Below are 57,671 nucleotides of genomic sequence, written 5' to 3' on the forward strand. Positions count from 1 at the left end.
GGTTGGCGTGGTTTAGCAGGTGGCATTATTGAAAATACAGTTACGGCTATGCAAAATCCTCCAACTTGGGCATGGTTAGGGGCTGCAATTAGTCAACCTTGTTTTGAAATTGGGGCTGAAGTAAAAGCTGCCTTTTGTGATAAATATCCAGAGTTGGAAACAGCTTTTGTTGAAGGCGTGGCTCCAAATAAATTTCATGCAGACTTATATGCTATTGCACGCTTTATTTTGCAAAGTCTAGGTGTGCAACAAGTCTTGGGCGGAGATCAATGCTCTTATCAACAGGATGAAGAGTATTTTTCTTATCGTCGTGATGCGAAGACAGGGCGTATGGCTACGTTTGTTTTTATGTAAGTTTTGATCACCGCCTTAAATGACTCTCTTATTTTATATTCATTAAAAAATAAGAGAGTTTTTTATTTAACTCGAAAATATTTCTATAGTATGCGGTAGTGAAAGCCTTATATTTCATATTTATAGATGAAGGTTTAGCAAGCGTTAATAAAATGATAAAATAGAAAAAATCGCTCAAAATTTTAAACTTATGTCTTTGCCTGAAAAACATCTCTCTATTGTCTACCACAGTCCATATGGTCATACCGCGAAGGTAGCTTCCGCTATTGCTGCTGGGGCAGAGGTGATGGGTGTAAAAGTACATTTAATGAATATTGAACATATTGATTGGGATGCACTTGATGCATCGCATGGTATTATTTTTGGTTCACCTACCTATATGGGAAGTATGACGGCCGACTTTAAAAAGTTTATGGACAGTACTTCTAAACGTTGGAAAAATCGTTTATGGCAAGGCAAGCTTGCAGCTGGCTTTGCAAATTCAGGTGGATTGAGTGGCGATAAACTAGCGGTTTTACAACAATTAAATATTTTTGCGATGCAACATGGCATGCTTTGGTCCGGGTTACCTTTGATGACTACAGGTCATAGTGAAAAAGATTTAAATCGATTATCGAGTTGTTTGGGTTTAATGACGCAGTCAGATAATGCACCTGTTGAAATTACTCCTCCACAAGGCGATTTAGATACGGCTAAATGGTTTGGTGAATATATTGCTGGATTGCTTTACAGAATAAGTTAAATTAAGTTTTTGATTAAAAATAAATAAATTTAATTCTTTATTTTACTTACAAAAAAGTTGTATTTTTTTTGTTCTTTTTTGATTATTTTTTACCAAATGGTTTATTTGGACAATGATGTCTAAATCCTAATAAATAAAAAAACGGAATAATCATGAAAAACTTTTTAACAGCTCTTTGTATAACTTGGAGTACTTTGAGCTATGCTAATTTAGAATCAGCGAATCTTGTTCCACTCAGTGACACAGAACTCTCAAAAGTCGAAGCGCAGGCTTTATTTTCATTTACCTATACCGACCCAAAACAAGCCGATGCTTCAATGAGTCAGCAAAATATTGGTTTTTATAAATTAGGCTTGGAAGCAAATCTTGAATTAAATGCCAACGTTAAGAAGTTGCAATTAGGATGTGGAGGGGTAAACGGTTTAGGTGGCTGTGATATTGACATTGATAACTTAAGTTTAAGTGGCTTAAATGATACCAGCGATGGGCGAGCCTCTTCTTCTGCTGTTTTTAGTAATCCTTTTATTGAATTTGCAATTAAAAATCCAGACAGTGCAGCCTTGAGAGAAATTAAAGGCTTTCGTTTGAGTGCTGAAAAGGTGATGGGACTCCTGACTATGGGGCTTGAAAATTCAGAAACGCCAAACGGAATTAATAGTTTAAGTGGTTACTTGAAAATTAAAGATACCACTGGATTAGCCTATACAGCCGCCCGTAATATGTCTTATCAAGATACAGGCAAGACCATTGATGGAACTGTTAATGCATGTATCGGACTTTGTATTCCTTTAGGATTTAACTCGTCTGATTATAATTTGCAATTACAACAGACCACGGCACCCATTGTAATTAATGGTCAAGTTATATCTGGTTCACGAATGAACAATGTCATGCTGAACGGGGTGGCAAATATTGATCAACTTAATTTCTCTGGAGATTTGAAGGCTTCTATTAATGCTGCACTAGGGTTACTAAATTTACAAAAGAATGTAACGGGTAGCATTACTGGATTAAGAGCGGCGCTCACGGTTGATCAAAACTTAGGATTTATTCATAAAATTGAACTAAACAATCCTTTCTCACTTTCCTTGCAAGGCCAGCAAATATTTTGGCCAGGCGCAGATGCTGCAGCAGAGCGAGGGTGGTGGATGGCTTTTGACGATGAAATTGATATTGGTAATGTGACGCCAAGTAAACAAATTGAGATCACTAATGATGTGTTAAAACAAGTGGTAGATCCAATTAGTGCTTATTTAACTGCAAACCCAGTGAGATGTAATCTATTAAATTGTTTGTTTGGCGAAGATTTAGCAGTTGGTGAGGTTAAATTACCGAATACGATTGTAAATTTCCCATTGAAGGATTTACAACTTAAAAATCAATCTTTTGCACCCAACTGTTATGGCAATTTAAAATTCTGCTAAATTCAAAATGACATAAAAAAACCTTTAAAGTTAACTTTAAAGGTTTTTTTATTACTTATGAAATATACGAGCTTTATCACGCTGCCAATCGCGATCTTTTTCGGTCGCACGTTTGTCGTGAAGCTGTTTACCCTTCACAAGTGCGATTTCAAGTTTAACCAAGTGACCTTTCCAGTAACATGCCAAAGGAACACATGAGTAACCTTTTTGGTTAACTGAACCTGTTAGCTTTTCTAGTTCTCGGCGTGATAATAATAATTTACGTGTACGTGTAGCTTCAGGTACTACATGAGTAGATGCTGAAAGGAGCGGTTGAATTTGTGCACCAAATAAAAACGCTTCACCATTCTTAAAAATGACATAACTTTCTGTCAAACTCATGCGACCAGCACGTAAAGACTTTACTTCCCAACCTAGTAAAGACATACCAGCTTCAAATTTTTCTTCGATAAAATAATCATGGCGGGCACGTTTGTTTTGTGCGATGGTTCCGCCATTATGTTTCTTTACTACTGTTGCTTTCGCCATAATTCAAACTTCCACAATTATGCCTATTGTGCCGTAAACTGATGCCAAGGTGAAGTTTTTTCCTACACGTCAATATTTCGCCTGATGTATAACTTTTGCTAAAATAGGTTCACAATACAATTAGAGTACTAGCGGATGTCTAAAACGCGTGTAATTTATCCTGGAACATTTGACCCCATCACGAATGGACACGTTGATTTAGTTACTAGAGCATCAAGAATGTTTGATGAGGTTGTAGTAGCAATTGCAATTGGACATCATAAAAACCCTTTGTTTAGTCTAGAAGAGAGAGTTGAACTGGCCCAAACTTCATTAAGCCATTTATCAAATGTTGAATTTGTCGGCTTTGATGGGCTGCTAGTTAATTTTTTCAAAGAGCAGAAGGCAACAGCAGTACTTCGTGGTTTAAGAGCAGTTTCTGATTTTGAATATGAATTTCAACTTGCCAATATGAACCGTCAACTTGACCCACATTTTGAAGCAGTATTTTTAACGCCATCTGAGCAGTATTCATTTATTTCTTCGACATTGATTCGGGAAATTGCTCGTTTAAAAGGGGATGTAACCAAGTTTGTTCCGCAAGCTGTGGTTGAGGCCTTTGAACGTAAACATCAACAAGGTTGGTAAAGTGTCGTTATATATCACCGATGAATGCATAAACTGTGATGTTTGTGAACCAGTTTGCCCAAATGAAGCTATTTTCATGGGTGAAGTGATTTACGAAATTCATCCAGATTTATGCACTGAATGCGTTGGTCATCATGACCAGCCGCAATGTCAGTTATTTTGTCCAGTAGACTGTATTCCTAAAGATCCGCAGCATGTGGAAACGGAAGAACAGCTATTAGACAAATATAAAAGATTAATTGCTCAAAAAAGCACAAGCAATTAGTAAATAAATTTGTTAATATGCGGCCCTGAGGTGAGCTGGATGGTCGCTGCTGTGGAGGTCTTCGTGACTGAAGCAGGGGAGGAAAGTCCGGGCTTCATAGGGCAGGGTGCCAGGTAACGCCTGGGCGGTGAAAGCCGACGGAAAGTGCAGCAGAGAGTAGACCGCCTCATTCGTGAGGTAAGGGTGAAAGGGTGCGGTAAGAGCGCACCGCGTGTCTGGTAACAGTTCACGGCATGGTAAACCCCACCAGAAGCAAGACCAAATAGGAATCCTGAGGTACGGCCCGTACTGGATTCGGGTAGGTCGCTTGAGCGTATGAGTGATTGTACGCCTAGAGGAATGACCATCCTCGACAGAACCCGGCTTATAGGCTCACTTCACCTCATTTTATTTAAAATTTTTCTTGACGTGCGTTAAAGAAGTTAAGATAATGCGCGCACAGTTTTCGGCTATGTAGCTCAGTTGGTTAGAGCACCGCACTCATAATGCGGGGGTCACAAGTTCAAGTCTCGTCATAGCCACCATTTTATAGACCACGCTCCTGCGTGGTCTTTTTTTATGCTCATTTTTTGATTAAACACAGTTTGTGAAGACCGACTTTATAGTTGTGGCATTGTTTGTCTAGACCAATTTCTTCATGTTCTTATAACACTTAACAAGGATGTTGAAGACATGAAAAGGTCATTATTATTTTTAGGAATTTTAAGTTTAACTGCGGGAGTAGAGGCTTCTGCGGCTGATTTGAGTTGGGGAGATCCAACTTTAGATTCGGGTCAATTTAAGGTGTCTGGCGCAGTACGTTCTCGTTATTTGCATAAAGATTATGTGGTTGATGCAAATGAAGGGTCCCAAAATGATGATTGGCGGTTAACTGATATTAAATTAGTATTAGGTTATGAAAATCCAGATTGGATTGCAGGTGCGGATGCCCGTTGTTATCAATATGATCGCTTGTGTGATGCGATTTTTCTAAAAAAAGCTTGGGTAGGTTATAAATTATCTGATCAGCAGAGAATCACGGCAGGTTTGCAACCCGTTGATTTTGGCTTTGGTGAATTTTGGGGAAGTAGCTATTACGAAACGCTTTTAAATACCGTTGGTTTAGAAGATATCGATAATCTGGGGATTAAATATAAATTTGCAGATGATAAATATAATTTGACCTTAGGTTTCTATCCAGCTGATGGAGGAAATTATAAGGGAACTTCAAAGGACTCAAGCAGATACAGTGGTAACTTTGTGGAAGCTGATGATTTAACCACAGGTACTAATATCGAAGAAAAGAATATGTGGATTGCTCGAGGATCTAGAAAATTTGAACTTGATAAAGCTCAAAAATTTTCGACCGAGTTAGGTGGTTCAGTTTGGTACTCTGATTTAGAAAATAAAAGAACTGATGAAGACGGTCATCGCAAATCATGGAACATTTTTGCTCAAACGCAATATCAGGCATGGCAATGGATGTTTTTAGCTGGTAAGCAAGATGTGACGAATGGGGATGATTTATTGCCAAATAGCTCAACCATTGGAGCATTTGATTATCCATATCAAGTTGCCAATAAAGGTAAATATTTGGTTAATGAAATTAACTATACCTTTGCTAAGCCATTCCACAAACTTGAAAATATTAAGCCTTATATTTCTCATAGCCGCTTTTTCAAAGATGAGGATGGATATAAAGACTCTGAGCGTTTAATTGCAGGCGTTTATTTTAATTACAAAGCCATTGGTATTCAGGGTGAATATATTATGAGTAAAAACGATCCAATGGTTGGTGGTGGGGCTGATGGCCTTGCACAAGGTAGTAGTAATGATTGGGATAAATTATTTTATCTTTCAATTGGGTACTATTTTTAAAATTTAAAAGCAATTTATTGCCCTAAGTGAGCAGGCGTCACTTAGGGCTTTTTTTATAGGAAGACTTTTTCTGGCGGTGGTTCTCGTTTAACTGCCGGAGAAATGAGTTGTCCTCGGGCTAGGTTTTGAATGTGCTGTAAACGATTGAGCAATTCGTTTTGAATAAACAAAATACAGGTTTGTAATTTAGATGAGCTTTTAAGCCGTGATGGATAAACCGCCCATATATCTGCATCTTGCCAATATTCAGGCAAAATATGCTGGAGTTGACCTGTAATTAATTCATCTGCTACATCCCAAATTGAACGGAAAATAATGCCATGACCTTCTATAGCAAGCTGATGAATAATTTCGCCGTTGTTAGAAACAAAGCGTGGTTTGATATGTACTGCGACATCTTCAGAGGCATGCCTAAATTTCCATAAAACTGAAGATTGATCGCGTTCACTAATCGTTAAGCAATCATGTGACTGCAAGTCTTCAATACAGTCCGGTACTCCGTGTTTAAGTAAATAACTTGGCGCCGCACACAAAATTCTAAAATTAGACGCCAGCTTCTTCGCAATCATATTCGGTGCGATTTCATTACCAATTCTAATGTCCAAATCAATACTGTGTTGAATCAGGTCTTTGGTATTGTCGATGGTGTCAAAATGAATTTGAAGCTTTGGATAGAGCATCATTAATTTAGACAGAATCGGTGCGATATGTTTTCTGCCAAAACCAAAGCTACTAATAATATCCATACGACCCGTAGGTGTACTCAGCGGGTTATTCACCAGTTCACAGACTTCATCAAATTCTTCAAGAATATTTGAAACTCTCTCAAGGATGAGTTTGCCATCTTCTGTCAGACTAACGTGACGCGTACTGCGATGAAAAAGTTTGCAGCTCAACGTGTTTTCTAAAATATTAATTCGCTTGCTAATAAAAGCTGGCGAAGTCCCGAGTTCCTCAGCAGATTCGACAAAACTTTTTAGTTTGGCGACTGTGCAAAAAACCTTTAAATCCGATAGGTTAGGTAGATTATTCACGATCCGTGTCCATTGGAGTGATAGTTCTGTTGTTGATCATTTTTGCTTAAAACATCATGTTTAAGCCATACAAGGATATTAGTCGAAGGTGTGAAGGAAGCTTATGGCAAAAAGATATAAAGTTGCCACGATTGCAGGCGATGGCATTGGTTTAGAAGTTCTACCAGAAGGCATTAAGGTTGTAAAGGCAGCAGCAGAGAAGTACGGCATTGAGCTTCAGTTAGATGCATTTGAATGGGCAAGCTGCGATTACTACCTTGAGCACGGCAAAATGATGCCAGATGACTGGTTTGAAACTTTGCAGGGCTACGATGCAATTTATTTTGGCGCTGTAGGCTGGCCAGATAAAGTACCTGACCATATTTCACTATGGGGGTCGCTACTCCAGTTCCGTCGCGGTTTTGACCAATATGTGAATTTACGTCCAGTGCGCTTAATGCCAGGGGTGAAATGTCCATTAGTAGGTAAAAAACCGGGCGATATCGACTTTTACGTGGTCCGTGAAAACAGTGAAGGTGAATACTCAGCCATTGGTGGTAAGGCTTTTGAAGGAACAGATCGTGAGTTTGTTTTACAAGAAGCTGTATTTACACGTCATGGCGTAGATCGCATTTTGCGTTATGCATTTGAGTTTGCAAATCAGCGTGATGCGAAAAAAATTACCGCAGCGACCAAGTCTAATGGTATTGCGGTCAGCATGCCGTACTGGGATGAACGCGTTGACGCAATGGCAAAACAATATCCACAAATTCACGCTGATAAACAGCACGTTGATATTTTAGCAGCTCGTTTTGTTTTGCAACCTGAACGTTTTGATGTGGTTGTAGCATCGAATTTATTCGGCGACATTCTTTCCGATTTAGGACCTGCATGTACAGGAACTATAGGTTTAGCGGCTTCGGCAAATTTAAACCCAGAAAGAAAATTTCCATCACTGTTTGAACCTGTCCATGGTTCAGCACCAGATATTTACGGTAAACAAATTGCCAATCCAATCGCTGCGATTTGGTCGGGTGCCATGATGTTCGAGTTCTTTGGAGAAGAAGACGAGCGTTGCATCCAAGCAGGTCAGGACATTATGCAGGCGATTGAGCATGTATTAATTAATGGGCCAAAGACAGCCGATATCGGCGGTCAGGCAAAAACTTATGAGGTAGGAGATGCAATTGCATCGTGTGTAGCCCAAATTAAAATGGACGTGTTCGCTATGGAATAACGCGATCCAAAAATGGATGTATGGATATGGATAATCAAAACACAAAAATTTATACGGATAAAGTTCTTGCCGTAACCAGTTTACTGTTTGTATTTATTTCAGTTGCTGGTTTGGCGATTTATTCGCAAGAGTCGATCAAGATTGCTGCAACATGGATGCAGTGGACAACATCGGTATTTACAACTCCAGTATTACTGTTTGCTTTTTTAGCCATTATTTTTACTTTTGGTCTAGCTTTTAGTAAATACGGCAAAATCAAACTCGGTGAAGGAAAGCCTCAATACACCACGATGTCATGGATTTTTATGTTCATCTTGTCAGGTATTGGGTCTTCTACACTGTACTGGGGCTTTTTAGACTGGGCCTACTATTATCAAACTCCGGGTTTGAGCTTACCGCCTGAGTCGGCAGAAGCTTTGAAATATAGCGTGGCTTATTCGTTTTTTCATTCTGGCTTAAGTGCTTGGGCAATTTATGCTTTGGCATCAATTTCTTTATGCTACAGCTACCACGTAAGAAAAAACAAAGGTTTAAGTTTGGCTTCAGTGATTGAGGCTGTGACAGGCTTTAAATCAACCGGCGTGGTTGGGCGTTTAGTCGACCTAATGTTCTTGCTTTGTATGTTTGGCGCATTGACGATTTCATTGGTACTCACTGCCGTGACATTTACCAATATTTTGTCTCAGCTCACGGGTATTCCAAATACCTTTATGACCAAAGTCATCATTATTTTAGGTGTTTCGGTTCTGTTCGCACTCAGTTCGTATGTAGGTATGGACAAAGGGATGCAACGTTTAAGCCACATGGTGTGTTTGGGTGTAGTGTTATTTGCGATTTATGTACTTTGCTTTGGTCCAACTCAGTTCATTTTGAATAACTCATTGATGAGTTTTGGGTTAATGGCCACTAACTTTGTTGATATGAGCTTGTTTACCGACCCAATGGGTGATGGCAAGTTTACTCGTGAGTGGACTGTATTTTACTGGTTGTGGTGGATTTCATATGCACCGGGTGTGGCACTGTTCGTAACGCGTGTTTCTAAAGGTCGTACCATTAAAGAAGTGATCTTCGCCATGGTGATTGGCGGCAGTGTTGGTCTTTGGTTCATCTTTGGTGTGTTTGAAAACTACAGTGTTTATAGCTTTATTCATGGAGCTGTAAATGTGCCACAAATCTTAAGTCAACAAGGTGGTGAGGTTGCAATTGGTCAATTACTCAGCCTGTTACCTGCCGGAAAACTCATGATGTGGATTTTCCTAGGCATCATGGTGGTGTTCTTGGCAGCACATATGGATGCGGTCGGATATGCGGTTTCAGCAACATGTACACGAGGTTTAAGTGAAGGGCAAGATCCATCACCAAATGCCCGTTTGTTCTGGTGTGTCATGCTGACTTTGGTTCCAATTGCCATGATCTTTAGTAAAGCACCGTTAGACACCATGAAAACAGCAACCATTGTTACAGCTTTACCATTCATTGTGATTATTCTGATTCAAACCTATGGCTTAGTGAAATGGCTGATTCAGGATTATGCCAAAGTTCCATCGCATTTGATTGAACAACAAGGTTATGATGATGCGGAAATTGGTTTAAACCAGTCTCAAGATGAACATGCAAAACGGATGCAGCTTGAGCTTGCAAGCTCAATCAAACTGGACAGAAAAACCAGCTAGAGGGAACGGTAATGACTACATGTGAACAGCCCACTTATGCCTTAAGTGAAGAAATGCAAAGCCTAGTGTACTGGAGCAGCATTTATTCACCAGCAGATGCAGATATTGACTCAATTCGCGCAGCATATGACGCGATGTGCCGACACTACACTTTGCCTCGTGATGGCAAGATCGAAGTAGAAGATCGAGTTGTTGCAAATGCAGAGCATCTTGTACCTGTTCGCATCTATTCACCAAAAACTAATCAACCTGAAGCTGGTTGGCCATGTGTGTTGTATTTACATGGCGGTGGTTGGATGGTCGGTGGACTCGATTCACATGAGTTTATCACCAGTTATTTGTGTCAGGACTTAAATGCAGTTGTCATTGGTGTGGATTACCGCATGGCACCAGAGTATCGCTTTCCAGCAGCTTTTGAAGATTGTTTAGGAGTCTATCAATGGCTTAAACAGCATGGTTTTGATTGGCAAATAGATAGTGAAAATATCATTCTAGCAGGCGATAGCGCTGGGGGTAATTTAGCAGCAGCCCTTGCAGTGCATCTACAGCATAGTGGTTTGCAAGCTCAAGGTCTGGCTTTGGTTTATCCGTGTTTAACTACAGCGCTTGATACACCAGCCACACAAAAGCATGCACATGCGCCATTACTCACAACGGAAGATATGCATTTTTATTTAAAGGAATATGCACCGAATTCACGAGATTGGCAGGATGTTCGTCTAGCACCTTTATTGGCAACTGATTTTTCAGATATGCCTACAAGTTTTGTGGCAGTTGCAGAATATGACCCTTTAAGTGATGACGGATATCTATTTACCCAAAAATTGCAACAAGCAGGTATCCCGAGCGAGTTCCATTTAGGTAAAGGTTTATTACATGGCAGTTTACGTCTGATGCGTGACTGTCCGGAAGTTCAACATTTATATCAAAACATGCTAAGTGCAATAAGCCGCATGTTGAGTAGTGTCGAAAAGACATCAATTTAATATCGAGTCATTTGGACGAAAAGAATTTAATGGAGTAAAAACATGAGTGCAGTTGAAAAATTACCTGAAGATTTTTGCGCAAACCCAGATGTTGCATGGACTTTCCCTAAAGTTTTCTACACTTCATCTCAAGTTTATGAGCATGAAAAAGAATCAATCTTTGCTAAAAGCTGGATTTGTGTTGCACATGGCAGTGAGTTGGCTCAGCCAAATGACTATATTACCCGCAAAGTAATTGGTGAAAATATTGTCATTATTCGTGGCAAAGATAGTGTTTTACGTGCGTTTTATAATGTTTGTCCACATCGTGGTCATGAACTTTTAAGTGGCAGTGGTAAAGCAAAAAATGTAATTACGTGCCCATACCATGCGTGGACTTTTAAGCTAGACGGTAGCTTAGCTTTGGCACGGAACTGTGACCATGTCGAATCTTTTGACAAAGAAAATTCAAGTATGGTGCCTTTAAAAGTTGAGGAATATGCAGGATTTGTTTTCATTAATATGGATGAAAATGCGACTTGTGTAGAAGACCAACTTCCGGAATTTGCTGAACGTTTAAATCAAGCATGTAGTGTAATTAAAGATTTAAAACTGGCAGCACGTTTTGTGACAGAAACGCCAGCAAACTGGAAAGTGATTGTTGATAACTATCTAGAATGTTACCACTGTGGACCTGCACATCCTGGCTTTGCTGACTCAGTACAAGTCGACAAATATTGGCATACAACACATCAAAACTGGACATTACAGTACGGTTTTGCTCGCTCATCTGAGAAGTCATTTAAGCTTGATCCATCAGTAACTGATCCTGAGTTTCACGGTTTCTGGACTTGGCCTTGCACCATGTTCAACGTACCACCGGGTAGCAACTTTATGACTGTGATCTATGAGTTCCCAGTCGATGCAGAAACGACTTTGCAACATTACGATATTTACTTCACCAACGAAGAACTCACTCAAGATCAAAAAGATTTGATTGAGTGGTATCGCAATGTATTCCGTCCTGAAGATTTGAACTTGGTAGAAAGCGTACAACGTGGTTTGAAATCACGTGGTTATCGTGGTCAGGGTCGTATTATGACTGACAAACAACGCTCAGGAATTAGTGAGCATGGTATTGCTTACTTCCAACATCTTGTGGCGCAGCATCACAAATAAAACAAATGGATTTATTCAGGTGTAAAGATGACTTACACCTGATTCTTCAGTTAGGAAGATAATATGTCGAGTTTACAAAGCACAGAATTATTTCAGCAACAAGCCTATATTAACGGACAATGGCTAGCTGCACAGTCAAATGCATCGGTTCCAGTGACTAACCCAGCAACAGGCGAAGAAATTGGCACAATTCCAAATATGGGAGCGGCTGAGGCGACTCAAGCAGTTGAGGTTGCTTATACGGCTTTGCAAAGTTGGAAAGCTTTAACTGCCCAAAACCGTGCAGATATTTTATTGGCTTGGTACAAACTGGTTCTAGAACATACCGATGAACTTGCTTTAATTATGACCATTGAACAAGGCAAACCTTTGGCAGAAGCGAAAGGTGAGGTGCGTTATGCTGCGTCATTTATTCAATGGTTTGCTGAAGAAGGTAAGCGTATTTATGGTGATGTGATTCCAACCGTAAATAACCAGCAGCGTTTTATTATTAGTAAAGAACCTGTTGGTGTGGTGGCTGCAATTACGCCGTGGAATTTTCCAATTGCTATGATTACGCGTAAAGCAGCACCAGCTTTAGCAGCGGGTTGTACGATAGTGATTAAGCCAGCGAATGAAACGCCTTACTGTGCTTTAGCGATTGCGAAACTTGCCGAAAAAGCAGGTATTCCAGCTGGTGTGATTAATGTTGTTACTGGTAAATCTCAAGAAATTGGCTCGGTATTTACTTCACATGAAAAAGTGAAAAAGTTGACTTTCACTGGTTCAACACCAGTGGGCCGTTTATTGATGCAGCAGTGTTCAAGCACCATAAAAAAATTGGCGCTTGAGTTAGGCGGTAATGCTCCTCTGATTGTCTTTGATGACGCCGATTTAGATAAAGCTGTACAAGGTGCGATTTTTGCAAAGTTCCGTAATGCGGGCCAGACCTGTGTTTGTGCTAACCGTATTTATGTCCATGACAATATTTATCAAGCTTTTGCCGAGAAGTTTGTACAAGAAGTACAAAAGTTTAAAGTCGGAAATGGACTTGAAGATGGCGTGCAAATTGGCCCATTAATTAATGAAAAGGCTGTTTTGAAAGCACAGCAGTTGATTGATGATGCAGTTAGTAAAGGCGCTAAGGTCGCTTGTGGTGGCAAACAGCATGCTTTGGGACAAACCTTTTATGAACCATCTGTTTTAACTAACGTTGATCGTACGATGGAAATTGTCCAAGAGGAAATTTTTGGTCCAGTTGCGCCGCTCATTCGCTTTACTGATGAGGCTGATGTTGTTGCTCAAGCAAATGACACCATCTTTGGTTTGGCTGCTTATGTTTATAGTGAAAATATCTCACGTTTATGGCGAGTATCAGAACGGCTTGAATATGGAATGGTCGGTATGAATGCCACAGCAATTTCAAATGAAGTTGTACCATTTGGCGGTGTGAAACAATCAGGTGTTGGGCGTGAAGGCTCAAAGTATGGTCTTGAAGAATTCATGACCATTAAGTACATGTGTTTAGGGCTTTAAGGATAAGCCCTAACAACAAGAATATGCGGTAAAAGAAGGATTCTAATATGGCTAATCATTATGAAATGTTCCCAGCGGTTGTTACTCAAGTGGAACAGCTAACCCCTTTAATCAAACGGTTTACGTTCAAACGTCAAGATGGGCAGAACTTTCCTCGATTTAGTGGGGGAAGCCATATTATTGTCAAAATGAATGAACAACTTTCAAATGCGTATTCACTAATGAGCTGTACGCAAGATTTATCAACTTATCAAGTCTGTGTTCGTAAGGATGTAGAAGGTAAGGGCGGTTCAGTTTTTATGCATGATCAATGCAATGAAGGCTGTGAAATCCAGATTTCAGAACCCAAAAATTTATTTCCATTAGCTGAAACAGGGAATAAACATATTTTAATTGCAGGTGGAATTGGCATTACACCATTCTTACCTCAAATGGATGAGCTTGCAGTGCGTGGTGCTGAGTATGAACTACATTATGCTTATCGCTCACCTGAACATGCGGCCTTGTTAGATGAGTTAAAGCAGAAACATGCAGAACATGTGTTTAGTTATGTTGACTCAGAAGGTTGCTCATTAAATCTGGATGAACTGCTTTCATCACAACCTAAAGGCACACATGTCTATGTTTGTGGGCCGAAACCCATGATTGATGCTGTGATTGATTGTTGTAACAAGCATCGTTACCGCGATGAATATATTCACTGGGAACAATTTGCCTCAACAGTTCCTGAAGATGGTGAAGCATTTACGGTGGTACTTGCTAAATCTAGTCAGGAAATTGAAGTACAAAGTAACCAGACGATTTTACAAGCCATCGAAACATTAAATATTGATGTGGAATGTCTATGCCGAGAAGGAGTTTGTGGTACATGCGAAACCGCTATCTTAGAAGGTGAAGCAGAACACTTCGATCAATACTTAAGTGATGCCGAAAAGGCTTCACAAAAGAGCATGATGATTTGTGTATCAAGAGCCAAAGGTAAGAAACTGGTATTAGATCTTTAATATATTTCTGTGGACGATCAATTGCTTAAAGTATAAGTTTGCTAAAAAACGAACAAATAATGATGATCTGAATCTTATTTGTTCAATTGATGGACATTAAGGGTTTTTACCTATTGACCTGCTATATAGAACTATAGATAATGCGCACACAGTTTACGGCTATGTAGCTCAGTTGGTTAGAGCACCGCACTCATAATGCGGGGGTCACAAGTTCAAGTCTCGTCATAGCCACCATTTTAAAAACCACGCTCCTGCGTGGTTTCTTTTTATCTACTTCTTACTCATTGAAATGTTTTTCAATTATATCGAGTGTTTTTGAGCTTTGATAAAAAGGAGCTAGTAGTGCTTGAAGTAACGGTTCTAAAATACCGTGCTCATTGAAGGCATCCATAACCTTCGGATAAAAACGTAAAGCTTCTGTTTGTAAGTCGCTTTCGGTTAAACCAATTTCACTTAATACTTCAAATAAACTTTGGTCTTTATAAAAATCATAAAAAACTTCAACGCCATACAAAATAAGATCTTGCATAAATTCTGATTGACGTAATTCTTTCCAGTATTCGTAAATTAAAACAAAGAACTCTTCAACATCGAGAGGAGTGAGTTGTTTCATAAACTCATACATTTTTTTATGTCTGATATCTTCCCAAACATGACGCACTAGACTTTCTAAATCTTCACTCGATAAAAGACTTAATTCTGTAAGTTGCTCGTGAATAAAACTGGCAATCCAGGTTTCAAGTTTATGCTCAAGACGTTGCTGCTGCAAAAAGGAAAATTTTTTGAGTTTATGTTGCCATTCAAAATGATAGTCATCCACTCTAGAGGCAGTTAGAAGTTTTGGTAATTTTTGTTCTAGAGTCGAGGTTGCAATATATTGGCAAAGCTGTTGTACAGAAGGGCTAGTTCTTAAAAACTGGTTGAGATAATGAGGAATATGTTCCATTTCCAAAAATTTGGAGAGCCACATTTCAAATTGGTGGTCAGAGACCAAATCTTGTAACTGAATTGGCGATTTCATAGCAGATAAATAAATACGCTGCGCGATTTCCCCAATAAACTCAAGTAAACCAGCACCTAGCTGCATTTCAAAAGCATAGCGTTTCACAACGGCTTGTAGTTGCTCTAAATCAACAACTTCATGAAGCTTGATTTCGTCAGCATGTTGCATAAACAACTGAATGAATTGCTGGAAATAAATAGGTGAGTTTTCTATAGATAATTGTTTTTTGAAAAATTCCACTTGCTCAAGCAAAAGTGCTTGAGCAAGTGCTGTAGTTTTTGATGAGTTTTTCTGCTCAGTCATTCGCTGTCCAACCGTTGACAATCGGATAACGTCGTTCGCGACTAAATGCACGAGAGGTAATTCTCGGGCCAATCGCACCTTGACGACGTTTGTATTCATTACGATCAACTAAACGGATGACTTTTTCAACAACTTCTTTATCAAAACCTTTGGCAATAATATCGGCCTGACTTAAATCTTCTTCGATGTATGCGTAAAGGATAGCATCCAATACATCATAAGCTGGTAAAGAGTCTTGGTCTTTTTGATCCGGACGAAGTTCTGCTGAAGGTGGGCGGGTAATCACACGCTCAGGAATAACAGGAGTTTCGCTTAAGCTGTTACGGTATTTTGCTAATTCAAATACGATAGTTTTATAAACATCTTTTAGAACCGCAAAGCCACCAACCATATCGCCATAAAGCGTACAGTAGCCAACTGAAAGTTCAGATTTATTCCCTGTAGAAAGGACTAAGTTACCAAACTTGTTTGATAAGCCCATAAGCAATGTGCCACGAGCACGCGCTTGTAAATTTTCTTCAGTTGCGTCAGCTGGTGAATTACCAAAGAAAGGATACAAGGTTTGCATGAAGCTATTTACGATTGAGTGAATTTCAGCAATACCGAAAGTCACACCCATACGACGAGCTTGTTCAGCTGCATCCTCTACACTAATTTGAGAAGTATAGGTATAAGGCATCATCACGGCTTGTACTTTTTCTGCACCAATTGCATCAACAGCAATTGCAAGTGTAAGGGCAGAGTCAATACCGCCAGAAAGACCCAAAATCACACCTGGGAAACCTGAGCGCTCTACATAGTCACGAGTTGCCATGACTAAACCTTGATAGATCTCTGCAAAGGTTTCTAAAGCAGGAGCAGACTCAGTGACTTTATATAACTTTGTATCGCGGTCAAATTCAGCAATATAAATGTCTTCTTTAAAGCTCGGTGCTTGTAAGGCAATTTCACCATTTTGATTGCTAACAAAACTTGTGCCATCAAAAATTAAATCGTCTTGTCCGCCTACTTGGTTAACATAAACAATATTTAGATGAAGTTGTTTTGCAAGTTCACTTAAGGTCTGTATACGGTGTTGTGGTTTGCCGACTTCATATGGTGATGAGTTGAGTACAAGAGCAGTATCAACATTTAATTGGCTTAACTGTTTTACAGTATTAATTGACCAGATATCTTCACAGATTAATACACCAAACTTATGCCCAAGATATTCAAAAACTAAGTGCTGATGGCCTTTTTGGAAATAGCGTTTTTCATCAAAGACGCCATAGTTTGGTAAATTGTGTTTGTTAAAAACACCCAAAACCTGACCGTCTTTCATGACAGCAGCAGAATTATAACGTTGACCATCTTCTGTCTGGTTTACAAATCCGAAAACCATAACAATATCTTTAACTTCGGCAAGTTGCGTAAAAGCCTTTTGCATACGTTTATTTAAATTTGGACGTAACAATAAGTCTTCAGCTGGATAACCAATAACAGAAAGTTCGGGAAAAATAATCAGGTCAGCGTCTTGTTTTTTCGCCTGATTTACTTGCTCAATCATCTTTTGGGTGTTTGAGTCAATATTGCCAATATGCGGAGAAAACTGAGCAAGGGCAACTTTAAAACTTTTCATTCAAACCTAATCCTAGATCATAACGAATATAGATACACATAATGTTGATTTTTATGGATATAATTTTTCAACGATGTGTATGATACGATAGTAAACAATTAAAATAGTAAACAAAAATGTCAAGATCAATAATATATACCAATCCCATATTTTCTGCGTAAAAATAACGAGATTTTCTGTGTAGAATAGAAACACGCTTCATTATTTTTATTGTTTGTATACTGCCTTATCACAAGCTAATTTGGAATAAGGCTGTTCTATTTTTTTCAATAATTTGAATTGAATAAGCGTAATTTTATAGTTTAGATAAGTATTTCTGATTTATAAGAATTCTCATTTACATTAGGCAAAAAATGTTACGTTTAAAGCAAGATGGATTATTTAGTTACAAATGAAGCTGAGGTGAACAGATAATATTCGGGATTTTTCCTGTGCAAATGTCACGAGCAATTTCGCCTTGCTGTTCAATATTATAAGTACTAAATGCCTTGTCAGGATGATAGGTATATTTGTAGGGGTTGTAACTTTTAAGGCTGAGGTAATAGGCTGATTGTAGTAAGGCACCTTTAAGTAGGACATGAATACCTTTTTGATATTGCATGACGTGTGTGAGTTCATGGATAAAAATACCCTGCATAAACTTAGACTCTAGAGCATAATTTTCGCTGTAATCAGAAGGATTGACATAAATATTACCATTTGGCGCCATAAAAATACCGCAAGACTGCCAAGGGAGATAGCGAGTAGCAATAATTTTAGGTTGTTCACAATCGAGCAGATCGCCGAAGACCATTTGAGCTAATAATTTTTCTTGAGGAGTCAAATACCTAATCGGGTAGTTTTTTAAGTGATGGAAAATAAAAAGTGTAAGAAGAATAAATGGTGTATGGATTAAGCGTTTAAGGACATTAAAAGTTAGCATAGCTTTGCCATTAGATGAGTTCATCTATTTGTTTAGCATAGTATAGATCATATGTCGTTAAATAAAGAGCCGTGGCTACTCATTAGTTTTATAGTTCTATTTTCATCAATATTTAAATGAATTTCATGTTTTTATTATTCTGAATAAAATAATTCTTAGAGAAGAAAAGCAAAAGCCCCAGTTAGAACTGAGGCTTTACAACAACTAAAATCACAACAGCAAATAAAATCAAGGTTGGCATTTCATTAAAAAAACGCCAGAACTTATGTGATTTATAGTGAGCATTTCCGATGAGCTTTTTACGATAATAGCCACATACCAAATGATAAATCACCAATAAAGCCACTAATCCAACTTTGAGGTAAAACCATGTGGCTTGATGATAATGTCGAGTTGCATCACCCCATTCTACAAGGAAATGGGCGGTAATTAATGTAGCAATCATCGAAGGCCACATAATTCCTCGATACAACTTGCGTTCCATTACCTCAAAGCGTTGATGACTTGCAGCATCTTCACTCATAGCATGATAAACATATAGACGTGGTAAGTAGAACAAGGCTGCGAACCAACAAACCACGGCAATAATATGTAATGCTTTTACCCACAAAAAAGCATCAGAAGGTGCATCCATCGATAATCCTAGGTGGGATTATGCATCCCACTTCTTGAAAATAAGGCAAGCGTTAACACCGCCAAAGCCAAAACTGTTACTCATTACAGTATTCAATTTTGCATCACGTTTTTCAAGTACGATATCAAAAGGTTTTGCGCCTTCATCAAGCTCAGTTACGTTGATGTTTGGTGCAATAAAGTCATTCTGCATCATTAGTACAGAGTAAATAGCTTCTTGTACACCAGCGGCACCCAAGCTATGGCCAGTCATAGATTTGGTCGAGCTAAGAGGAGGTACCTTACCTTCACCAAATGCACGCTCCATTGCTTTAAGTTCTGTAATGTCACCAGCTGGAGTAGAAGTACCATGTGTATTTACATAGTCAATTTTTTCTACGCCATGTTGCTTAGCTTCTTCAAGTGCCATTAATACACAACGTGTAGCGCCTTCACCGCTTGGAGCAACCATGTCTGCGCCATCACTGTTCGCAGCATAACCAACGACTTCAGCTAAAATATTTGCACCACGAGCTTGTGCGTGTTCAAGTGATTCAAGTACTACGAAACCGCCACCGCCAGCAATAACGAAGCCGTCACGGTCTGCTGAATATGGGCGAGATGCTGTTTCTGGAGAGTCGTTATATTTCGAGCAAAGTGCGCCCATTGCATCAAACAATAAACTTTGAGACCAGTGATCTTCTTCACCGCCACCAGCAAGCATAAGGTCTTGCTTGCCAAGTTGAATTAAGTTGTATGCATAACCAATTGCATCTGCAGAAGTTGCACAAGCACTTGTAATAGTATGTGAAATACCTTGTAGTTTAAATGCAACACCTACGTTAGCAGTAATGGTGTTTGACATATTACGCGGTACAAAGAATGGACCCACTTTACGTGCGCCTTTAGTCTCTAATAATTCTGTCATTTCAACAACAGAAGCAGTTGAGCCACCACCTGAACCACCTGCAATACCATAACGTGGATTACCAGCAAGTTGTTCAGGAGTAAGTCCTGCATGTTCAACTGCAGCTACAGCAGCGTTGTATGCATACATCGCACATACGCCCATGAAGCGTTTTAATTTACGGTCAATATTATCAAAGTCTTGTTCTGCAGCAGCGCTGACATGACTTTTGAAATTAAGTTCAGCATAAGTTGGGTTAAAACGTGTCCCGGAGATTCCATTTTGAAGTGAGTGAGTAACTGCTTCTAAAGAGTTACCGATACATGAGTTAATACCCATACCAGTGATTACAACACGTTTCATCTACAGGTCCCTTTATGGTGATATATAAGAGTCTATCGTGTTCAACAGCTATGAAAATGAATAGGAGAATATAGCTGTAAGAAAACGAGACCAATGTTTTTCGTTGTTAACATGATAGCAGAAAGGTTTTTTATTTCTTATGGCAAATCTTTATGACAATTTTACATTTAAAAAAAATAACTAAATACATAGTATGTTGCATTTAGGGTTAACTAAAATACACACATTCAAGTTGAGATAAATCCACATTCCACCTAGTATTTATCTCTAATTAGATAAATTAAAAAATCGAGGTACTTGATGACAAAATTTAATAATAATCAATCTGACAATTTGTTTTCTCAGGTCTTCGGAGTGGCTAAAAAGCTCAGTTCTACAGGATTGAGTATTTTACAACAGAACCAATCAGGTGATGTAAGTAAGGTCGTTGAACCAATCCCAACTGGTAAAACTGTTGAAGGTAAATCACGAACAAAAAGCCCATTTGAAGTTGAGCAATATGAAAGTCCTCAACAAATGCTACGAGAGCATTTACCAAAAGTCACACGTCAGGTGTTTGGGCGCCATTTCAAAAAAGTAAATGGCGTTGCTACATTTCTTTCACCTGATTGGGACGAAAAAATCTCAGGCCATTTATTTAACTGGTTAAATGACTTTAGTTCAAAAAGTACCTTAACTGAAAAAATCCTAGAAGAAGCGGGTGCTAAAGATTTATTTGAATTAACTAAAGACACAGGACGCTCTCAACGTTTAAGTCAGGCACTTATTGAACAAAACAAGCTCATTGCGACTGTACAAGGTGCAATTACAGGTGTATCAGGTGTCGTTGGTGCGGCTGTAGATATTCCAGTTTCATTAGTTTTGGTTTTAAGAACTATTTATCAGACAGGAAGATCACATGGCTTTGATTTATTGGAAGCTACTGATCAAGATGTTGTCGAGTTTATTTTTAAAGAAGTTGATATTAGCCTGATTGCTGAGAAGCAAACCCTGTTGTTGGCTTTAAAAACATTAAGAAATATGTTGGAAACACAAGATATTCATCAATTTCAGCAAGTGCTAGGTTCAACCACAGATATAGAGACTCTAAAGAACTGGTTGGTAGATGAAGATGGGGAGTTCAAATGGGAATGGTTGAATCGTATTCCGAAACTCTCAGCTTTTGGGAAATTTACCCCAATTGCAGGTGCGGTTTTAAGCGCAGTGTATAGCTGGAAGCTGCAAGAAGATGTGGGGCATAAAGCTCAAGCAATTTTTGGAGCGGCAAGACATTATTTAAATGAACACCCTAGCGAGCATTTATCTCCGCTGCAAGCCTATTATGCTGCGGTTACACTCATTCAAAAAGCAAGTCCAAGACTTTTAAATATAGGTGAAGATGGCAATATTCATGCTGCTCATCCTCATAAAGTAGAAAATCATGAGGTGATTTCAAAAGTTTCTATTGTGTTAAAGCCTACTGAACGCGAAAAGAGTGAAGAAAAAATTCAGGAAAATGTTCATCAAGGTTTAGAACAACTTGCTGACAAACATGTGACAGAGCATGAGCATACTGAGCAAAAACCTGCTTTAACACCAGAGGATGATGACGAAATATTGGAAGATAAAAAATACTCTTAACAATACACTTACAAAGTAGAAGTTTAAAAATTGAAAAAAGACTCTATTTAAATTTGTAAATCGTCCTGTCAAACATTGATATGGTCAACATTTGGTAAGTATTGCCGTGTTGACCATTTTTGCATCTTGGCTTACAATTATGTGCCCTTAAAAAGAGGTATTTTCTTTTTAAGGTTTTTTAATAACGGGAGAATTGCCATATGGCAACAACGAATCAGTTGATCCGTAAGGGTCGTACGACTTTGGTTGAAAAATCCAAAGTTCCTGCGTTGAAGGCTTGTCCACAACGTCGTGGTGTTTGTACACGTGTTTATACAACTACACCTAAAAAACCTAACTCAGCTATGCGTAAGGTTTGCCGTGTTCGCTTAACTTCAGGTTTTGAAGTATCTAGCTACATCGGTGGTGAAGGCCATAACTTACAAGAGCACAGTGTTGTTCTTATCCGTGGTGGTCGTGTTAAAGACTTACCGGGTGTACGTTACCATACCGTTCGTGGTTCATTAGACTGTGCTGGTGTTAAAGATCGTAATCAATCACGTTCTAAATACGGTACTAAGCGTCCTAAGAAGTAATTCTAGGAAACTAGTCGAATAAGCCCTTTAGCGTTTCGCTTGTTTGAATTCTTCATAGATTTGTAATTCAAGCGACGTATAGTAAGGCCAGCGTCGTGTACATGACACTTGTACAAACTGCTGGATCATCCTGAAGTGTCATATTATTAGGTGTATTAAAATGCCAAGACGTCGCGTAGTCGCTGCTCGTGAGATCCTTCCAGATCCAAAATTTAGCAGCCAAACAATCGCTAAATTCATGAACCACGTAATGCAAGATGGTAAAAAATCTATTGCAGAAAGTATCGTTTACGGTGCTTTAGAACGCGTTCAAGAAAAAAATAAAGTAGACCCAGTTGAATTTTTCGAGACTACTCTTGAAAAAGTTCGTCCTATGGTTGAAGTAAAAGCACGCCGTGTTGGTGGTGCTACTTATCAAGTACCTATGGAAGTACGCCCATCCCGTCGTACTGCCTTAGCTATGCGTTGGTTAGTAGATGCTGCTGCTAAGCGTTCTGAAAAAACGATGGCTTTACGTCTTGCTGGTGAGTTGCTTGATGCAGCTGAAGGTAAAGGTGCAGCAATCAAAAAACGTGAAGATGTGCACCGTATGGCTGAAGCTAACAAAGCCTTCTCTCACTACCGTTTCTAAGCGGATAAAACAGGCCTTATTCAGGAGAATATTCATGCGTACAGCAGCTCGATTCAACATCGCTCTCTATCAAAGTGGGGGCTTTGCAGGTATTTAAGTTGCCTGTTTGGATATTCGCGCGCATCAATTTAATTGGTGCGTCCTGTTTTAAATATAACATTTAGGAATGTAGACATCATGGCTCGCCAAACCCCAATTACTCGTTACCGTAACATCGGTATTTCTGCGCACATTGACGCAGGTAAAACAACTACAACTGAACGTATTTTGTTCTACACAGGTGTATCTCACAAAATTGGTGAAGTACACGACGGTGCAGCAACAATGGACTGGATGGAACAAGAGCAAGAGCGTGGTATTACAATTACCTCTGCTGCTACAACTTGTTTCTGGTCTGGTATGGGTAACCAATTCGAACAACACCGTATCAACGTAATTGACACCCCGGGACACGTAGACTTCACAATCGAAGTTGAACGTTCTATGCGTGTTCTTGACGGTGCGTGCATGGTTTACTGTGCTGTAGGTGGTGTACAACCTCAGTCTGAAACTGTATGGCGTCAAGCGAACAAATATAAAGTGCCTCGTTTAGCATTCGTGAACAAGATGGACCGTACTGGTGCAAACTTCTTCCGTGCTGTTGAGCAAGTTAAAACTCGTTTAGGTGGTAATCCTGTTCCTATCGTTGTGCCAATTGGTGCTGAAGATACATTCCAGGGTGTTGTTGACCTTATCGAAATGAAAGCGATTATCTGGGATGAAGCATCTCAAGGTATGAAGTTTGAATATGCTGATATCCCAGCTGACCTAGTTGATACGTCTAACGAATGGCGTACAAAAATGGTTGAAGCTGCGGCTGAAGCTTCTGAAGAATTAATGGACAAGTACCTAGAAGAAGGTGATCTTTCTAAAGAAGACATCATCGCTGGTTTACGTGCTCGTACATTAGCTTCTGAAATTCAAGTAATGCTTTGTGGTTCTGCATTCAAGAACAAAGGTGTTCAACGTATGTTGGATGCTGTAATTGAATTCTTACCATCACCTACAGAAGTTAAAGCGATCGAAGGTATCCTTGACGACAAAGACGAAACTAAAGCGTCTCGTGAAGCATCTGACGAAGCTCCGTTCTCTGCGCTTGCGTTCAAAATCATGAACGACAAATTCGTAGGTAACTTAACATTCGTACGTGTTTACTCTGGTGTTCTTAAACAAGGTGATCCGGTTTATAACCCAGTTAAAGCTAAGCGTGAACGTATCGGTCGTATCGTGCAAATGCATGCGAACGAACGTCAAGATCTTGATGAAATCCGTGCAGGTGATATCGCAGCGTGTGTAGGTCTTAAAGACGTTACAACGGGTGATACATTATGTGATGAGAAAAACATCATTACTCTTGAGCGTATGGAATTCCCAGAGCCAGTAATTTCATTGGCTGTTGAACCAAAAACTAAAGCAGACCAAGAAAAAATGTCTATCGCTTTAGGTCGTTTGGCTAAAGAAGATCCATCGTTCCGTGTTCGTACAGACGAAGAATCTGGTCAAACAATTATTGCTGGTATGGGTGAACTTCACCTTGACATCATTGTTGACCGTATGAAGCGTGAATTCGGTGTTGAAGCTAACATTGGTAAACCAATGGTTGCTTACCGTGAAACGATCAAAAAGTCTGTTGAACAAGAAGGTAAGTTCGTACGTCAAACTGGTGGTAAAGGTAAGTTTGGTCACGTATATGTACGTCTTGAACCGCTTGATGTTGAAGAAGCTGGTAAAGAATACCAATTCGTTGAAGAAGTTGTTGGTGGTGTAGTACCTAAAGAATTCTTTGGCGCGGTTGACAAAGGTATTCAAGAACGTATGAAGAATGGTGTATTGGCTGGTTACCCTGTTGTTGGTATTAAAGCTACATTATTCGACGGTTCTTACCATGACGTTGACTCTGACGAATTATCGTTCAAAATGGCAGGTTCTTATGCCTTCCGTGATGGTTTCATGAAAGCGGATCCTATCCTTCTTGAACCTATCATGAAAGTTGAAGTAGAAACTCCAGAAGACTACATGGGCGATATCATGGGTGACTTAAACCGTCGTCGTGGTATGGTTCAAGGTATGGACGATCTTCCTGGTGGAACAAAAGCAATTCGTGCAGAAGTTCCTCTTGCTGAGATGTTTGGTTACGCGACTCAAATGCGTTCTATGTCTCAAGGTCGTGCGACTTACTCTATGGAATTTGCTAAATATGCTGAAACTCCACGTAACGTGGCTGAAGGCATCATCGCTAAATTCCAAGCTGGCGGTAAAAAAGGTGACGACGAGTAATCTTTCGATTACTATAAGCCCAAACTAATTTCTTAGTTAAAAACCAAGTGCTCATGGGGTGACCCTCCATGAGTAGTTTATAAAGGAAGATCATCATGGCTAAAGCCAAGTTTGAACGTAATAAGCCACACGTAAACGTGGGCACAATCGGTCACGTTGACCATGGTAAAACAACTTTAACTGCTGCGATTGCAACAATTTGTGCAAAAACTTACGGCGGTGAAGCGAAAGATTACTCACAAATCGACTCAGCACCTGAAGAAAAAGCACGTGGTATTACAATTAATACTTCACACGTAGAATACGATTCTCCAATCCGTCACTACGCGCACGTTGACTGCCCGGGCCACGCCGATTACGTTAAAAACATGATTACTGGTGCTGCTCAGATGGACGGCGCGATCCTTGTGTGTGCTGCGACTGACGGTCCAATGCCACAAACTCGTGAACACATCCTTCTTTCTCGTCAGGTTGGTGTACCTTACATCATCGTATTCTTGAACAAGTGTGACCTTGTTGATGATGAAGAATTACTTGAATTAGTAGAAATGGAAGTTCGTGAACTTCTTTCTACTTATGACTTCCCAGGTGATGACACTCCAGTTATCCGTGGTTCTGCGCTTAAAGCGTTGGAAGGCGATGCTGGACAATATGGTGAGTCTTCAGTTCTTGCTCTTGTTGAAGCGCTTGACTCTTACATCCCAGAACCAGAACGTGCTATCGACAAAGCATTCTTAATGCCAATCGAAGACGTATTCTCAATTTCTGGTCGTGGTACTGTAGTAACAGGCCGTGTAGAAGCTGGTATCGTTAAAGTTGGTGAAGAAGTAGAAATCGTTGGTATTAAAGATACAGTTAAAACAACTGTAACTGGCGTAGAAATGTTCCGTAAACTTCTTGACGAAGGCCGTGCAGGTGAGAACTGTGGTATCTTACTTCGTGGTACTAAGCGTGAAGACGTACAACGTGGTCAAGTACTTGCTAAACCAGGTACAATCAAGCCACACACTAAATTCGACGCAGAAGTATACGTACTTTCTAAAGAAGAAGGTGGTCGTCACACTCCATTCTTAAATGGTTACCGTCCACAGTTCTACTTCCGTACAACTGACGTAACTGGTGCAATCCAATTACAAGACGGCGTTGAAATGGTTATGCCAGGCGACAACGTTGAAATGTCAGTAGAATTAATCCACCCAATCGCAATGGACCCAGGTCTACGTTTTGCGATCCGTGAAGGTGGTCGTACTGTAGGTGCTGGTGTTGTTGCGAAAGTAACTGCATAATCACTTTCAGTGAAAAAAAGCGCTCTTTTTAGAGCGCTTTTTTTATACTTAATTGTCTAACAATCACTATAAAGGCTGGCCCTAACTGATATTTCAATGTCCTTATTTCCCCTTAATCCTTTTTATTAAATTTGTATGATAGGAATCAAGAAAACGAACAATAAAGTTTGAGTAACAAAGGTTACTTACTAAGGAGCTTTGGGTATGAATGCTAAAGTGAATATTACGAATCGTGCAGGCGCAAGCTTTCCAGTACGTCGTATGAATTTTGACTTTAATGATGTACCAGAATATTGGATGAATGGTTCTGCTGGACTCACACATTTTATGACTGCATTGTCAGCATTGTTTCCGGCTGGTGAGAAATTCTTTATAGATAGTGTACGAGCAGTACGTTATCACCCAGCTATTAAAGATGATGAAGCGCTCCAAAAAGAAATTAGTGCTTTCATTGGGCAAGAAGCAATGCACACTCAAGAGCATGTAAACTTCAATGCTTCTGCTCAAAAGTTTGGCCATGATGTAGAAACATTAGAGAAATTTACTGATACAGCAATTCAAACAGCAATTAAAACTTTTGTAAAAATTGTCAAACCTTTCGGTATGACAAAAGAAATGGTTGACTTGACTGCTACAACGGCTCTTGAGCATTTTACCGCTACTATTGCCTCGCAATTATTAGTCAATAAGCACATTCAAGAGCTTATGACAGATGAGACAATGTCAACAATGTGGTATTGGCATGCGATTGAAGAAAATGAGCATAAAGCCGTAGCTTATGACGTGTACGAAGGTGTATTTGGTAAAGGTTTAAAAGCCTATGCGTTACGTACAAGTTCTTTGGTATTTGCTATGACTTTAATCTTTTTGATCCAGTCATCCTTTGTGCTTCGTTTATTAAAGCAAGATAACAAGTTGAATTTAGATGAACTATCAGTAATTTATAAATACGGATATAGCCCATCTAAAGGTATTATTAGTGGTATGGCTAAAGAAATGTTAGCTTACTTTAAACCTGGCTTTCATCCAAATGACCTAGATACTGTTGGGCTATTGAAAACATGGAAAGCAAAATTAGGTTTATAGTTTTAATTCATAATTTATAAAGGGCCGATAGTGGCCCTTTTTATTTTCTATAACTATTTTAAAGAGATCGCGGGGTGGATATTGCACTTTTATGGATTTACGAATGACCTCATCTGATATTTCTCTGTCCTCATCTGCACTTAATTGGCACATCGAAAAACGTATGATTATAAATATTAAGAAAATAAATAAAGTTATAAGTGAATTAGCTATTCACTTAAAAGGAGTCTGAGATGAATGCTAAGGTAAATATTTCCAATCGTGCTGGCGCTAGTTTCCCCGTGCGTCGTATGGATTTTGAATTTGCTCAGGTCCCACGCTATTGGGCAAATTATGATGCGGCATTAACACATTTTATGACAGCATTATCGGCCCTTTTTCCAGAGGGTGAGCAGTTCTTTGTAAACAGTACGCGTGCTGTTCGAAATGATCCAAAGCTTGCTGATCCAGATCTTCAAAAAGAAATTAGTGCTTTTATTGGTCAAGAAGCAATGCACTCCAAAGAGCATTTAGCATTTAATGCTTCAGCACAGGCTTATGGTTATGACGTGCGCCATATGGAAAAGCAAACAGGAAAAGTCATTAAGATGGGTACAGCGGTTGTAACCAAATTAATGAAACCTTTTGGCTATACCAAAGAAATGATTGATTTGACTGGAACCTGTGCTCTAGAGCATTTCACATCGACCATTGCAGCTGAACTTTTACAAAACCCTGAAATTCAAGCTATGTTCCAAGATGACACCATGTATCATTTGTGGATGTGGCATGCAGTTGAAGAAAATGAACATAAAGCTGTCGCATTTGATGTGTATACAAGCATGTATGGACAAGGTCCGAAAGCTTATTTTATGCGTTCAACAGCCTTGATTATTGCAATGGCATTAATCTTCGCGACTCAGTCTTATTTTACAGCTAAGCTACTTAAGACTGATGATAAATTAACTTGGAAAGATACGAAGTACATGCTTAAGTTCATGTATGGTCGTAAAGGTTTTACGACTCGTCAAATTCCAGAGTTACTTGATTTTTTAAGACCAAAATTTCATCCAAATGATTCAGATACTACTGAATTGCTAGCAACTTGGCGTGAAAAATTAGGTCTTTAAAATTACTTTAAAAAAAGGGCAATTCAATTGTCCTTTTTTTTTTCTCGTTTTTTCGTGGGAAGTTTTTATAATACGCACTACTTTAGAATCTTCATTGCGTTGAAACTCATGATTCGTACTATGCAAAACACTGATGTGGATATTGTCGTTCAAATTGAAAAATCAGTTCAGACACATCCGTGGTCAAGACAGCAATTTATTGAATCTTTGAATTCTTATCAATGTACAGTGATTGAGTCACAAAACAGAGTCGTTGGATTTTGTATCTTACAGCCTGTTTTAGATGAAGCGAATTTGTTGCTCATGGCCGTTGATCCTAAAATGCAAGGGCAGGGTTTAGGATATGAGTTATTAAATGCATCAATTGAAAAATTAGAAAATCAGCCAGTACAAATCTTTTTAGAAGTTCGTGAAAGTAATAAAGCTGCTATCGGTTTATATGAAAAAATAGGCTTTCACCAAATTGACCTGCGTCGCAATTATTATCCTACCCAAGATGGTGGACGGGAACATGCGGTCATTATGGTAAAAACCTGTACAGATGATTTCGCATCTTTATTTAATGATTAAATTATTCCATTCAGAAGGTAACGTGGTCATAAGAGACGTACCTAGCTGTTGGATTTCCTCTGGTGATAATGACCTGTTTAAACGGCGCCATTGTCCATCGAGTAGAAGTTCTAAAGGTGTATATTGCGATTTGTAGTTCATTTTGGCTGAGTGCGGTACCCAATAGCCTAAATAAAGATACTCTAAACCGAGCGATTTTACATATTCAATTTGGTTAAGAATAGAGTAAACACCAAGTGATCTGCGATGCTCATCGGGATCAAAGAATGTATAGACAGCCGATAGCCCATCATCCATTAAATCACAAGTAGAAACGCTAATGAGCCGATTGTCTTTCCAAAGCTCGAGAAAAAAACTATCTGTGCAGCTATGTACTAAAAACTTTTCAAACTGATCTAAGCTCGGTGGAAACATATCACCATCTGCATGGCGTTCATTAATATAGCGTTCGTATAAATCATAATGAATTTGGGCTGCTTGTCGCGTAGGCAGAACAGTCATGGTGAGATCTTGATTTCGTTTCCATGCTTTTTTTTGTATGCTGTTCATTTGGAAATCGGCCACTGGGACACGACAAGACAAACATTGTCTGCATAAATGGCATTCAGGGCGATAAACAAAGTCACCACTACGGCGAAAGCCTAAACGAGAAAGTTCTGAAAGAGTGACCACATCAATTCGGTGAATGGGATCTAAAAACACCATGCGTGCAGATTTATTTTCTAAGTAGCTGCAATCATGAGGTGGAGTAATATAATACTGCAGATCATTTAAAAGGGACTTCGGGTGATATGATTTCATGATTGGTCCCTCCTGTTATCATTCCATTAATTTTGCATTTAATGCTATTGTTTTACTTGAAAATACACGTTCTTGATACTTTTTCCAATTGATAGAGGGGTGAATAATTACATCTTGTAACGATTTTAAGTAGTCTTGACGAGAAAGTGTACTGGCTCCCAGACTAATTAAGTGACTGTTTACGAGTTGGCAGTCTATCCATGGTAGCTGATTTTCTTGTCCTATGAGCATTAATGTATAAAAAGCCATTTTTGAAACATCGGTTTCATTGCTAAACATTGACTCACCAAAACATCCTTTGCCAATCGTAACACCATATAAACCTCCTACAAGCTCCTCTTGTTGCCATACTTCAACGCTATAACCATAACCAGCTTTAAACATCTCACAGTAGCCTTGAATAATATCTTCACTAATCCATGTTTCGTCTGCATAACTTCTTGGCAAAGAGCAAGAGCGAATAACTTGTTCAAAAGCATGGTTAACCGTAATTGCATAGTCATGTTTTTTCATGTTTCTAAGGAGTGACTTGCTTGGCTTGTAGTTTTGAGGATAGATAACACAACGGGGTTCTGGACTCCACCAACAAATCGGCTCATCTTCATTAAACCAAGGAAAAAGACCATGGGTGTAAGCTTCAAATAGTGTAGAAGGGGAGAGGTCTGCTCCAATACAAATTAAACCATGCCCATCTGGGTCAGCTTCAATCGGGTCAGGAAAAATGAATTGAGAAAGTGGAAGTGTATTCATAAAAATAAAATAAGATGAGCTTTAAGGTTATGCTATAAAAATTAATATATGTCAGCTAGTCATTATTCTAAAAAAAACAGCCGTTATAAGAACGGCTGTTTTAAAACTCTAGAAATCTATTAATTAAAGATTATCTAGATATTTTTCAGCATCTAGAGCCGCCATACAGCCAGACCCAGCAGAAGTAATCGCTTGGCGGTAAATGCTATCTGCGACGTCCCCAGCAGCAAAAACACCAGCTACAGAAGTTGCTGTTGCATTACCAGACGTGCCACTTTGTACTTGGATGTAGCCATCACGTAAGTTTAATTGGCCTTCAAACATTCCAGTGTTTGGCTTGTGACCAATCGCAACGAACAGACCATGAACCTCTACGTCTTGCTTAGAGTCATCTTGAGTTGATTTAAGGCGAACACTAGTTACCCCAGTATTGTCACCTAATACTTCTTCAACTTCGTGATTCCAGATAATGCTGATTTTGCCTTCTTTTTCTTTGGCAAATAAATGATCTTGCAAAATCTTTTCAGAACGTAAAGTATCACGGCGGTGTACTAAAGTTACATGTGAAGCAATATTTGATAAATAAAGTGCTTCTTCAACAGCGGTGTTACCACCACCTACAACCATTACTTTTTGGTTTTTATAGAAGAAACCATCACATGTTGCACATGCGCTTACGCCTTGACCCATAAAGTTTTGTTCAGACTCTAGGCCAAGATATTGAGCTGTAGCACCAGTTGCAATAATTAAAGCGTCACATGTGTACTCTTCCATGTCACCTTTAAGAACGAAAGGACGTACATTTAAGTCCACTTCATTAATATGGTCATAGACGAGTTCTGTACCAAAGCGTTCAGCATGTGCTTGCATACGATCCATTAATGCAGGACCTGTTAAACCTTCAGGATCGCCCGGCCAGTTGTCAACTTCGGTTGTTGTTGTAAGCTGCCCACCTAGTTGTAAACCTGCAATTAAAGTAGGTTTAAGGTTTGCACGTGCTGCATATACCGCTGCACTATAACCAGCAGGACCAGAACCGAGAATAATTAACCGAGAATGACGAGCACTCATTGAGGGTATCCTTATTTATTTCGAGAATTTTGAAAATTATACGTGAATTTGCCGACCAATAGCGTTAAATCGATGTGGATAATATTGATCAGGTCAATCGAATTAAGTTATATAACAATATAGAGGTGCCTTATGTTAACAACAACTGTAAAGAATCATGCACCTTTTTTGTAAGAACAGGTGCATAATATAAAGTTCATTCGTTGAAGATCTAAAATGTAGTTCTTCACATCTCTAAACCAATAATTAAATGGGTTACAGGACAGTATATGACTGCGGTGTCAAGTGTTTATGCACAGCGCTTATTGATGACATTATTCTTGGTTTCTTTTGGTATTTATATGTTTTTGGCAACAGTAACATATACACCATTTGACCCGGGCTGGATGCATATTTCCAGTGATACTCAGCAAGTATCCAATGCAAGTGGTATTGCTGGTGCATGGATTGCAGATTTGCTGTTTGGTTTTTTAGGATGGGCAAGTTTGCTTATTCCAATTTTCCTTTTCATTGAAGCAATTCAGGTTTGGTGGCCACGTAGTTTCTTAAATCGCCCATTTCGTTACGCTGCTCAATTCTTTTTAATTCTAGTAATATCTAGCCTACTTTATTTGCACTGGAATGTGCCGGCAGATACTTTAGATAATGCAGCCGGGGGAATTATTGGTTATGAGTTAGGTCAAAGCTTATCTCAATTATTAACAATTTACGGTGCGACCTTATTTTTATTGGTTTTCGGAGTGGTCTTGTTTACTCTTGCATTTGGGGTGCAATGGAATAAAACATGGATTACGCTCAAAGCTACACCAAGTTATTTGCAAGATTTATTTTATAAAAATGTATCACCGAATGAATCGGATTATGACTTAACAACTCAACCTGCCAACAAAGCAGGCGCAGTTAAAGTTGCTGAAAATACAGAGACAAATGAGAATGCTTCAGATGAGAAAGAAATACCAGCTCAATCTGATACAGCTCAACCGCAATCTACGACAACACGACATGATGCGGTTGCTGAGCGCTTATTTGCAGATGTGCTAGCGAAAGAGCAGAGCCGACCTGAAGCTGTTGTAAATACACCAGTTGCAAATACTCAAAACTTTGAGCATACGCTTGAGCAGGCTCATAAACTTGAACGAGATAGCCAACGTTTAGTTGCAACTGGCGAAGTATGGCGTGCTTTACAGCGCGATGATGCGAGTCATAAGCAAGAAATTGATGCGCTTTTAAGAGCTGCTGATGATTCGACAGAAACAGAGCAAGTTCCTGCTCATGAGCAATTCCAGCAAACAATTTCTCAAGTAAATCAAAATCAGCCTTCATCTAAACAAGACTTGCATGGTCTTGATTGGAATGATGATGAGATCTTTGATGAGTTACTTGCTGCGGTTCCAAACAGTAAAACTGCAACAGATGTGCATACACCGTTTGTTCAAGATCACCATGTAGAAACCGAACAAACTTCGCAATCTATTAATATTGCGAATGAAACATCTTCGCCTAACTCTAATTTAAATCAGTCACCTAAAAATTTAGCAAATGAACAGGTCTTTGAAGATTTTGATGATTTATTAATAGATGAAGACATTGCTCCAGCAGAGCCTGTAAGAGCAAGTAGTTATGCGCAATCTTCAGCATTTGTAAAAGCTCCTATTCAAACGACTATTCAGGCTGACAAACTTTCAAAAGAAGAGTTTATTGAGGCTTGGCAGGAGACTGCTGGGAAACCGCAGGAAAATTCTGATTTTGATGAAGATGATTTCGATTTTGATGCGCCATTAACTGATGCATCAGGTCGACCAATGTCGCGTGCAATGCAAGTTGCCAAAAAGCGTTTGGATTTGCCAACGTTACCTGGTCTTGAACTACTCGATAAGGTCGATCCGAATAAGAAAGTCAACTTTACTGAAGAGCAGCTTTCTCGTTTGTCTGAGTTACTTGAAATTAAACTGCAAGAATTTAATGTTAAAGCTCAGGTGGTAGAGGCTCAACCAGGGCCAGTTGTTACTCGTTTTGAGTTAGATTTAGCGCCGGGTGTTAAAGCATCTAAGGTAACAAATATTTCACGTGACTTGGCACGTTCAATGTCGATGGCATCTGTACGTGTGGTGGAAGTCATTCCTGGTAAACCATATATTGGTATTGAAGTGCCAAACAGTGCCCGTGAAATGGTACGCTTGATTGAGTTATTGGAAACACCGACATATCGTGACCCAAGTGCATTAATTAGTATGGCGATGGGTAAAGATATTTCAGGTAATCCTGTACTCACTGATTTGGCGAAAGCACCGCATATGTTAGTTGCTGGTACGACAGGTTCTGGTAAATCGGTTGCAGTCAACTCGATGATTTTATCGATGTTGCTTAAATACACACCTGATCAATTACGTTTAATTTTAATTGATCCAAAACAGCTAGAACTTGCGAACTATAGTGATATTCCACATTTATTAACTCCAGTCGTTACTGACATGAAAGATGCGGTAAGTGCCTTGAACTGGTGTGTGAATGAAATGGAACGCCGTTATAAGCTTATGTCGTTCCTAAAAATTCGTAAATTAAGTGACTACAACCGTAAAGTTGAAGAAGCGATTGCGAATGGTGAAGACTTAATTGATCCGACTTGGAAGCCAAGTGATTCTGCGACACAAGAACGTGCACCTCGTTTAACGCCATTACCATCTATTGTCATTGTTGCGGACGAGTTCGCTGATATGATTATGCAAGTGGGTAAAAAAGCAGAAGAAATGATTACCCGTTTGGCGCAAAAATCTCGTGCTGCTGGTATTCACCTATTGCTTGCAACTCAACGCCCATCTGTTGATGTTATTACGGGTTTAATTAAAGCCAATATTCCAACGCGTGTAGCATTACGTGTAAACAGTAAAATTGACTCACGTACTATTTTGGATGCGGGTGGTGCAGAAGACTTGTTAGGTCATGGTGATATGCTGTTCTTAGGCCCTGGTAAAATTGAGCCAGAACGTGTGCATGGTGCTTTCATTAGTGATGATGAAGTAAACCGTATCTGTGATGCTTGGCGTGAACGTGGTGAGCCAGATTATATTGATGAAATCTTAACTCCATTTGATGAAGAGCCAACGTCACGTGGCTTTGAAGAGGGTGAGGGTGGTTCTGACCGAGATGCACTCTATGATCAATGTGTGTCATTCGTATTAGAAACTCGAAAAGCGTCTACATCTTCGCTACAGCGTAAATTTAGCCTTGGTTATAACCGTGCCGCTCGAATCATTGATCAAATGGAAGAGAACGGCATTGTGAGCTCAATGGGCCCTAATGGTAAGCGGGATATTCTAGTTTAAGCCAATATAATTTAAGCCTCTTCGGAGGCTTTTTTTAAACTTAAATAAAGTGAACCTATTTATAAATGACTTAAAGATTTTATCGTCTAGTAAAAAATGCTAATGTATTTTCCCCTAAACAAATAACAATGAATTAAATCAGGAGAAAGACATGTTTTTAGCTCTGGTTACTTTAGCCTTTATTCACTTTTGCGCACTTATCACTCCTGGGCCTGATTTTTTTCTTGTATCTCAAACAGCGATTAGTCGATCTCGTAAAGACGCTATGCTGGTCGTTGCTGGTATAACGGCAGGTGTTATGTTTTGGGCGTGCTTGGCATTGATGGGATTAAATCTTATCTTTGAAAAAATGGCTTGGTTAAAGCAAGGTTTGCTCATTGCTGGTGGCTTATATCTGTGTTGGTTGGGCTATCAGATGCTACGTTCGGCTTTTTCAAAAAATCAGCAAGAGGGCAATGTTGCTGTTGAGCTCCCAAAAGCACCTTACTTATTTTTTATAAAAGGTCTAATAACTAATCTATCAAATCCGAAAGCTGTTATTTATTTTGGTAGTGTTTTCTCTTTATTTTTAGCTAATCCTCAACTTGATCAGGTTCACTGGCTACTCTTTATTATTGTCACAGTCGAGACAGTTTTATGGTTTTGCTTTGTGACTTTTATTTTTTCATTACCAAGTTTTAGAGCAGCCTATCGTAATTTTTCAAAATGGATAGATGGTATTTCGGGCGGTATTTTTACCGTATTTGGTATTTTCCTGATTGGTAATCGTTAAGTTTAGATAAAAAAAAGCCTCTTAAAGAGGCTTTTTTAATTGCTAAATTTTAGATCACTGATATAGGAATAATATGACAAAACTGACAAGAATCAGCAGCCACATGATAGATCCTATAATAATTAAAATGATTTGAGGTGTATTGAATTTTTCTTGCTCAATTGTCGTATTTAATTGTTTTTGTGCATAGTTCAACGCTTTAAAGGCTGGGATTAAAAATATAATGCTGCAGAGCGAGATAAGCCAGTAAGGATCAGGTAGGCCAACCAGTAAAGATGCAATGAGATATCCTAGATACATCCAACCTGAAGAGAAATCATTAGTATACCCTTGTTCTTTGGCATAGTTTTTTATGTGATTAAATAGTGAATATAAAAATAATATAGAAAAAATTGCACGAGCAGCGGGCATAATATTTAACTTATCTTTGATTAGAAAAAATCGCCATGCCTTAAACATCCACCAAATTGGGTATAAGCCAAACGAAATTAAGGATAGAAAGATAAATTTATTAACACTAATAATTTTTAAATTTTCTATATGATTTGACTGGATGGATTGTGTTTGTTTTAAATTAATATGTTCTGGGTTCATAAATTTATATTTAGAATTAAATGGTGTTGATGACTTTAAGATTATTTGTAATAAATGTAAATAATTTAGGTAATTAAATAAACCACATAATCTATCTCTTAAGTTTTACTAAGATAGATTATGCAGTCTTATTCAAATAGAAAAAACTAGGCAAACTTTGCTAGAACTTCTAAAAATGGTGCCGATTGACGCGGAAACTTAGCAATCACGTCATGAATGCGTTCACCTTCAGGATTTGTTGCATTGATATCGCGTCCGTCCGCAATAAATTGCGTTAAAAGACGCTCATAGTCTGTTGGGCGCATATGTTTGAATGCATGGTAGAGCACATGAAAATCTGCATTCACACCACTTGGAGGAAGTTGGTTGAGGTAGGCAAAAACACGCTCATCGGACCATTCTTCATTGAAAGTTGCTGGCTGTGATAATGCCATGACAATCTCCTCATTTTAAAAAAGGCAAAATAACTTGCGTTATTTTGCCTTGATTCTGATTTATTGAATAGTCAGAAATAGAATTATCGTTCTTCAGGTAAATTGATATTCATTTCTAACATTTCGATATTAGCTTCAGAGCGAACTTGCATTTGGATATGCTGTTCACCTACACCGCTAACATAACGACTAACCACTTGCATGATTTCTTTTTTCATCTGATCAATTTTGTCTTGGCTTAAACGGCGGCCTAAACCTTGTTCAGAAGCAACAATAACTTTCAAACGATCTTTGGCAGTTTGAGCACTTGATGGTTTTTCTTCGCTGCTAAATAATTTACTCCAGAATCCTGCCATATCTACGCTCCAAATAGTCGTGCTAACCAGCCTTTAGGTTGAGCTGTGATGTGTCGATAAGGACGGTCTTCGCCAAGGAAGCGTGCAACCAAATCATCATACCCCTGACCAGCTTTAGTTTCTGAATACAGAATAACTGGCTTACCTTCGTTTGATGCTTGTAATACACTTGGACATTCTGGAATAACACCTAATGTCGGTACGCGTAAAATATCTTTAGAAATATCATCAATTGTCAGCATTTCCTGACGGTCAGCACGTTCCGGGTTAAAACGTGTAATACATAAATGTTTACGTATACGCCCTTCGTTGTGTTCAACTTTCTTGGTTTTGCTATCTAACATACCAATAATACGGTCAGAGTCACGTACTGAAGAGATTTCAGGGTTTGTTACAATGATTGCTTCATCTGCATGATACATAGCTAAAATTGCGCCACGCTCGATCCCTGCAGGTGAGTCACAAATGATGTAATCAAACTCTTGAGATAACTCATCAATAACTCGAGCAACACCTTCGTCGCTCAACGCATCTTTATCACGTGTTTGTGAAGCCGGTAAAATATAAAGGTTTTCGATATCTTTATCGCGAATAAGGGCTTGCTGCAGACGTGCTTCGTTATTAATAACATTAACAAAATCATAAACAACACGACGCTCACAACCCATAATTAAATCAAGGTTACGTAAGCCTACATCAAAATCAATTACAACAGTTTTATGACCACGAAGGGCTAAACCTGTTGCAAAAGATGCGCTCGTTGTAGTTTTACCTACACCACCTTTGCCTGATGTTACGACAACAATTTTGGCCACCGAATCCACTCCTATTATGGTCATACACCCTTAAAAGGGCTGTTTTTTGGTGATTTGCTTAATAAATTAAAGTTCTAGAGCTTCAAATTCAAGCTCTTGCTTTTCATTTAAATAAATATGTACTGGTTTTTTTACCACATGTTTAGGGATATCATCTGCGACACAATACGTTCCGGCAATGGAAACGAGCTCCGCCTCTAAAGATTGGCAAAAAATGCGTGCAGCTGCGTGCCCGCCCGCACCAGCAATGACTCTACCACGAACTGTGCCATAAATATGTATATTTCCTGAAGCGATTACCTCGGAACCACTATTCATGCCAGCCTTTAAAATAATATCGCCGTTATCCTGTACAAGGGATTGGCCTGTACGCAAAATTTCATCATGATAAGAGGTAATATGAGCGACCGCTATCTTGTTTAGTGGTTTTTTTGTTTCTGATGAAGAAGAGGCAGGGGCCGTAGTAGGTTTTTCCACAATCGCCACTTGTTCAGCTGTTGCTTTAATGCGCTGTAATGGTTGATCTGCCGGTAAAACAGGGAATTGAATAGCGCGAGCTTCATCTCCTAAAATACCGTCGATTACCGCCATTGGTTGTAAACCTAAGCTCACCAGAAGTTGAATTAAAGCAATTAACTCTTGCTCAACTGTACTGTCAATAATCACTAAAGTTCCTTGATAGGAACCTTCATTTAAAATATTTGATAATTGCTGGCGGATCACATCATGATCATTGGTATCGAAGGTTATCCTGCTAAAGTTAACCATTCTGCCGGTAATCCGTATATCAGCCATAAGTCTTCCTTCAAGGCGTTAAACGAGCTGTAATATCGTTAAGTTTATTGTAAATAGGGCAAATGCTAGAACAATTCGTGCCAATTCTCTAGCGTGATTCATAAAAAATTAAATAAATGCTTATTCTTTGATTCGATCATACTCCGCAAGGGTTTGTTGCCATTGTTTGACCTTAACTTGTTTGCGTACAGACTCCAGTGTCTCAAACACGACAGATTCAACCAATTGCTCAAGCTGACGATTATTAATATTTATTTCACTTACTCTTTGAGAAATTAATTGATAAGTGGGATTTGGAGTATCTTGAGATCCCTCAATTAAAGGTTCAATTAAACCTGCACTAATATTTTCACCTAATCTTTGACCAATACTTTGAATTTGTTGTTCAATGCGTCCGCCCACCAAAGGAATTAAGCGTAATAATTGAGTTAACTCAGGCGTATCAATGATGGCTTGATCTACAATTTTACCCACACCTTTTGTAATGGCAGGCTTTTGTTCTTTTAAAGCGGTCGCTAAAGACTCTTGTAATAATGCGGTTAGAGCGACAGTAAATTGTTCACGATGATGATTAACCAAGTCGTGAATAATTTGTTTATGACTAGAACTGGTTTCAAGTTCATATCTAATGCCATCAATCACGGTAATTACAACGCGGTCAGATAACTCTTCCATTACGACGCGATAGTAAAACAACCCAGTTTTTCGCCAGCTTTCCGGAACAACTGGATAGCCTAACTCATGTAAACGGTAAGCAATAATCCCTGCGCGGAATAAACGTAAAAAACGGAGTTGAGGAATAATAGCTAAAATTTCATACCAGTGAATAAACGGGAAAAAGAACCAACGCTTATGGTGCTTGTTGATAATCGCAATAGCCCAGCGCACAAGCAACTCAACAATTAAAAAACCAATAAACCAAGCTTCTGATGTAATCACCCACGGATGTAGTGAAGTACGATAAAAGCTGAGTACTTGGGGCAAGTGAATATGTTCAAAGAACCATGCCCCAATACTGCTCATTAGAAAGAAATTAGTCGCAAGACAGAACAAGTTAAAAATGATAATAAACACCATAAAGATGTCGTAGACCAAAAACAGCTTAAATGAAAGGCTGTTTGGGTCTACATGATGATATTTCGTTTTTTTCCCAGAACTGTTTTGCATAATAACGGGCGCTTTCTTAAATATTTATAGTGGTATATTGAGACTTCATTTGTTCAATAAGTTGATCTTTTTCAGTCCAAATGTCATGAACCCATTGCTGAAAACGTTCACGATAAGCCGCATTATCTTCATAATTGCCGCCAAGCACCCACTCTGGAATTTCAATTTTACGTAAGTTAACCGCAATTTTTGAAACATCTCCGAGCCAGAAATCACTATATCCCGGTACACCATCAGGATAGACGATAGTCATATCAACTAGGGCATCGATTTTGTCACCCAAGATATTTAATGCAAGTGCTAAGCCACCTGCTTTGGGTTTTAGCAAATGCTTATAAGGTGATTTTTGCTGATCATGTTTTTCTTGAGTAAAACGAGTCCCTTCCAGATAATTTAATAATGTGAAGGGCTGACTTAAAAGCTGCTCACAGGCTTTACGCGCTTCCATCATGTCACGGTCTTTAAGTTCAGGATTCTTCGCGATCTGTTCTTTGGTGTGACGTTTCATCATTGGGAAGCCTAAAATCTTAAATGCTTGACCAACAAAAGGAATAAAGATGAGTTCCCATTTAGTAAAGAAACGGGTGAGTGGCATACGTGTTAAACCAAAATATTGATTTACAGTCGTGTCTACCCAACTTTGGTGATTACAAGTCATTAGATAACGACCTTGCATATTCAGATCAAGTCCTTCATCAATGGTAATGTCCCATTTTAGATTAGGAAGAACATGGTCAATTAGCCAATTATTTACCCCTAACCAGCTATTTGTAATTTGAATATTAGTTTCATCTATTTTTGATGATTTCTTTAAAAGCTTGGTCAGACCTAATGCAAGAACAGGGGGACCATGAAAAAAAGTACTTCCTGTAATGACTGTACCTACAGTGAGTCCACGTGTAATTTTTTTTAGCGCAGATTGTTTATTGGGTGCAGTTGGCATATAAATGACCCCGAATGTCTCAAATCCATAGAAAAGTTGTTCAACTATAACTGTCATAATATGAAATACAACGATATCTTAGACAACAATGAAGAAATTGTGATGAGGTTGCATCTTAAAGTGCATCAAAATATTACAAAAAAGTAACTAAACTGTTTATTATTAACAAAATATCAATGTTTTATACTTCCTTTTTGTTTCATTATTCATTCAGACAACAAAACACACAAAGTGAGGAGGCATGCAATGCGTGCATTAGTTATTTCAACAGTGGTAGGGGCAGCAGTAGTACTTTCTGGTTGTCAAACAACTGGTAATAATCTTGGTGGCGTTGAATACGATAAAGCCGCATTAGGTACTTTAATTGGTGCAGCAGCTGGTTATGGTATTTCTAAATCAAATGCAAACTCTAGCCGTCAAAACAACCGTGCTGCGGCAATTGGTGCAGTTCTTGGTGCTGCTGGTGGTGTATATCTTGACCAGAAAGAGAAAAAATTACGTCAACAAATGGCGGGTACTGGTGTAGACGTTGGCCGTAACCCAGATGGTTCTGTTCAATTGATCATGCCTGGTAGCATTACTTTTGATACAAACAAATCAAACATCAAGCCAAACTTCTACGCAACTTTAAACAAAGTGGCTCAAACTTTGGCTGAAGATAACAAGAGTGCAATTCTTGTAACTGGTTATACTGATAACACTGGTAATGATTCAATTAACATTCCATTATCACAAGCACGCGCTCAATCAGTACGTAGTTATTTAGCTAGCCAAGGCGTATCTGCTAGCCGTATCGACGCGCAAGGTTATGGTTCATCTAACCCGATCGCAGATAACTCAACTGCATCTGGCCGTGAACAAAACCGCCGTGTAGAAATCAGCATTTATGCAAAACAATAAGATCTAGTTTATTGTTTCAAAAACCACCTTCGGGTGGTTTTTTTATGGGTGCAGTACAAGAAATAATCACGACATTCTGCGGCGCATAAATTGCATTATTAGACATCATTTATACATATCCGTAGATTTACTATTGGGATTCTAAAAAAGAGATGACTATAATCATGCTCGAAAAATTAAGAGGTAATACACGATGTCATCTGCCAGTCAATTGAACAACAAGCAAGAAGAAGCCATGAAATATACTCAGGGCCCTTTATTGGTGCTTGCTGGCGCTGGTTCAGGTAAAACATCGGTAATTACCCGTAAAATTGCTTATTTGGTGCAGCATTGCCGTATTCCAGCGCATCGTATAACTGCAATGACCTTCACAAACAAAGCTGCACGTGAAATGAAAGAGCGTGTGACCAAGCTTCTCTCACGTGAAGAAGCAAAAGGTCTATCCGTATCGACCTTCCATACTTTTGGTTTAAACCTTTTACGTTTAGAACTTAAAAATTTACCTTTAAAAGCTAATTTTTCGATTTTAGATGCAGATGACTGTAAACGTATTTTGATGGATCTTATGCATCGCGACAATTTATCGGGTGCAGAGAGTAAAGAATTAATTGCTAAAGCAATGAAGAAAATTTCAGATTGGAAAAACGATCTGATTTTGCCGGAACAAGCACATTCGACTTGTGAAACACCGGAAGATGTCCAGTTTGCTCATCTTTATCAACTTTATGAACGTAATTTACGTGCTTACAATGCCGTCGATTTTGATGACTTGATTGTTATGCCAACACGTTTATTGCAAGAAAATGCAGAAGTACGTGACAAGTGGCAAAACCGCGTTCGCTATTTATTGGTTGATGAATATCAAGATACCAATACGGCCCAATATATTTTGGTCAAACTATTAGTTGGTGTAATGGGGCAGTTCACCGCGGTAGGTGATGATGACCAGTCGATTTACGCATGGCGTGGTGCTAAGCCTGAAAACATGGCATTGCTTAAACAAGACTTCCCAAATCTACATATTATTAAGCTTGAGCAAAATTACCGTTCGACCAGCCGTATTTTAAAAGCGGCCAACTGTGTGATTCAAAACAACCCACATATTTTTGACAAGAAATTGTGGAGTGATAAAGGGCATGGTGAAGTTATCCGAATCATTACATGTCGTAATGATGATGATGAAGCAGAGCGCGTGGTAAAAGACTTACTGACTCATAAGCTGATGAACGGTAAGAACTGGAAAGATTATGCTGTTTTGTATCGCGGAAACTTTCAGGCACGGGTATTAGAAACCCAGCTTCGCCAAATGCAAATTCCGTATAAACTCTCTGGCGGTACATCGTTCTTCGCCCGTGCAGAAATTAAAGACGTGATGAGTTATTTACGTCTTATTATTAATCCAGAAGATGATAGTGCTTTCTTACGTATTATTAATACGCCTAAACGCGCAATTGGACCAGTTACTCTTGAGAAGTTAGGTTTATTCTCACAAGAAAATAATTTGTCTTTACTCGGTGCTTCTGCTGACCAGCGTTTAAGCATGGTGCTGCCTAAAAAAGCGGAAACACAGCTTCATGAATTTGCCGATTTTATCGCGACATTTACTCGTGAATTGTTGGAAGATGATGAGCCTGTGCCTAAAGTTCGTCAAATGATGAACGAAGCGGGTTATATGGATTATGTTCGAGAACAGTCAGCAACTCCTGCACAAGAAAAAAGTAAACTCGATAATATCGAGAACTTATTTACCAGCATTCAAAATCTGATTAATCGTGCTGAAGATGTTGATGAAAAGAATATTGAAAGTGTCATCCGAAAACTAGTTTTGCTCGATCTGTTAGAACAGCAGCAGGAAGAAGAAGATACAGATAAAGTTAACCTTCTTACTTTGCATGCAGCAAAAGGTCTGGAATTCCCATATGTATACATTATGGGACTTGAAGAAGAACTATTGCCTCACAAGAACTCGATTGCAGCAGAAACCATTGAGGAAGAGCGCCGTCTCATGTACGTGGGAATTACACGTGCACGCCAAGGTTTAACTTTAACTTTAGCGGAACAGCGCAAAAATGGCGGACAGATGAAACAAATGACGCCTAGCCGTTTCCTTGATGAGCTTCCACAAGATGAGCTTGAGTGGTTAGGGCGTAAAAAGAAAATTGCGGCTAATGTTGACCCTAAAGAACAGGCTCAACAATATCTGGCAAATTTAAAAGCTTTATTAAAGCGTTAATTTTTTTAATTTTTAGGAAATCCCATGAAAGTTCAAGTGAAATTGCTCGATCCGCGTTTAGGTAAAGAATGGCCTTTACCTTCATATGCAACAGCAGGTTCAGCGGGTTTAGATTTACGTGCCTGTTTAGATGAAGCAATTGATATTGAACCAGGACAAACTGTTTTAGTTAAAACAGGTATGGCAATTTATATTCATGATGTAAATTTTGCTGGTTTAATTTTACCACGTTCAGGTTTAGGTCATAAACACGGGATCGTGCTTGGCAACTTAGTTGGTTTGATTGATTCAGATTACCAAGGTGAATTGATGGTTTCAGTTTGGAACCGTGGTCAAACTACATTCCGTTTAGAACCTGGTGAGCGCTTGGCACAGTACGTTTTAGTGCCAGTCGTACAAGCTGAATTTGAGCAAGTAGAAGAATTTGAAGAAACTTTACGTGGTGCTGGTGGCTTTGGTCATACAGGTAAACAGTAAGTTTTTCTAAAATATTAACGAAAATCAAACGCCTGTTGAACAGGCGTTTCTTTTTATATCTTGAATGTTACAATGGATTATATTACAACACGCTTTACTCATATTCTTTTAACTTTTTTAGCAAACAAACCTTTCAAAAATTTTGAATAATCTATGTTTTTGCGATAGATCGAATTGATCTTTAAATAGAAGATACGCTATGAATGTAAGACACTCATTTCCAAAAAGTATTTTTCGTGCTTACGATATTAGAGGCAAACTTTCTTACTTAACCACGGACGTTGTCCGTTCAATTGCCTACGGATTGGCACAACAATACAAACAAGCAAAACAAACTCAATTAGTGATTGGCTATGATGCCCGTCTCACAAGCCCAGCCTATGCACACTTAATTGAAGAAATTTTAATAGAACAAGGTTTAAATGTGACTAATATTGGTTGCTGTTCATCACCAATGATGTATTACATTGCACGAGATTTTGGTGGCAATGGCATTATGGTGACAGCAAGCCATAACCCAAAATCTGATAATGGTATTAAGTGGATTTTAAAAGGCGAACCGCCGTCTCCGGAAATGATTCAACAGGTGGGTGAAGAAGCCCAAACTTACGTTCCAAGCCATTCAATTTCTGTACTTGAGTTAACCTTACCGCAATTTAAAGCTGAATTTTGCCAGCAATACCAACAAGCCATTTTTAAAGATATTCAGTTAAAACGTCCTTTAAAAGTTGTTTTAGATGGTTTGCATGGTTCAGCTGGGCATTGTTCAAAACTAATCTTAGAAAAAATGGGTTGTGAAGTCATTGCTTTACGCACTAATCCAAATGGAGAGTTTCCAGATCACGCACCAGATCCATCACATGCAGCTCATTTGATTAGCTTGCGAAAAGCCGTGGTCGAGCAGCAGGCTGATATTGGTATTGCTTTGGATGGTGATGGAGACCGCGTTGTTTTAGTCGATGAAAAAGCACAGATATTGACCGCAGACCGCTTATTGTCGCTTTTTGCCCAAATGTGCCTTGAGCAGCACCCAGAGCAAGAAATTGTTTTTGATGTGAAATGTTCGCGTATGGTTCAAGAAACTGTCGAGAAACTCGGCGGAAAAGCAAAAATGATCCGCACGGGAAGTAGTTTCCTAAGAGCTTATTTATCTCAATCGAATGGGCGTGCCATTTTTGGTGGAGAATATGCAGGTCATTATGTGTTTAATGATGGCCGTGGTTTTGGCTACGACGATGGTTTATATGCCGCATTACGAGTAATGGAGTATTTTACCCAATCTGATACCGCTACAATTTCTGAATTATTTGCTCCATATCCAGAAAGATGTTGTACAGAAGATACCTATATTGGTACTTATCAGTCCGATCCAAAGTATGTATTACAAGATATTGAGATTTTAAGTCATCGCTTAGGGGCACGTATTAGTAAAATTGATGGCGTACGTCTTGATTTTGATGATGGTTTTGGCATTATTCGAGCATCAAATACTGGTGAATACTTTACAGTACGATTTGATGCAGATAATCCTTTACGATTAAAGGAAATCCAGCAAAAATTTGTGGATATGTTACAAGAACACTATCCGCAAATTGCACAAGAACTTTCAGAGGCCTAAGTAAGGAGAGGCGTAATGCCACAACATCAGCATATCGGTGTCGACAAAGCAAAAATCTTGATTGAAGCTTTGCCGTATATTCAACGCTTTACTGGTAAAACGCTGGTGGTGAAATACGGTGGCAACGCAATGACTGATCCGGAGCTTGAAAGTTCATTTGCTCGAGACATTGTTTTACTTAAAACTGTAGGATTAAATCCGATTGTTGTTCACGGTGGTGGGCCACAAGTGGACTCATTCTTAAAGCAGTTAGGCCGTGAATCTGACCGTATTGACGGTATGCGCGTAACTGATGCAGCAACCATGGAAGTGGTTGAAATGGTATTAGGCGGTAGCGTAAATAAATCAATCGTTAATTTGATTAATAAACACGGTGGACGTGCGATTGGTTTAACAGGTAAAGACGGCAATTTACTTCGTGCCCGCAAATTGCTCATGGAAAAGCAAGAAGAAGATGGTTCTATCAAACATATCGACTTGGGTATGGTTGGTGAAGTGACTGGCGTTAAAACAGATGTATTGGAAATGTTCACCCAAAGTGACTTTATTCCAGTTATTGCACCGCTAGGTGTAGATGAAGAAGGCAATACTTATAATATTAACGCTGATTTAGTTGCAGGCAAAGTTGCAGAAGCCTTAGGCGCTGAAAAATTAATTTTGCTCACCAATATTAGCGGTGTGCTTGATGAAAATAAAAATCTGTTAACTGGTCTTACGACGCAAGAAGTTGATCGCCTCATTGAAACAGGTGTGATCTATGGCGGTATGATTCCTAAAGTAGGCTGTGCGCTTGATGCTGTTAAAGGCGGCGTTGTTAGTGCACATATTGTTGACGGTCGCGTGCCACATGCCACATTACTTGAAATCTTCACTGATCATGGTGTTGGAACGCTGATTTCTAACCGCACTAAAACAGCTTAAGAAATCCGTTATTTTCAATAAAAAGATCACCCTAGGTGGTCTTTTTTTATACCATTTTGATTTGGTCATTTTTTTGTCATGAGCTTTGACTAGTGTAGGGGGTGTCACTAGGAGCGTTCATTATGCTGGAAAAATTTAATCAATATCGCCAAACCTGGACTTTACCTTTAAATCGTCATAAAGCAATAAATCAGACGCAATTTCGTTTTGAGTGGGTTGATAATTTAAAAGAATTACAAGATGTACAACGGTTTCGTGCACAACAATTTAGCCAACAATTCGGAATCAAGTTTGAAGATAACTTAGACCAAGATATTTACGATTTTGGTTGTGAGCATGCAGTCTTACGTGAAAAATGGACTGGAGAAATTGTAGCGTATACGCGTCTAAAACTATTTCAAGGCCATGAAATAGCACAGAGTTACAGCGCACATGAGTTTGATATTGTTCCCCAGCTTTACCATCTTCCAAATGTGTTAGAAATAGGCCGTACTTGTGTACATCCCCGCTTCCGTAATGGTAAAGCGTTATCTATGTTGTGGTTAAACCTTGCACCCAAAGTGCTATGGTCAATGCGTGCTAAATATTTAATGGGCTGTGTCAGTATTCATTTGCAAGATAATTTGGCTAGAGCATACTACACGCATCGCCAGATTCAGCAGTTACCAGAAAGTAAAACGATTGATATCCGTTCAAAAAAAATCTATGAACCTGAATATCCTGAGTTTAGCTTCCCACAAGATGAACGTATGCCAAAGCTGTTCCAAATGTATCTGAGCATGCAGTCAAAACTATCGAAACAGGCATTTTTTGATGAAGAGTTTAACTGTTTGGATTATTTTGTATTTCTTGAGGTAAATAAAGTCGCAACCTCATTTGTGATGAATAAAATGGTGCAGCGTTAATCATATTTTCTATTTTGTAATAGCCAGCACATATTGAGATTTGCAAGCACTTTTACTCTCATGCACAATAGAGCAGATGGGGTAATTAGAAGTAGTTTAAAAAGCGATATGTGCCAGCTATTAGGAATGAATTGTGCAACACCAACGGATATCACTTTTTCCTTCCGTGGTTTTTCACAGCGTGCAGGAATTACCTCAGATCATAGTGATGGATTTGGCATTGCATTTTTCGAAGATAAGGCGTGCCGTTTATTCGTTGATAACCAATCGGCAGTTGAGTCTCCAATTGCCGATCTCATTCGTAATTATCCTATTAAATCACGTAACGTGATCGCTCATATCCGTAAGGCTACTCAAGGTAAAATTACTTTAGAAAATTCTCATCCCTTTATTCGAGAGTTGTGGGGACGGCATTGGATTTTTGCTCATAATGGCGATTTACATGACTTTAATCCGCCCTTAAGTGGGCGTTTTACACCTGTGGGCAACACAGATAGTGAACGAGCTTTTTGCTATTTGCTTGATCAGTTGGTTGAAGCATTTGGTTATGAAGAACCAAGTCTTGATGAAATATTTGAAGTATTAGAAAAGATTTCTCCGCAAATTGCAGAATACGGTACATTTAATTATTGCCTATCTAATGGTAAGGCATTATTTAGTTATGCCATTACTAAATTACATTGGCTCGTTCGTGAATATCCATTTAATCATGCTCATTTAATTGACTTAGATGTCGAAGTCGATTTTAGCCAAGTAACCACTCCAGAAGACCGTGTGGCAGTAATAACAACTGAACCTTTAACACATAATGAAAATTGGACAGCGTACCAACCTGGTGAAATGATTTTATTTCAACATGGTGAACCAATTAAAAAGGCGATTACTTTTGTAGAAAGATTGAAGCGTGAACAAGAAAATCCTGAACTTAAACGTATTACGCGCGCAGATCAGTATTAATATAAAATACATTTAAAATATATAAATAAGGATGTTTATATATTTTAGTCATTTAATGTAAAAATAGTTTGTTTAAAAAATACTTTATTATTTTAGTTGGTTAATTTTAATTAAATAATTTAAAAACAATAACTTGTGTTGAATATAATTTTTATGGGCTAAAGCCGACAAATTAGGTTTGTTTTTATTTATATTCTTTAAATATATCATGCAGTTTATGCAACAATCATTAAACATCATTGGGGAGATGTATGAAAATGAAATGGGCTTCAGAATATAATACGGGTATTGATGTTATTGATGAACAACATAAACGGATACTTGATTATATTAATGAAATTGATGATGTAAAAAATGATGAAGATAGACGTCGTATTAAGGATGTATTAGACAATATTATCGATTATACGCAATCACATTTTACTTTCGAAGAAAGTTTGCAAGAGGAGGCTGATTATAAATATCGTGTACCTCATAAACGTGTACATGATTTATTTATTAAAAAAATAGAATTATATCGTGAACGTTTTGAAATGGGTCATACGATTGAATCAGAGTTACAAGAAATTTTGGCTAAATGGTTAATTAATCATATTCAACATGATGATGCCGATTATGTAGGAGCAGTAAAAGAAAATATGATGGGAATTATTAGAGAAAAAGAAAAAAAGAAAGGGAAAAACTGGTTTGCTCGGTTTTTCTCATAACCTGAAATAAAAATAAATCATAATTTCAGTTAGCGCGGCAAACTATCGTTTCGGTAGTTTGCTTTTTTTATTGAGCAAACTTTGATTTTCAAGCATGACACGGGCAAAATATCTCTAGTCTTTTTCAAGGAATGCATAATGCAGGACATACCTATGTCACGATGGTTATCGCCCCTGATGGCGTTTTGCTTATCTTTCATCATTATGGCGACATTGGCACCCACGATGGGCATCCAGATTGATCGTCAACTCGATTTCTGGTTATTGTGGTTAGGCACAATGTTGTTATTGGCACTACCAGTTTGTTATTTGGAAATTGCGTTAGCAAAACGGTCGAAGACTACAGCCTTAAATGCTTTATCAAGTTTAACTCGTGAAGCAGATAGTTCCCCAAAATGGCGTTTGGTTGGCTGGCTTGCGGTTATTTTTATTCCATTTTTAGCAGGTAATGTATTAAGTACTGCTGGCAATTTATTGACTACACAGCTTAATAATAGTGTTTCAGGGCAACTTGTTTTTGCTGGCTTTGCTGTTGTGGCCCTCATTTTATCCCTTATTCCACGTCAGATTTTAATTTTACTGATGACGGTTGGTGTAATTGCTTCTCTTGTTTTAGCTAACACGATGGGAACGACTTTACAGCCTTGGCATTGGACTAATGTTGAGTTTAAAGAGTGGGGTAATGCAACTGTACTTGCACTTGTTGCGAGTGGGTTAGGCTTAGGGCTTTACTGGCAAAATAGTGTAGGTGCTGTTCAGCCACAAGAAGGAGCAACGAAAACTGTTCTTCCAATCTGGTTAGCTCAGTTAATTGCTGTGATTGCCTTCGGATTCTTTTCTTTACAAGCACAGCTTCCTGTTTTTACTTGGATCTTTACCGCAGTAATGACAACAGCGTTATTTGTCCAATTGGCTAGAGAGCAGCTTGCTCAGCGTCAGCTTATGCCTATTTTACAGTGGGTGATTATTGTTGTAGCGATTGCTGTTTGGGCTGTGCCTGAGCTTCATAACATCTTTACGCTGATTTTGATGCTTTGGGGATTACTTATTTGCTTGATCTATGCCATTTTTGCTGGCTGGATTATGAAAATTAGCCATTTGCGTAAATCTATGAATTTTAGCAATGAGTTGTTTTATAACTTATGGCGCATTGCGGTACGTATTGTATTGCCGCTTTCAATTGTGATTGCCATGATTGCGGTAATTGGACAAATTATCTGATGGAAAAAGCTCAGCAAGTGTGGGTTGCTTATGCAGCTCCAGAGCAACAGTTTTTAGTTGCTATTCCATTTGAAGCTGGTATGACTGCATTACAAGCAGTTGAGACGAGTGGTTTGCAGACACAGGTCAGTTTGCCTGAGCCATTACAACTTGGCATCTTTGGTGCAAAAGTTGAAGCACATACGATTTTGCAAGCTGGTGATCGAGTTGAGGTTTATCGACCTTTAACGATCAATCCCAAAGATATACGTCGTAAACGCGCTGAGAAAAACCCTGTGGGGCGATATATTAAAAGTAATCGCTTTAAGCAATAAGCCCCATAAACAAAACCCCTCAAAGTATTTCACTTGAGGGGTTTATTTTTATTAGAAAAAACGATTATAGTGGTGGTGCAGTTAAAATCGCTTCTTTAGAAGCAGGTAAACCTGGTTGCGATTCTGGAATAGTTTCTAAACCTTCAATTTTAGTTACAGTACCAGTCCCATCAAAGTAAATTTTTAAATGCTGACCATGTGCTGCGGGGATTTTAGCTTTTTTAGCATAAGTTCCCGGGATATAGTTGTAAATGTAGTCCCAACGTAGAGGATTTAGAGGATCAGTCACTGTTGGACTACCAAGCAAAAAACGCACTTGCTGGAAATTCATGCCGACTTGTACTTGAGAGGCTTGAGCTTTGGTCAATGGAGTCCCTTGAGGAATATCAACCTTATACACACCAAAGATTGAACAACCAGCAAGGAGTGAAGTGACTAATAACGTCAGCACGAGTTTTTGCATTTTGCTACACTATCCCAATAAATTATGATGCATTTGATCAAAGGATAGATCATACTTCATCTAAATTCTATTGCCTATTCCAACTTGAGATTTGTTGAGAGACCTTTTTTCATGCCTATTTCCAATCAAGATTTGCGCAAAGCTGGACTTAAAGTTACCCTTCCACGAATTAAGATTTTGGAATTATTAGAAAATTCAAAACAACATCATCTTAGCGCTGAAGATATTTACAAGACTTTGTTAGAACAAGGGGAAGATGTCGGCCTTGCGACAGTTTACCGTGTGTTAACACAATTTGAAGCTGCGGGTATCATTCAGCGCCACCATTTTGAAAACAATCATTCTGTTTTTGAAATTATGCAAGAAGATCACCACGATCATTTGGTTTGCCATAATTGCAACAAAGTTATTGAATTTACTAATGATATTATCGAGAAAGAACAGCATGCTGTAGCAGAGCAACATGGGTTTACCTTAACGGGTCACTCATTAAACCTCTACGGTTACTGTAACGAACCTGAATGTCAGGAAGTGCTGCGCAAGAAATAATCGTTTTCACACAAAGAAAACAAATAAAAAAGGAAGGTTACGTTTAACCTTCCTTTTTTTATGAAGAAATTACTGTCGGTCGAAGGTTAGATGCTGATTTGTGCCTGCAATTTGATCAGGACTTTCTTCAGCAAGCTTAATTGTTAAACGTAAATCGTTTGGTGAGTCGGCATGTTTTAATGCATCTTTGTAGGTAATTTGGCCTGACTTATAAAGATCAAACAGTGCTTGGTCAAAAGTTTGCATACCGAGTTCACGTGAGCGTTTCATTAAATCTTTAATTTCATGAATTTCGCCTTTGCGTATATAGTCTGAAATTAGTGGTGAGTTAATGAGAATCTCAATCGCTGCACGGCGCGAATTACCATCAGGCGTTGGAATAAGTTGCTGTGCAATCATGGCCTTTAAGTTAAGTGATAAATCCATGTAGAGCTGGCTATGACGGTCACTTTCAAAGAAGTGAATAATACGGTCAAGTGCTTGGTTGGCGTTGTTCGCATGCATTGTGGCTAATACAAGGTGACCTGTTTCGGCGAAGCCAATCGCGTAGTCCATAACTTCACGAGAGCGAATCTCACCAATCAAGATTACATCGGGTGCTTGTCGCAAAGTATTCTTTAAGGCAATTTCAAATGAGTCTGTATCAATTCCGACTTCACGTTGAGTAATGATGCAGCCAGCATGTTCATGAATAAACTCAATCGGGTCTTCAATAGTAATGATATGACCTTTAGAGTTATGGTTCCGATAGCTAATCATTGAAGCCAAAGATGTCGATTTACCTGTACCTGTTGCCCCTACAAAAATAATGATGCCACGTTTGGTCATCGATAAATCTTTAAGCACAGGTGGTAATTGCAAGTCATCAATTGAAGGAATTTTAGTTTCAATTCGACGTAGTACCATGCCTGGCATGTCGCGTTGCTGAAAAGCACTCACACGAAAGCGGGCAGTTTTATCACGGTTCATAATGGCAAAGTTACATTCACGAGTCTCAGCAAATTCTTTGCGTTGTTTTTCACTCATGATGGAGTGTAATAGTTGTCCAATAATTTCGCCTGAAAGACTATTTTTTGAAATGGGAACAATTTGCCCGTTAATCTTCATCGATGGTGCAACGCCATCTGTAATAAAGAGGTCGGATGATTTTTTTTCAACCATGAGGTTGAGTAGGTCATTAAAATCCATATTTATTCTCTAGTTATTTTTATAGAAATGATTCAGGCTGTTTGGCAGCAGTACGAGCTGTTTGAGGGCTGATCACACCGCGAGACACCAAATTTTTTAAGCTTTGGTCGAGGGTGGTCATGCCATGATTTGCGCCAGTCTGAATAGCTGAGTACATTTGCGCGACCTTGTTTTCACGAATTAGGTTACGAATGGCAGGAATACCAATCATGATTTCATGAGCTGCGACACGTCCGCCGCCATTCTTTTTAAGCAGGGTTTGTGAAATAACAGCCTGTAAAGATTCAGACAGCATGGCACGAACCATATCTTTTTCTTCGGCAGGGAATACGTCAATCACACGGTCAATGGTTTTCGCAGCAGAAGTGGTATGCAGCGTGCCAAACACCAAATGACCTGTTTCGGCAGCGGTAAGCGCTAAACGAATAGTCTCTAGGTCACGCATCTCACCGACCAAAATAATATCTGGGTCTTCACGCAGTGCTGAACGTAGCGCCTCATTAAAGCCGTGTGTATCACGATGCACTTCACGTTGGTTAATCAAACATTTCTTAGATTGGTGTACAAATTCGATAGGGTCTTCAACCGTTAGAATGTGGTCATAACGATTTTCGTTGATGTAGTCCATCATCGCTGCAAGCGTCGTTGATTTACCCGAACCTGTTGGACCTGTCACCAGTACAATCCCGCGAGGATAGTCACAAATGTCTTTAAAGATTTGTCCTAAGCCTAAATCTTCCATGGTGAGTACTTTGGACGGAATGGTACGAAACACTGCACCCGCACCACGGTTTTGGTTAAATGCGTTAACACGGAAACGAGCAACGTTGGGTACTTCAAAAGAAAAGTCGGTTTCGAGTTTTTCTTCGTAGTCACGACGCTGTTTATCATTCATGATGTCGTAGACCAAACGATGAACATCTTTATGATCTAGAGCAGGTAAGTTAATGCGACGGACTTCACCATCAACGCGAATCATTGGTGGCATGCCAGCAGATAGGTGTAAATCGGACGCGCCATTTTTCACAGAGAAGGCGAGTAGCTCTGTAATATCCATAATTTCCCCAAGTAAATCAAAATATGTCATTATTTTGTAGAATAATATACGGCTTTCACCGAGGCTTACCAACACCTCGCTTTAGGTGAAAAGCAAAAAAGTTTTTTGAAAATGAGAACCTTGTCAATGAATTACCTGCAAGATGCGCGTCAGCACGTATTACAGCAAATCCAAAGTGCCTGTGTACATGCTCAGCGTGCGCCTGAAACTGTGCAACTTTTAGCCGTATCGAAAACACATCCAAGTGAAAGTTTGCGTGAAATGTATGCAGCAGGGCAAAGAGCATTTGGCGAAAACTATTTGCAAGAAGCTTTGGAAAAAATCGAAGCTTTACACGACTTAGACATTGAATGGCATTTTATTGGTCATGTTCAACGCAACAAGACGAAGCATTTGGCCGAGAAATTTGATTGGGTACATGGTGTAGATCGTTTAATTATTGCCGAGCGATTATCTAACCAACGTGGCGATGATCAATCTGCACTTAATATTTGTTTGCAAGTCAATATTGATGGGCAAGACAGTAAAGATGGTTGTTTACCAGATGAAGTTGCCGAGCTGGTTGCTCAAATCAGTCAATTACCAAAAATCAAGTTACGCGGTTTAATGGTCATTCCAGCACCTGACAATACTGCTGCATTTGCAGATGCTAAAGCCTTGTTTGATGCTGTGAAAGACCAACATGCCCACCCACAAGATTGGGATACTTTAAGTATGGGAATGTCGAGTGATTTAGAAGCTGCAATTGCTGCTGGTTCAACCATGGTTCGTGTAGGAACAGCCTTATTTGGTGCTAGAGACTATTCGCAAAAAGGCTGATGTAAGCTTTATCTTACAGAAATTGCGGCCTTTTGCGGCTATGGTAGACAATACTTTTTTCGTACTATGAACTCATCAGGAAACAGGATGTTTCTAAGAATAACAATAAACAGTGATGAATGGATGCATACAGGTACGACAGGAGTCATACCAACGCAGAATCTAAAAAAGCCCCGACAGGATGTCGGGGCTTTTTAGTTTTAACCTACTACTTCAATGGTACTTGCACCCGCGCCGAGTGGTTTTACCTGAATTTGTACAGGAATACGCTCATGCATTTCTTGAATGTGTGAGATGAGAATGACTTGGCGTCCCTGATTTTGCAATTGGTCTAAAGCATTCATGACCATATGTAAAGATGAAGCATCTAAAGTACCAAAGCCTTCATCAATAAACAGCGATTCAATTTTCATTGAACCCGAGGCCATATTGGCAATGGCTAAAGACAAAGCCAGTGCAGTTAAGAAGGACTCACCGCCAGACAAAGATGCAACAGAGCGGGTCTCTCCATCCATGTCGTGGTCAATAATCGCAAGGCTTAAAGACTGATCTAGACGTTTTAGCGTATAGCGTTGAGACAGCATTGCCAGTTGCTGGTTGGCGTGTTCAACTAAAATATCTAGGTGATATTGCTGAGCATAGTCGCGGAACTCTTTTCCTTTGGCATCACCAATCAAGCCTGAAATTTTGCTCCAGCGATGTTCTTCTTGCTGAATATTTTGAATTTGCTCGGCATATTGTTGCTGTTTAGCCAGATTTTGCTGATGGACTTCAAGCTTAAGCTTGAGGCGATCACGTACTTCAAGCTGGGCTTTGAGCTCTACAATATTGTCTTGAATAAGGCTAACAAGCTTTTCATATTCAATATCTGGCTGAGTTTGTAAGTGCTCGCTCAATTGCTCTTGCATAGTTTTAAGGGCAGAAGAGGCTTCACTTAATAAACGCTCTGCATAATTAAGACGGTTACGAATGTCTTGCTCTTGGGCTGAATTAATTTGTATGAGTGCCGTAAGATCAGATGCTTGAAAATCAGTATGGGTTTTTAACCAGTTTTGAATTTGCTCATCAACCTGCTGCTGATGTTGCGAGGTGTGTTGATGTTGATGCTTGAGCTGATCTAGCGCCTGTTTTTGCTGTTCAAAGTGTTGTCTGGTTTGTTCGAAACGTTGTTTGGACTCATGGTATGCCGTTTGTTGTTGCTGACGTTTGGCGTCATGCTCAATTAACCATTCATGTGGTTTAAGATCCGAGCGACCTGTCATTTGCTGAATGAGCGATACCGCTTTTTCATTATTTTGCTGACCTTTAAGCGTAATCTCTTGGAGATTTTGATCGATCTCATCAATTTGCTTAGTCATTTGCTCAAGGTTGGCAGCTAACATTTTAAGTTCTTGTTGTTGCTGTTCAAAACGCTGTGAAAGCTGTTCTTGTTGCTCAAGTTGCTTAGCGCGTGCATCTAAAACTGACCAAATCTGCTTAGCTGTTTGGCTACTTGCTTGCTGCCATGCATGCTGTTCTGTTTCAGACAAGCACTCAATAATATGTTGAACTTGTTGTTGCCATTGCTGTGCCGTATTGAGCAAGCTTTGATTGTGCTGAATAGATTGAGCGAGCTGATTGTGCTGTTTAATCGCTTGGGTTAAACGTACGTTTTCTGAGTCAAATGAACTTATAACAGTTTGTGTGGCTTGTCTGAGTTCATTTAGTATTTGCAAGATTTGTTCAGGGGCTTGATTAAGCTCAATATGTAACTGATTGAGCTTAAGCGCTTGCTCAAGTTCTTGCTGTAAGTTTGTTTGTTTTGCCTGAAGTTGAGCTAAATATTTCTGAACTTGCTCAAGCTCGGCACGACACTGGGTGAGGGCATGCTGTTGGGTTTGCCACGCATTAAATGTAGTTTGCTCGAGTGCAATAGCTTGTTGCTCTTGCTGTTGCTGCAAATCGAATAAAGCTTTGGAAACTGCACTGTCATCAATACGGTAGGGATGATGGGTGCTTCCACAAACTAAACACGCTTCACCTTCTTTAAGATTGGCCCGTAACTGCTCAATATTTTCGGTGTGTAGTAAACGCTGCTGTTGCAAAATGTGCTGTAACTTTTCACGTTCAGTTTTTGCTGTTTGGTATTCTTGTTCAGCTAACTGGCAAACGGTTTTAAGCTGCTGTTCTTGGGCTGAGACTTGAGTTTGTTTTTCAGTGAATTGCTGAAGCTCAGCA

The 57,671-nt window shown here is 39.1% G+C and carries 55 protein-coding genes, 2 tRNA genes and 1 other RNA gene (2 of these 58 cut by a window edge); 37 read left to right on the forward strand and 21 right to left on the reverse strand.

Features of this window, described 5'->3' with window-relative positions; all coding sequences use genetic code 11:
- The 3 genes from pgeF to ACXM0J_RS00565 all read left to right on the forward strand — a co-directional run.
- A protein-coding gene (pgeF, locus tag ACXM0J_RS00555) for a peptidoglycan editing factor PgeF (protein WP_086266027.1) crosses the window boundary here: on the forward strand, positions 1 to 354 show its 3' portion. The gene continues 384 nt to the left of window position 1, outside the view; the window shows 354 of its 738 coding nt (coding positions 385-738); its start codon lies off the left edge, out of view; it ends in the stop codon at positions 352 to 354.
- Positions 355 to 544: 190 nt separating this feature from the next.
- Complete coding sequence (locus ACXM0J_RS00560) at positions 545 to 1,096, forward strand: flavodoxin family protein (protein WP_086266026.1); 552 nt, start codon at positions 545 to 547, stop codon at positions 1,094 to 1,096.
- 152 nt (positions 1,097 to 1,248) lie between these two features.
- Positions 1,249 to 2,520, forward strand: coding sequence for a hypothetical protein (locus ACXM0J_RS00565; protein WP_086266025.1), 1,272 nt, complete (start codon positions 1,249 to 1,251; stop codon positions 2,518 to 2,520).
- A gap of 51 nt (positions 2,521 to 2,571) precedes the next feature.
- Here the strand turns inward: ACXM0J_RS00565 and smpB are convergent, their stop codons facing one another.
- A complete protein-coding gene (smpB, locus tag ACXM0J_RS00570) occupies positions 2,572 to 3,048 on the reverse strand; it encodes an SsrA-binding protein SmpB (RefSeq protein ID WP_002120348.1) in 477 nt (158 codons plus the stop codon).
- A 135-nt stretch (positions 3,049 to 3,183) separates the two neighbouring features.
- Between smpB and coaD the strand changes: the two genes are divergently transcribed.
- From coaD to ACXM0J_RS00595, 5 genes are all read left to right on the forward strand, one after another.
- Positions 3,184 to 3,675 (forward strand): pantetheine-phosphate adenylyltransferase, encoded by a 492-nt coding sequence (coaD, locus tag ACXM0J_RS00575; protein ID WP_005070938.1) that lies wholly within the window; start codon positions 3,184 to 3,186, stop codon positions 3,673 to 3,675.
- Between the two features lies 1 nt (position 3,676).
- Positions 3,677 to 3,940 (forward strand): YfhL family 4Fe-4S dicluster ferredoxin, encoded by a 264-nt coding sequence (locus tag ACXM0J_RS00580; RefSeq protein ID WP_086266024.1) that lies wholly within the window; start codon positions 3,677 to 3,679, stop codon positions 3,938 to 3,940.
- A gap of 27 nt (positions 3,941 to 3,967) precedes the next feature.
- An RNA gene (gene rnpB / locus ACXM0J_RS00585) (RNase P RNA component class A) lies at positions 3,968 to 4,323 on the forward strand.
- A 64-nt stretch (positions 4,324 to 4,387) separates the two neighbouring features.
- Positions 4,388 to 4,464, forward strand: a tRNA-Met gene (locus ACXM0J_RS00590).
- Positions 4,465 to 4,612: 148 nt separating this feature from the next.
- The gene (locus ACXM0J_RS00595) at positions 4,613 to 5,797 is read left to right on the forward strand and encodes a porin (RefSeq protein ID WP_086266023.1); all 1,185 of its coding nucleotides are present in this window, start codon (positions 4,613 to 4,615) and stop codon (positions 5,795 to 5,797) included.
- A gap of 53 nt (positions 5,798 to 5,850) precedes the next feature.
- Here ACXM0J_RS00595 and ACXM0J_RS00600 read toward each other — a convergent pair whose 3' ends face one another.
- Positions 5,851 to 6,831 (reverse strand): LysR family transcriptional regulator, encoded by a 981-nt coding sequence (locus tag ACXM0J_RS00600; protein ID WP_086266022.1) that lies wholly within the window; start codon positions 6,829 to 6,831, stop codon positions 5,851 to 5,853.
- A 103-nt stretch (positions 6,832 to 6,934) separates the two neighbouring features.
- Between ACXM0J_RS00600 and ACXM0J_RS00605 the strand changes: the two genes are divergently transcribed.
- The 7 genes from ACXM0J_RS00605 (at position 6,935) to ACXM0J_RS00635 (ending at position 14,617) form a co-directional block, all read left to right on the forward strand.
- Positions 6,935 to 8,047 (forward strand): tartrate dehydrogenase, encoded by a 1,113-nt coding sequence (locus ACXM0J_RS00605; RefSeq protein WP_063098227.1) that lies wholly within the window; start codon positions 6,935 to 6,937, stop codon positions 8,045 to 8,047.
- Positions 8,048 to 8,067: 20 nt separating this feature from the next.
- Positions 8,068 to 9,720, forward strand: coding sequence for a BCCT family carnitine transporter (locus tag ACXM0J_RS00610; RefSeq protein WP_080631146.1), 1,653 nt, complete (start codon positions 8,068 to 8,070; stop codon positions 9,718 to 9,720).
- 11 nt (positions 9,721 to 9,731) lie between these two features.
- Positions 9,732 to 10,706, forward strand: a complete 975-nt coding sequence (locus tag ACXM0J_RS00615) for an alpha/beta hydrolase (protein ID WP_086266021.1) — start codon at positions 9,732 to 9,734, stop codon at positions 10,704 to 10,706.
- A 42-nt stretch (positions 10,707 to 10,748) separates the two neighbouring features.
- Complete coding sequence (gene cntA / locus ACXM0J_RS00620; protein WP_068529013.1) at positions 10,749 to 11,864, forward strand: carnitine monooxygenase subunit alpha; 1,116 nt, start codon at positions 10,749 to 10,751, stop codon at positions 11,862 to 11,864.
- A 63-nt stretch (positions 11,865 to 11,927) separates the two neighbouring features.
- On the forward strand, positions 11,928 to 13,379 hold the full coding sequence (locus ACXM0J_RS00625) for an NAD-dependent succinate-semialdehyde dehydrogenase (protein ID WP_086266020.1): 1,452 nt from the start codon (positions 11,928 to 11,930) through the stop codon (positions 13,377 to 13,379).
- 47 nt (positions 13,380 to 13,426) lie between these two features.
- Positions 13,427 to 14,383 (forward strand): carnitine monooxygenase, reductase subunit CntB, encoded by a 957-nt coding sequence (gene cntB / locus ACXM0J_RS00630; RefSeq protein WP_086266019.1) that lies wholly within the window; start codon positions 13,427 to 13,429, stop codon positions 14,381 to 14,383.
- Between the two features lie 157 nt (positions 14,384 to 14,540).
- Positions 14,541 to 14,617: transfer RNA gene (locus ACXM0J_RS00635), tRNA-Met, on the forward strand.
- Between the two features lie 43 nt (positions 14,618 to 14,660).
- Here ACXM0J_RS00635 and ACXM0J_RS00640 read toward each other — a convergent pair.
- The 5 genes from ACXM0J_RS00640 to ACXM0J_RS00660 all read right to left on the reverse strand — a co-directional run bounded on the left by ACXM0J_RS00640 (position 14,661) and on the right by ACXM0J_RS00660 (position 20,111).
- Positions 14,661 to 15,689 (reverse strand): hypothetical protein, encoded by a 1,029-nt coding sequence (locus tag ACXM0J_RS00640; RefSeq protein WP_086266018.1) that lies wholly within the window; start codon positions 15,687 to 15,689, stop codon positions 14,661 to 14,663.
- Complete coding sequence (locus ACXM0J_RS00645; protein ID WP_086266017.1) at positions 15,682 to 17,307, reverse strand: NAD+ synthase; 1,626 nt, start codon at positions 17,305 to 17,307, stop codon at positions 15,682 to 15,684. The genes ACXM0J_RS00640 and ACXM0J_RS00645 overlap by 8 nt, the downstream gene beginning before the upstream one ends.
- 385 nt (positions 17,308 to 17,692) lie before the next feature.
- Positions 17,693 to 18,253 carry a hypothetical protein gene (locus tag ACXM0J_RS00650; protein ID WP_086266016.1) on the reverse strand — a complete coding sequence of 187 codons (561 nt, stop codon included), beginning with the start codon at positions 18,251 to 18,253 and terminating at the stop codon, positions 17,693 to 17,695.
- A gap of 157 nt (positions 18,254 to 18,410) precedes the next feature.
- The gene (gene hemJ, locus ACXM0J_RS00655; RefSeq protein ID WP_002120291.1) at positions 18,411 to 18,863 is read right to left on the reverse strand and encodes a protoporphyrinogen oxidase HemJ; all 453 of its coding nucleotides are present in this window, start codon (positions 18,861 to 18,863) and stop codon (positions 18,411 to 18,413) included.
- 18 nt (positions 18,864 to 18,881) lie between these two features.
- Positions 18,882 to 20,111, reverse strand: a complete 1,230-nt coding sequence (locus tag ACXM0J_RS00660; protein ID WP_039756534.1) for a beta-ketoacyl synthase N-terminal-like domain-containing protein — start codon at positions 20,109 to 20,111, stop codon at positions 18,882 to 18,884.
- A 300-nt stretch (positions 20,112 to 20,411) separates the two neighbouring features.
- Between ACXM0J_RS00660 and ACXM0J_RS00665 the strand changes: the two genes are divergently transcribed.
- The 8 genes from ACXM0J_RS00665 (at position 20,412) to rimI (ending at position 29,304) form a co-directional block, all read left to right on the forward strand.
- Positions 20,412 to 21,731, forward strand: a complete 1,320-nt coding sequence (locus ACXM0J_RS00665) for an EcsC family protein (RefSeq protein WP_213034461.1) — start codon at positions 20,412 to 20,414, stop codon at positions 21,729 to 21,731.
- A 200-nt stretch (positions 21,732 to 21,931) separates the two neighbouring features.
- Positions 21,932 to 22,306 (forward strand): 30S ribosomal protein S12, encoded by a 375-nt coding sequence (gene rpsL / locus ACXM0J_RS00670; RefSeq protein ID WP_002050319.1) that lies wholly within the window; start codon positions 21,932 to 21,934, stop codon positions 22,304 to 22,306.
- 160 nt (positions 22,307 to 22,466) lie between these two features.
- The gene (rpsG, locus tag ACXM0J_RS00675) at positions 22,467 to 22,937 is read left to right on the forward strand and encodes a 30S ribosomal protein S7 (protein ID WP_001138055.1); all 471 of its coding nucleotides are present in this window, start codon (positions 22,467 to 22,469) and stop codon (positions 22,935 to 22,937) included.
- A 177-nt stretch (positions 22,938 to 23,114) separates the two neighbouring features.
- Positions 23,115 to 25,253, forward strand: coding sequence for an elongation factor G (gene fusA / locus ACXM0J_RS00680; protein WP_002120436.1), 2,139 nt, complete (start codon positions 23,115 to 23,117; stop codon positions 25,251 to 25,253).
- Between the two features lie 95 nt (positions 25,254 to 25,348).
- Positions 25,349 to 26,539: an elongation factor Tu gene (gene tuf / locus ACXM0J_RS00685; RefSeq protein WP_005065785.1), complete on the forward strand. Its 1,191-nt coding sequence runs from the start codon at positions 25,349 to 25,351 to the stop codon at positions 26,537 to 26,539.
- Between the two features lie 204 nt (positions 26,540 to 26,743).
- Positions 26,744 to 27,625, forward strand: coding sequence for a metal-dependent hydrolase (locus ACXM0J_RS00690; RefSeq protein ID WP_078220282.1), 882 nt, complete (start codon positions 26,744 to 26,746; stop codon positions 27,623 to 27,625).
- A gap of 233 nt (positions 27,626 to 27,858) precedes the next feature.
- Positions 27,859 to 28,734 (forward strand): metal-dependent hydrolase, encoded by an 876-nt coding sequence (locus ACXM0J_RS00695; protein WP_086264815.1) that lies wholly within the window; start codon positions 27,859 to 27,861, stop codon positions 28,732 to 28,734.
- Positions 28,735 to 28,842: 108 nt separating this feature from the next.
- On the forward strand, positions 28,843 to 29,304 hold the full coding sequence (gene rimI / locus ACXM0J_RS00700) for a ribosomal protein S18-alanine N-acetyltransferase (protein ID WP_086264816.1): 462 nt from the start codon (positions 28,843 to 28,845) through the stop codon (positions 29,302 to 29,304).
- On the opposite strand, the gene ACXM0J_RS00705 is transcribed toward rimI, so the two are convergent.
- The 3 genes from ACXM0J_RS00705 to trxB all read right to left on the reverse strand — a co-directional run bounded on the left by ACXM0J_RS00705 (position 29,290) and on the right by trxB (position 31,926).
- Positions 29,290 to 30,105 carry an arginyltransferase gene (locus ACXM0J_RS00705; protein WP_016144518.1) on the reverse strand — a complete coding sequence of 272 codons (816 nt, stop codon included), beginning with the start codon at positions 30,103 to 30,105 and terminating at the stop codon, positions 29,290 to 29,292. The two genes, rimI and ACXM0J_RS00705, sit on opposite strands and share 15 nt — an antisense overlap.
- An 18-nt stretch (positions 30,106 to 30,123) precedes the next feature.
- The gene (gene aat, locus ACXM0J_RS00710; RefSeq protein WP_086264817.1) at positions 30,124 to 30,855 is read right to left on the reverse strand and encodes a leucyl/phenylalanyl-tRNA--protein transferase; all 732 of its coding nucleotides are present in this window, start codon (positions 30,853 to 30,855) and stop codon (positions 30,124 to 30,126) included.
- 123 nt (positions 30,856 to 30,978) lie between these two features.
- On the reverse strand, positions 30,979 to 31,926 hold the full coding sequence (gene trxB / locus ACXM0J_RS00715) for a thioredoxin-disulfide reductase (protein ID WP_002121722.1): 948 nt from the start codon (positions 31,924 to 31,926) through the stop codon (positions 30,979 to 30,981).
- Between the two features lie 269 nt (positions 31,927 to 32,195).
- On the opposite strand from trxB, the gene ACXM0J_RS00720 reads away from it, so the two are divergent.
- Both ACXM0J_RS00720 and rhtC read left to right on the forward strand, forming a co-directional pair.
- Positions 32,196 to 35,249, forward strand: coding sequence for a DNA translocase FtsK (locus ACXM0J_RS00720; protein ID WP_086264818.1), 3,054 nt, complete (start codon positions 32,196 to 32,198; stop codon positions 35,247 to 35,249).
- A gap of 151 nt (positions 35,250 to 35,400) precedes the next feature.
- The gene (gene rhtC, locus ACXM0J_RS00725; RefSeq protein WP_086264819.1) at positions 35,401 to 36,021 is read left to right on the forward strand and encodes a threonine export protein RhtC; all 621 of its coding nucleotides are present in this window, start codon (positions 35,401 to 35,403) and stop codon (positions 36,019 to 36,021) included.
- A 54-nt stretch (positions 36,022 to 36,075) separates the two neighbouring features.
- Here the strand turns inward: rhtC and ACXM0J_RS00730 are convergent, their stop codons facing one another.
- The 7 genes from ACXM0J_RS00730 to ACXM0J_RS00760 form a co-directional block, all read right to left on the reverse strand.
- Positions 36,076 to 36,615 (reverse strand): hypothetical protein, encoded by a 540-nt coding sequence (locus tag ACXM0J_RS00730; protein WP_014205975.1) that lies wholly within the window; start codon positions 36,613 to 36,615, stop codon positions 36,076 to 36,078.
- A 146-nt stretch (positions 36,616 to 36,761) separates the two neighbouring features.
- Positions 36,762 to 37,049 (reverse strand): PA4642 family protein, encoded by a 288-nt coding sequence (locus ACXM0J_RS00735; protein ID WP_033848348.1) that lies wholly within the window; start codon positions 37,047 to 37,049, stop codon positions 36,762 to 36,764.
- An 83-nt stretch (positions 37,050 to 37,132) separates the two neighbouring features.
- Entirely contained in the window at positions 37,133 to 37,405 is a 273-nt protein-coding gene (gene minE, locus ACXM0J_RS00740; protein WP_000896934.1) for a cell division topological specificity factor MinE, read from the reverse strand.
- 2 nt (positions 37,406 to 37,407) lie between these two features.
- Positions 37,408 to 38,220 carry a septum site-determining protein MinD gene (minD, locus tag ACXM0J_RS00745; protein WP_002121719.1) on the reverse strand — a complete coding sequence of 271 codons (813 nt, stop codon included), beginning with the start codon at positions 38,218 to 38,220 and terminating at the stop codon, positions 37,408 to 37,410.
- A gap of 66 nt (positions 38,221 to 38,286) precedes the next feature.
- Positions 38,287 to 39,015, reverse strand: a complete 729-nt coding sequence (minC, locus tag ACXM0J_RS00750) for a septum site-determining protein MinC (RefSeq protein WP_199978025.1) — start codon at positions 39,013 to 39,015, stop codon at positions 38,287 to 38,289.
- 120 nt (positions 39,016 to 39,135) lie between these two features.
- Positions 39,136 to 40,182 carry a hypothetical protein gene (locus ACXM0J_RS00755; RefSeq protein WP_086264821.1) on the reverse strand — a complete coding sequence of 349 codons (1,047 nt, stop codon included), beginning with the start codon at positions 40,180 to 40,182 and terminating at the stop codon, positions 39,136 to 39,138.
- Positions 40,183 to 40,198: 16 nt separating this feature from the next.
- Positions 40,199 to 41,125 carry an acyltransferase gene (locus ACXM0J_RS00760; protein ID WP_086264822.1) on the reverse strand — a complete coding sequence of 309 codons (927 nt, stop codon included), beginning with the start codon at positions 41,123 to 41,125 and terminating at the stop codon, positions 40,199 to 40,201.
- Between the two features lie 246 nt (positions 41,126 to 41,371).
- Here ACXM0J_RS00760 and ACXM0J_RS00765 point away from each other — a divergent pair, with 246 nt between their 5' ends.
- From ACXM0J_RS00765 to ACXM0J_RS00810, 10 genes are all read left to right on the forward strand, one after another.
- On the forward strand, positions 41,372 to 42,025 hold the full coding sequence (locus ACXM0J_RS00765; protein ID WP_005070886.1) for a YiaD family glycine zipper/OmpA-like lipoprotein: 654 nt from the start codon (positions 41,372 to 41,374) through the stop codon (positions 42,023 to 42,025).
- 193 nt (positions 42,026 to 42,218) lie between these two features.
- Positions 42,219 to 44,258, forward strand: coding sequence for a UvrD-helicase domain-containing protein (locus tag ACXM0J_RS00770; protein WP_005070868.1), 2,040 nt, complete (start codon positions 42,219 to 42,221; stop codon positions 44,256 to 44,258).
- Between the two features lie 24 nt (positions 44,259 to 44,282).
- Positions 44,283 to 44,735 carry a dUTP diphosphatase gene (gene dut, locus ACXM0J_RS00775; RefSeq protein WP_002121799.1) on the forward strand — a complete coding sequence of 151 codons (453 nt, stop codon included), beginning with the start codon at positions 44,283 to 44,285 and terminating at the stop codon, positions 44,733 to 44,735.
- A gap of 199 nt (positions 44,736 to 44,934) precedes the next feature.
- Positions 44,935 to 46,353 (forward strand): phosphomannomutase/phosphoglucomutase, encoded by a 1,419-nt coding sequence (locus tag ACXM0J_RS00780; RefSeq protein WP_086264823.1) that lies wholly within the window; start codon positions 44,935 to 44,937, stop codon positions 46,351 to 46,353.
- Positions 46,354 to 46,368: 15 nt separating this feature from the next.
- Positions 46,369 to 47,274: an acetylglutamate kinase gene (argB, locus tag ACXM0J_RS00785; protein ID WP_002121716.1), complete on the forward strand. Its 906-nt coding sequence runs from the start codon at positions 46,369 to 46,371 to the stop codon at positions 47,272 to 47,274.
- Positions 47,275 to 47,396: 122 nt separating this feature from the next.
- Positions 47,397 to 48,179, forward strand: coding sequence for a GNAT family N-acetyltransferase (locus ACXM0J_RS00790; RefSeq protein ID WP_086264824.1), 783 nt, complete (start codon positions 47,397 to 47,399; stop codon positions 48,177 to 48,179).
- 108 nt (positions 48,180 to 48,287) lie between these two features.
- Positions 48,288 to 49,136, forward strand: coding sequence for a class II glutamine amidotransferase (locus tag ACXM0J_RS00795; protein ID WP_086264825.1), 849 nt, complete (start codon positions 48,288 to 48,290; stop codon positions 49,134 to 49,136).
- A gap of 251 nt (positions 49,137 to 49,387) precedes the next feature.
- Complete coding sequence (locus tag ACXM0J_RS00800) at positions 49,388 to 49,843, forward strand: bacteriohemerythrin (protein WP_086264826.1); 456 nt, start codon at positions 49,388 to 49,390, stop codon at positions 49,841 to 49,843.
- A gap of 153 nt (positions 49,844 to 49,996) precedes the next feature.
- Positions 49,997 to 51,064 (forward strand): SLC5/6 family protein, encoded by a 1,068-nt coding sequence (locus ACXM0J_RS00805; protein WP_139841464.1) that lies wholly within the window; start codon positions 49,997 to 49,999, stop codon positions 51,062 to 51,064.
- Positions 51,064 to 51,378 carry an RnfH family protein gene (locus tag ACXM0J_RS00810; protein WP_086264827.1) on the forward strand — a complete coding sequence of 105 codons (315 nt, stop codon included), beginning with the start codon at positions 51,064 to 51,066 and terminating at the stop codon, positions 51,376 to 51,378. The genes ACXM0J_RS00805 and ACXM0J_RS00810 overlap by 1 nt, the downstream gene beginning before the upstream one ends.
- A gap of 64 nt (positions 51,379 to 51,442) precedes the next feature.
- Here ACXM0J_RS00810 and ACXM0J_RS00815 read toward each other — a convergent pair whose 3' ends face one another.
- The gene (locus tag ACXM0J_RS00815; RefSeq protein ID WP_002121740.1) at positions 51,443 to 51,841 is read right to left on the reverse strand and encodes an outer membrane protein assembly factor BamE; all 399 of its coding nucleotides are present in this window, start codon (positions 51,839 to 51,841) and stop codon (positions 51,443 to 51,445) included.
- 111 nt (positions 51,842 to 51,952) lie between these two features.
- Here ACXM0J_RS00815 and fur point away from each other — a divergent pair, with 111 nt between their 5' ends.
- Entirely contained in the window at positions 51,953 to 52,390 is a 438-nt protein-coding gene (fur, locus tag ACXM0J_RS00820) for a ferric iron uptake transcriptional regulator (RefSeq protein ID WP_016141990.1), read from the forward strand.
- A gap of 69 nt (positions 52,391 to 52,459) precedes the next feature.
- Here fur and ACXM0J_RS00825 read toward each other — a convergent pair whose 3' ends face one another.
- Both ACXM0J_RS00825 and ACXM0J_RS00830 read right to left on the reverse strand, forming a co-directional pair.
- Positions 52,460 to 53,578 carry a PilT/PilU family type 4a pilus ATPase gene (locus ACXM0J_RS00825; RefSeq protein WP_032037409.1) on the reverse strand — a complete coding sequence of 373 codons (1,119 nt, stop codon included), beginning with the start codon at positions 53,576 to 53,578 and terminating at the stop codon, positions 52,460 to 52,462.
- A 19-nt stretch (positions 53,579 to 53,597) separates the two neighbouring features.
- The gene (locus ACXM0J_RS00830) at positions 53,598 to 54,635 is read right to left on the reverse strand and encodes a type IV pilus twitching motility protein PilT (RefSeq protein ID WP_002121749.1); all 1,038 of its coding nucleotides are present in this window, start codon (positions 54,633 to 54,635) and stop codon (positions 53,598 to 53,600) included.
- 126 nt (positions 54,636 to 54,761) lie between these two features.
- Here ACXM0J_RS00830 and ACXM0J_RS00835 point away from each other — a divergent pair, with 126 nt between their 5' ends.
- The gene (locus ACXM0J_RS00835; protein WP_086264828.1) at positions 54,762 to 55,454 is read left to right on the forward strand and encodes a YggS family pyridoxal phosphate-dependent enzyme; all 693 of its coding nucleotides are present in this window, start codon (positions 54,762 to 54,764) and stop codon (positions 55,452 to 55,454) included.
- A 200-nt stretch (positions 55,455 to 55,654) separates the two neighbouring features.
- Here the strand turns inward: ACXM0J_RS00835 and ACXM0J_RS00840 are convergent, their stop codons facing one another.
- On the reverse strand, positions 55,655 to 57,671 hold the 3' portion of the coding sequence (locus ACXM0J_RS00840; protein WP_086264829.1) for an SbcC/MukB-like Walker B domain-containing protein. It continues 1,580 nt past the right edge of the window; the window shows 2,017 of its 3,597 coding nt (coding positions 1,581-3,597); the start codon falls outside the window, past its right edge; the stop codon is at positions 55,655 to 55,657.

The organism is Acinetobacter sp. GRABPA_MV_2, from assembly GCF_056725885.1.

What these genes read in the sequence shown, in the direction of transcription:
- ACXM0J_RS00695 (WP_086264815.1), top strand. Translation starts at nt 27,859, where the DNA reads ATGAATGCTAAGGTAAATATTTCCAATCGTGCTGGCGCTAGTTTCCCC.
- ACXM0J_RS00705 (WP_016144518.1), bottom strand. Translation starts at nt 30,105, where the DNA reads ATGAAATCATATCACCCGAAGTCCCTTTTAAATGATCTGCAGTATTAT.
- ACXM0J_RS00760 (WP_086264822.1), bottom strand. Translation starts at nt 41,125, where the DNA reads ATGCCAACTGCACCCAATAAACAATCTGCGCTAAAAAAAATTACACGT.
- ACXM0J_RS00645 (WP_086266017.1), bottom strand. Translation starts at nt 17,307, where the DNA reads ATGAAAAGTTTTAAAGTTGCCCTTGCTCAGTTTTCTCCGCATATTGGC.
- ACXM0J_RS00825 (WP_032037409.1), bottom strand. Translation starts at nt 53,578, where the DNA reads ATGGATTTTAATGACCTACTCAACCTCATGGTTGAAAAAAAATCATCC.
- rimI (WP_086264816.1), top strand. Translation starts at nt 28,843, where the DNA reads ATGATTCGTACTATGCAAAACACTGATGTGGATATTGTCGTTCAAATT.
- rhtC (WP_086264819.1), top strand. Translation starts at nt 35,401, where the DNA reads ATGTTTTTAGCTCTGGTTACTTTAGCCTTTATTCACTTTTGCGCACTT.
- minE (WP_000896934.1), bottom strand. Translation starts at nt 37,405, where the DNA reads ATGGCAGGATTCTGGAGTAAATTATTTAGCAGCGAAGAAAAACCATCA.
- ACXM0J_RS00805 (WP_139841464.1), top strand. Translation starts at nt 49,997, where the DNA reads ATGTCACGATGGTTATCGCCCCTGATGGCGTTTTGCTTATCTTTCATC.
- ACXM0J_RS00565 (WP_086266025.1), top strand. Translation starts at nt 1,249, where the DNA reads ATGAAAAACTTTTTAACAGCTCTTTGTATAACTTGGAGTACTTTGAGC.
- ACXM0J_RS00770 (WP_005070868.1), top strand. Translation starts at nt 42,219, where the DNA reads ATGTCATCTGCCAGTCAATTGAACAACAAGCAAGAAGAAGCCATGAAA.
- argB (WP_002121716.1), top strand. Translation starts at nt 46,369, where the DNA reads ATGCCACAACATCAGCATATCGGTGTCGACAAAGCAAAAATCTTGATT.
- ACXM0J_RS00795 (WP_086264825.1), top strand. Translation starts at nt 48,288, where the DNA reads ATGTGCCAGCTATTAGGAATGAATTGTGCAACACCAACGGATATCACT.
- hemJ (WP_002120291.1), bottom strand. Translation starts at nt 18,863, where the DNA reads ATGGATGCACCTTCTGATGCTTTTTTGTGGGTAAAAGCATTACATATT.
- ACXM0J_RS00640 (WP_086266018.1), bottom strand. Translation starts at nt 15,689, where the DNA reads ATGACTGAGCAGAAAAACTCATCAAAAACTACAGCACTTGCTCAAGCA.
- ACXM0J_RS00720 (WP_086264818.1), top strand. Translation starts at nt 32,196, where the DNA reads ATGACTGCGGTGTCAAGTGTTTATGCACAGCGCTTATTGATGACATTA.
- rpsL (WP_002050319.1), top strand. Translation starts at nt 21,932, where the DNA reads ATGGCAACAACGAATCAGTTGATCCGTAAGGGTCGTACGACTTTGGTT.
- ACXM0J_RS00615 (WP_086266021.1), top strand. Translation starts at nt 9,732, where the DNA reads ATGACTACATGTGAACAGCCCACTTATGCCTTAAGTGAAGAAATGCAA.
- ACXM0J_RS00780 (WP_086264823.1), top strand. Translation starts at nt 44,935, where the DNA reads ATGAATGTAAGACACTCATTTCCAAAAAGTATTTTTCGTGCTTACGAT.
- ACXM0J_RS00790 (WP_086264824.1), top strand. Translation starts at nt 47,397, where the DNA reads ATGCTGGAAAAATTTAATCAATATCGCCAAACCTGGACTTTACCTTTA.
- ACXM0J_RS00815 (WP_002121740.1), bottom strand. Translation starts at nt 51,841, where the DNA reads ATGCAAAAACTCGTGCTGACGTTATTAGTCACTTCACTCCTTGCTGGT.
- ACXM0J_RS00665 (WP_213034461.1), top strand. Translation starts at nt 20,412, where the DNA reads ATGACAAAATTTAATAATAATCAATCTGACAATTTGTTTTCTCAGGTC.
- ACXM0J_RS00595 (WP_086266023.1), top strand. Translation starts at nt 4,613, where the DNA reads ATGAAAAGGTCATTATTATTTTTAGGAATTTTAAGTTTAACTGCGGGA.
- ACXM0J_RS00730 (WP_014205975.1), bottom strand. Translation starts at nt 36,615, where the DNA reads ATGAACCCAGAACATATTAATTTAAAACAAACACAATCCATCCAGTCA.
- fur (WP_016141990.1), top strand. Translation starts at nt 51,953, where the DNA reads ATGCCTATTTCCAATCAAGATTTGCGCAAAGCTGGACTTAAAGTTACC.
- ACXM0J_RS00810 (WP_086264827.1), top strand. Translation starts at nt 51,064, where the DNA reads ATGGAAAAAGCTCAGCAAGTGTGGGTTGCTTATGCAGCTCCAGAGCAA.
- cntA (WP_068529013.1), top strand. Translation starts at nt 10,749, where the DNA reads ATGAGTGCAGTTGAAAAATTACCTGAAGATTTTTGCGCAAACCCAGAT.
- rpsG (WP_001138055.1), top strand. Translation starts at nt 22,467, where the DNA reads ATGCCAAGACGTCGCGTAGTCGCTGCTCGTGAGATCCTTCCAGATCCA.
- ACXM0J_RS00835 (WP_086264828.1), top strand. Translation starts at nt 54,762, where the DNA reads ATGAATTACCTGCAAGATGCGCGTCAGCACGTATTACAGCAAATCCAA.
- trxB (WP_002121722.1), bottom strand. Translation starts at nt 31,926, where the DNA reads ATGAGTGCTCGTCATTCTCGGTTAATTATTCTCGGTTCTGGTCCTGCT.
- ACXM0J_RS00765 (WP_005070886.1), top strand. Translation starts at nt 41,372, where the DNA reads ATGCGTGCATTAGTTATTTCAACAGTGGTAGGGGCAGCAGTAGTACTT.
- smpB (WP_002120348.1), bottom strand. Translation starts at nt 3,048, where the DNA reads ATGGCGAAAGCAACAGTAGTAAAGAAACATAATGGCGGAACCATCGCA.
- ACXM0J_RS00660 (WP_039756534.1), bottom strand. Translation starts at nt 20,111, where the DNA reads ATGAAACGTGTTGTAATCACTGGTATGGGTATTAACTCATGTATCGGT.
- aat (WP_086264817.1), bottom strand. Translation starts at nt 30,855, where the DNA reads ATGAATACACTTCCACTTTCTCAATTCATTTTTCCTGACCCGATTGAA.
- cntB (WP_086266019.1), top strand. Translation starts at nt 13,427, where the DNA reads ATGGCTAATCATTATGAAATGTTCCCAGCGGTTGTTACTCAAGTGGAA.
- ACXM0J_RS00800 (WP_086264826.1), top strand. Translation starts at nt 49,388, where the DNA reads ATGAAAATGAAATGGGCTTCAGAATATAATACGGGTATTGATGTTATT.
- ACXM0J_RS00830 (WP_002121749.1), bottom strand. Translation starts at nt 54,635, where the DNA reads ATGGATATTACAGAGCTACTCGCCTTCTCTGTGAAAAATGGCGCGTCC.
- ACXM0J_RS00610 (WP_080631146.1), top strand. Translation starts at nt 8,068, where the DNA reads ATGGATATGGATAATCAAAACACAAAAATTTATACGGATAAAGTTCTT.
- ACXM0J_RS00560 (WP_086266026.1), top strand. Translation starts at nt 545, where the DNA reads ATGTCTTTGCCTGAAAAACATCTCTCTATTGTCTACCACAGTCCATAT.
- ACXM0J_RS00735 (WP_033848348.1), bottom strand. Translation starts at nt 37,049, where the DNA reads ATGGCATTATCACAGCCAGCAACTTTCAATGAAGAATGGTCCGATGAG.
- fusA (WP_002120436.1), top strand. Translation starts at nt 23,115, where the DNA reads ATGGCTCGCCAAACCCCAATTACTCGTTACCGTAACATCGGTATTTCT.
- ACXM0J_RS00690 (WP_078220282.1), top strand. Translation starts at nt 26,744, where the DNA reads ATGAATGCTAAAGTGAATATTACGAATCGTGCAGGCGCAAGCTTTCCA.
- ACXM0J_RS00625 (WP_086266020.1), top strand. Translation starts at nt 11,928, where the DNA reads ATGTCGAGTTTACAAAGCACAGAATTATTTCAGCAACAAGCCTATATT.
- dut (WP_002121799.1), top strand. Translation starts at nt 44,283, where the DNA reads ATGAAAGTTCAAGTGAAATTGCTCGATCCGCGTTTAGGTAAAGAATGG.
- ACXM0J_RS00755 (WP_086264821.1), bottom strand. Translation starts at nt 40,182, where the DNA reads ATGCAAAACAGTTCTGGGAAAAAAACGAAATATCATCATGTAGACCCA.
- ACXM0J_RS00650 (WP_086266016.1), bottom strand. Translation starts at nt 18,253, where the DNA reads ATGAACTCATCTAATGGCAAAGCTATGCTAACTTTTAATGTCCTTAAA.
- coaD (WP_005070938.1), top strand. Translation starts at nt 3,184, where the DNA reads ATGTCTAAAACGCGTGTAATTTATCCTGGAACATTTGACCCCATCACG.
- tuf (WP_005065785.1), top strand. Translation starts at nt 25,349, where the DNA reads ATGGCTAAAGCCAAGTTTGAACGTAATAAGCCACACGTAAACGTGGGC.
- minC (WP_199978025.1), bottom strand. Translation starts at nt 39,015, where the DNA reads ATGGCTGATATACGGATTACCGGCAGAATGGTTAACTTTAGCAGGATA.
- ACXM0J_RS00605 (WP_063098227.1), top strand. Translation starts at nt 6,935, where the DNA reads ATGGCAAAAAGATATAAAGTTGCCACGATTGCAGGCGATGGCATTGGT.